This window comes from Exiguobacterium sp. s192 (assembly GCF_018618795.1).
GTDB classification, from domain to species: Bacteria; Bacillota; Bacilli; order Exiguobacteriales; family Exiguobacteriaceae; genus Exiguobacterium_A; species Exiguobacterium_A undae.
The window spans coordinates 1-57,671 of record NZ_JACSMS010000012.1 but is presented as its reverse complement, the minus strand read 5'-3'; the positions used below and the strand labels follow the sequence as shown (position 1 = coordinate 57,671).

Here is a 57,671-nt window from a genome sequence, read left to right as displayed (position 1 = left end):
GGCCACCAACTACAGTTATCCGGCACCCTTCGACCAAAACTTTTATCTCGTGATGAACCTCGCGGTCGGCGGCTGGTTTGACGGTGAAGTCGACGAGACGACGAAGTTCCCGGCCGAGATGGAAGTCGATTATGTCCGGGTCTATGATTTGAAGAACCGTGACTACCGCGAACCAGTCGAACCGGTTTATGAAGACGTGACGTTACCGGACGGGGCAAAACAACCTTTAGAAGACGGCAATCTCGTCTATGATCAAGCGTATGAAAAAGCCATCAAGACGATCACTGACGGCGCGCAAGTCCTTGACCCGACGTACTGGAACTATGTGACGTTGCCGGACTTCGGCGGCAAGGGATCGGTCGACGTGACGGAGCAGGACGGAACCCGCTTCTCCAGCGTCACGATCGACCAACCGGGGGCGCAAAACTATGCCCACCAATTGATCCAAAAGATTTCCCTCGCCCAGGGCGGACGCTATGAAGTCAGCTTTGACGCAAGCAGTGAACAGGCGCGGACGATCGTCGCCAAAGTCGGCGGCGGGGCAGAACGGGGCTACACGAAATATTCGAATGAAGAAGTCATCGATTTGACACCAACCGTCAAACGGCATACGTTCACATTCGATATGGCAGCAGAAACGGATCTCGCGGCACGACTCGAATTTAATCTGGGTCTTGCGCAAGCCGGTGTTAAAATCGGGAATGTCCGTGTCGAACAGGTGCCACGCGGTGAAATCGATGAAACGGCAACCAAACCAGCTTTACCGGACGGCAATCAGATCTACAACGGCACGTTTGACCAAGGGGCGATGGACCGCCTGACGTACTGGCAGTTTGATGCCGGTCAAACAAAAGGAACCGGATCGGTCGACCCGGTGACACGTGACTTTGCATTCAAAGCAAAAGCACAGACGAAAAAGGGACAACCGGCGACGCTGACACAACGTGGTGTCCAACTGCAGGAAAACCATCAGTATCTGCTTCGCTTCAAGGCGGACAGCAAGCGAAGCAAACAGATTCAAGTCAAGGCGACAAATACGGACGCAACAACAGCCTACTTGCCGACGCATGACGTGCCGTTGACCAAACAAACAACAACCGTCGAAATTCCGTTTACGATGACACAAGCGACGGATTTGAACAGTCAACTCCAGTTCAACTTTGGATTAGCAAAAGGTGCAGTGACACTGGATGATGTCGAGTTGATCGATGTCACACCCGTCGAAGTCGACCGGTCACCGCTGAAAAACGGTTCGTTCTCGGACGGACTGAACTTCTGGAGTTCATACGTCCATTATGACGCGCAAGCGGTCGTCTCAACGGTCAATGACGCCGCGAAGCTCGCCATCGCATCAGAAGGACAGGAACCATGGAGCGTTCTGTTGGAGCAAGGCAACTTGCAGCTCGTTAAAGGACAGACGTATCAGCTGACGTTTCAGGCAGCGTCAACGGTGGCGCGGCCACTCGAAGTCACCGTCGAAAACGCCTCATATACGCGTTACTTCAGTCAAATCGTCGAACTTGGTACAGAAGCAAAAACGTATCAGTTTGACTTTACGCTCGGACAAGATGATACAGCCGGGTTGAAGTTCTTGCTCGGCAAGGCAGCCGGTTCCCCGTTTGCCGCGCATGACGTGACGATTGATGATGTGAAACTGGAAGTGAAATAACACTAATTAAATTGTTTTATACAAAACGTCCAGAAGGACTTCCTCGCTTGTCGAAGAGGAAGAGACTTCTGGATGTTTTTATTTTCATGTAAAAAAGGAATTTAAATCCAATTCGGAGAAAGGGTATACCATGCAATTTTAGAGGAGGAACACCACCATGGTTCGTTCGACGAAACAGTATGTCGCGTTGTTTGTCGTGCTTTTGCTCACGACTATCAGTATCAATGCTTGGCCGGCGAGTCTTTATCCGGATGGTTCGATTGGTCTGCTGCAAATCGTAGCATCCTTCGTTTGGCTGATCTTTTTAATCGGTTCTGTGATACTGCTCCGCGAAGAAAAGACAATCTTGTTTGTCTTCAATTACCTGCGTCTCGGTTTCTTAGCTGGCATTATTGTCTATTTAGTCACGTTCTTTGAGCGGTACTGGTTAGGGGACCTTTGGTTTGATATTGTATCAGCTATTCAATATCCGTTTTATTATTTGTTTGCGGTCCCGCTGTTTGGCTTTAATGCATGGTTTGACGTCTTGTACGGACAGTTTGCGATGTTTGCCGGGTTTGCCTACATCCTGCTGGCGATTGGTGTAAGTGTCCGATACAAAAGACTAGAGGCGAAGCGGTTGCGGTACTGACTAGTGCATTTTCTGATTCAACCTTTTCTCTGAAATGAATAGGGATTAGATCAATACTCATTGAATTAATATTGAATAAAGAAACTGATACATTTGTCTCAAAAGGAGAAAAGCGATGTTTAGTCCAGTTAGTGAACGTGAGGAAAAAAGCGGGAAACGAAAAGCAAAGTCCCGGAAGACGATTCGATTACGCGATTCGGGTGCTTTTGCATTAGGGTTGTGGTTGACGCTTTTGATCCTCTTGGTAACCCCGTTAATCTTGATGTTTGTCGTCATGTATTTGGCAGGAACACGATAATTCAATCGGATATTCAAGAGAGGTCTGTCGCGAAGCGATAGATCTTTTTTTTGGTTCATAAAAACTTTCTGACAAATCATCCCTGTAAAAATCAAAAAGTCAAAACACATTCTAAAAAAATCCTCTATAATCAAATTATCACTAAAATTTGGAATTTTAAAATTGAGGAGGAATTGGCATGAACAAAGCAGTAAAACTCATCATGACCGGTGTCCTGAGTCTCTCATTGATCAGTGTGACATCGGGAGAAAGCCACGCCGCGACGAAAGCGAAGGCATTCAAGGACTGTAAGGAAATGCAGAAAACGTACAAGGGTGGCGTTTCGAAGAAGGCGGGACTCAAAAATCGGACCGGTTACGACAAAAACGGCAAAGCCATCTACAAAGAGACAAAATATAAAGCTTATGTCAGCTTGGCGACGTATAACCTCAATACAAAAAGGGACCGTGACAAAGACGGCATCGCCTGCGAACGCTAAAAAAAAGACCCACTTCCATTTTGGAAAGTGGGTCTTCGTTTGTTTAGTTGAAGTTTTTCTTGAGGAAGTCTGTGACTTCGTCCGGTGTTTTGGCGTTGGCACTGTGTAAGTGACCAAGCTTCTCGTTATTTTGGAAGACGAGCAGGCTTGGAATCCCCATGACGACGTTGTCCGATGCGATTTCCGGGAACTCGTCTTTGTCGATCGTATAGATCGGCAATTCTTTGAATTGTGCTTCGACATCCGGCATGAAATAATCCATCCGTTTGCAGTCCGGGCACCAGTCTGCTTCGAACTTGATGATGACCGGTGTGTCGCTTGCGATCAATTCTTTAAATGTATCTTCACTTTTAATGTAGTTACTCATGTGTTCATCCCCCTGTTAATGTGTGTATCTTTAGTCTACTGATTCCGTAGGCAAGATGCACGAATTATGATTGCACACTAAAGAAATTTTGCAAAAATGTTGGCGGGTAGTATTGTGTCAAGTATGCGCAAATTGCACAAGAAGCGCCGTGCAACAACAAAAGATGAATTGCCCTCAGGAAACACTATTGGTCTTTTGTTAATTAACTAGTTTTAAGCAAAATGATTTCTATAGACCCACTTGATTTCGACCTGTTACGATGAGGTTTGCTAATCGACAGAGCGAGTGGGGGCGACTACAAATGGATCAACAAAAATACGATAATTTAAAGCTTGGCGAGCGCGGTGCCATCATCAGCATCGTTGCCTATATTGTCTTATCCGTCATTAAATTGATTGTCGGCTATACAGCCGATTCCGCTGCCTTACGGGCAGACGGCTTGAACAATACGACCGATATCATTGCATCGATTGCCGTTTTGATCGGATTACGAATCTCAAGACGTCCGGCAGACGACGATCATAAATACGGCCACTGGAAAAGTGAGACGATTGCTTCGATGGTCGCTTCCTTCATTATGATGGCGGTTGGTCTGCAAGTCTTGATTGATACGATTTCAACGTTATTCGAAGGCAAACAGGAGTCGCCGGATTTGATTGCTGCTTATGTCGGGATTGGTTCTGCCATCGTGATGTACTTCGTTTACCGTTACAATCGGAACTTGTCGCGTAAAATCGACAGCAAGGCAGTCATGGCGGCCGCCAAGGATAACTTGTCCGATGCCTGGGTCAGTATCGGGACGACGGTCGGAATCATCGGTTCCCAGTTCGGGATGCCGTGGCTCGATGTCGTGACGGCGATCATTGTCGGGTTCTTGATCTGTAAGACTGCGTGGGACATCTTCTCGGAAGCGTCTCATGAGCTGTCAGACGGGTTTGATGAACACAAACTCAAGATGTATGAAGATGTGATTTATGATCTTGACGGCGTCAAAGGGATTAAATCGATCAAAGGTCGGAATTACGGCAACAATGAAGTCGTCGATGTCGTCATTCTCGTCAACTCCCAGTTAAACGTCCATCAAGCACACGATATCGCGACGAAGGTCGAGGATACGTTGACCGATGAGTACGGTGTGTACGACATTCATGTCCATGTCGAGCCGGAATGAATCAAACGATAAAATGAACGACCGTCAACAGACGGTCGTTCATTTTTTATTTGTAGATTTATGTCCGATGACCGCTACAGTATGGAATTGCCTTGAGACGGGACCTTCGACAAGTGTGATGTCGGTGAAACCATGTGTTTTTGCAGCGGGAATGACTTGGGTTTGTACCAAATCCTTCACGCCAGTCCAAATCTCATCATTTTTGCCATCGCAGAACGTAAGGACGAAGTGACCACCTGGTTTTAGCACTTTATAGAGATCTGATAAAGTACCCGAGATATCTTCCCAAAAATAAAGTGTGTGTATAGTGAATACTTTATCGAACTGTTCGTTTGGAAAAGCTAATTTGTTTAGGTCGCCGTATACGATATTGACTTGATTCGACTGAATGGCCTGTTTATTTCGGATTTGGGCGGAACGAATCATGGTTGAAGAGGAATCGACACCAACCATCTGTTTCGCTAATGATTGATGGACAAGTCGCTCGATGGCATAACCTGCTCCGCAGCCGAGTTCCAGAATGGTGTCATCTTTTTGGACGTTCAGCAGATTTACGGTCCACTCAGTCTCATGTTGATGTTGTCTCACCATTTTTTCCCCGATGTATGTGCCAAACCGTCCTGTAGGATGTGCATATTGCTGATCAATGAAACGTTTAATGATTGCAATGATGGTGATCCGCTCCTTCTGCTTAAAGATTTCGTTCGATTGTTAATGCCAGTGCACCAAATTGTTTCTCTGATTCTCTTGAGTATATCGTATAGGTTGCCTTTAACAAGTCATTCATCGACCAACCGATACAATCGATTTGTTCGAGAGAAACGTTTTCGTAAAGCGATTGAAAATCGTTGAATGCTTGCCGTTCAAGGACTCTGACAATCACTTGTTCATCGGTTGAGAGGTTCGTGAACTCAATCAAATCATCAACTTGGACAGCTTGCCGCTTTTCATCATTCAAACGGATTTCAATCACTTTTTTTCCGGCAACAATTGACTGAAACGGCTCTTCGTATAATCCCATCTTATGTAGCATTTCAGTCTCTCCTTCCTGACAATCCCCTTGATTTTGCAGATACTTCATTATACTTGAAACGATTAACCGCACGATGATGAATATGTGCATTTTCACATTGTTTATTCATTGACATTCTGAACTAATCGGCGTAATTTAATTTATATAGATAATCGTTCGATATGGAACGATTCGAAATGGAACATGGAGGTGGAAGGATGGAAACGGAACAACGTGAGCCGGTCCGTTCAACGGCAATGATGCAATCTTTTTGGAACGTCCAACGGCATCTCGTTCGGGCAGCTCATCAGACGGCCCAGGAAAATGGACTGAGTTTACCGCAATTTCACAGCTTAATGACGATTGCGCCAAGAAGTCCGATTACTCAAAAGGAACTTGCCGCACATACGCATTTACCGAAAAGTACGCTCAGTCAATCAATTGAAGGGCTTGTTCAATCAGGTTGGGTGATCCGGGAAACAAATCCGGACAACCGGCGCGAAGTCGTCCTGAATTTGAGTGGTCATGGAAGACAGTTTGTCGATGCAATCAAGCGGCAGGAGGCGGGGATGCAACAACGGCTTGAACAGGTCCTCGATCAGATTGATCCTGCTACCTTTGAACAGATGCTCAAGACACACGAACAAATTGCAGACGGATTAAAAGACATCTTGTCACCAGGAAACGGAGGCTGTGCAGATGATTAAGTTACTCAAAAATCTGACGACCTATAAATGGGCCGTCTTCGCCGTTTTGATTCTCGTCTTCGCCCAATCGATGTCCGATTTGTATTTACCGACCTTGATGGCGGACATCATCGATAAAGGGGTTGTGACGGGCGATACGGCGTACATTTGGAAAATCGGTGCGGTCATGCTCGGGATTACCGGACTCGGTGCACTCGCAGCGATTGCCGCCAGCTATTATTCCTCAAAAGCCGCGATGGGACTTGGGCGCGACATCCGCCGAAAAGTCTTTAACCACGTCGAACGCTTTACGCTACAAGAGTTTGATCAGGTCGGAACGGCGTCCTTGATTACCCGGACGACGAACGATATTACGCAAGTCCAGCAAGTCGTTATCATGATGTTGCGGATGGTCGTCAGTGCGCCGATCATGTTTGTCGGGGGGCTGATCATGGCCGTCTCGAAAGACGCCAAACTGTCACTCGTCATCGTCGCCGCGATGCCGGTTTTGGTCGTGTCGATTCTGTTGATCCTCTGGAAAGGGGTTCCGCTGTTTGGACAAGTCCAAAAACGGCTCGACCGTTTGAATCTCGTCTTACGGGAAAATCTGACCGGGATTCGTGTCATCCGGGCCTTTAACCGGGAATCGGAAGAAAAGGTTCGGTTAACGAAAGCGAATGCCGACTTGACGGACGTCTCGATCAAAGTCAATAAAATCATGGCCTTTTTGATGCCGGTCATGATGCTTGTCATGAACTTGACCGTCGTCGGTGTCATTTGGTTCGGCGGCATCCGGATTAACAACGGCGGGATGCAGATTGGAGATTTGATGGCCTTTATTCAATACGTCATGCAAATCATGTTTGCCCTCGTCATGGCATCCGTTATGTTCGTCATGATTCCCCGGGCAGCCGTCTCGGCGAAACGGATTAATGAAGTCCTTGAGATGGAGCCGACGATGGTCGACGCCGGAACTGCTTCCGCCGACCGCGAACGCGGCACACTGGTCTTTGACCGGGTGACGTTCAGTTATCCGGGAGCCGAAGCTCCGGTCTTATCGGACATCAGCTTTACAGCGCGTCCGGGTGAAATCACGGCCGTCATTGGCGGAACCGGCTCCGGAAAATCGACGCTCGTCAATTTGATTCCCCGGTTTTATGACGTGACGAACGGCAGTATTCAAGTCAACGGTGTCGACAGCCAAGCCGTCCCGCAAGAGGAATTACGTTCGAAAATCGGATTTGTGCCGCAAAAAGCGTTGTTGTTCACGGGAACGATCGCGGACAACATCCGCTTCGGAAAAGAGGATGCGACGGACGAAGAAATCAAACATGCGGCGCGTGTCGCCCAAGCGACGGATTTCATTGAACGGATGCCGAATCAGTATGACTCGATTATCGAACAAGGCGGATCCAACGTCTCCGGTGGTCAAAAACAACGCTTGTCGATTGCCCGGGCGCTTGTCCGCAAACCGGACATCTATGTCTTTGACGACAGTTTCTCGGCGCTTGATTTTAAAACAGATGCGACCTTACGCAAAGCTCTGAAGCAGGAAACCGAGGATGCAACCGTCTTGATCGTTGCCCAGCGTGTCAGTACAGTCATGGATGCCGATCAGATCATCGTTCTCGAAGAAGGAAAAATTGCCGGAATCGGAACACATGACGAACTGTATGAAACAAACGACGTCTATCAAGAAATCGTCAAATCCCAACTGTCAGAGGAGGAGATCGCATGAGTACAAGTACAACAAAACGTCCTGCCGGTGGTCCTCCAGGTGGACCGGGTGGTGGTCCCGGCGGCGGGAACATGATGATGATGGGCGAAAAACCGAAAAACTTCAAAGCGACGTTCCGCCGGTTGCTCGGCTATCTGAAACCGCGCCGGACGGCCTTGATTGCCGTCTTCATCGCCGCGATTCTCAGTACCATCTTTATGATTGCCGGACCAAAAATCATGGGAACGGCGATCACGGAACTGTTCGAAGGGGCCTATGCCAAGTTCCAGGGAGTACCTGGTGCGGAAATCGACTTTACGAAAATCGGACAGATTTTATTAGTACTCGCCGGACTGTATGTCATCAGCAGTCTGTTCAGTTATATCCAGCAATACATCATGTCGAGTGTCGCCCAAAAAACGGTCTATGATTTGCGCGAAGACGTCAATCAGAAACTTGAGCGGTTACCACTCAAGTATTATGACGGCCGTCCGAACGGGGAGACGCTCAGTCGGGTCACAAATGACATCGATACGATCGGCAGTACGTTGCAGCAAAGTGTGACGTCGTTCATCACATCGATCGTGACGATTGTCGGGATTTTAATCATGATGCTGACGATCAGTCCATTGCTGACATTGATTTCACTTGTCTCGTTGCCGCTTTCGATTTTTGCGATTCGTCCGATCTTGAAACGGTCACAAAAATATTTCGCTGATCAACAACGGACCCTCGGACAATTAAACGGGCACGTTGAAGAGATGTATACCGGTCATCCCGTCGTCAAGGCGTTTGGACATGAACGGAAAGCCGTTGAACAGTTTGATGCTGTCAACGACGAGTTGTATGAGGCGGGACGAAAAGCCCAGTTCATCTCCGGGATTATCATGCCGATGATGATGTTCATCGGCAACATCAGTTACGTCTTGATCAGTGTCGTCGGGGGGATTCTCGTCACTCAGCGCAGTATCTCGATCGGGGACATTCAAGCGTTTATCACCTATACACGTCAGTTCACACAACCGATCACCCAGACGGCGAACATTGCCAACATCGTTCAGTCGACGGTCGCTGCTGCCGAACGGGTCTTTGAACTGTTGGATGAAGAAGAGGAAGTCAAAGAAGTGACGACGCATCAGTTGGCGAAAGCCGACGGAGCAGTTGCGTTTGAACACGTCGACTTTGGTTACGGCGAGCAACTGTTGATCGAGGACATGAACATCGACGTTAAACCGGGTCAAACGGTTGCGATTGTTGGTCCGACCGGTGCCGGGAAAACGACGTTGATCAACCTGTTGATGCGGTTTTATGAACTCAACCACGGTGTCATCCGCATCGACGGCATCGATACGCGGAAGATGTCACGGGAAGATTTACGGACGACGTTCGGGATGGTGTTGCAAGATACGTGGCTCTTTAACGGAACAATCCGCGACAATCTCGCCTACGGAAAAACCGGTGCGACGGAAGAGGAAATCGTCGAAGCAGCAAAAACGGCTCACGCCGATCACTTCATCCGGACGTTACCGGACGGCTATGACACCGTATTAAACGAAGAAGCGTCGAACATCTCGCAAGGACAAAAACAGTTGTTGACGATTGCCCGTGCGGTCCTCGCCGATCCGCCCATCATGATTCTCGATGAAGCGACGTCAAGCGTCGATACACGGACGGAAATCTTCATTCAAAAAGCGATGAAACGATTGATGGAAGGACGGACGAGCTTTGTCATCGCCCACCGTCTCTCGACGATTAAAGATGCCGATTTGATTTTAGTAATGGATCAGGGACGCGTCATCGAGCAGGGAACACACGAAGAATTGCTTGCCGCAAACGGGTTCTATGCGGATCTTTACAACAGTCAGTTCTCGGAAAAAGAAGTGGTCTAAGGAAAAAATAGAAGAAGTGGACTCGGAACTGGCGTGTCCTTCATCAAATTTTTTCGTAAAAGTGAAACATCAGGCAGTACCCAACCCGGGTGCTGTCTTTTTTGATGCAATCTTTTTTCTTGCGCTTAAATACGGTATGGGGTATATTGTGGACATCAACTTATGTAGCAAAGGGGCAAACAACATGAACAACATGACGACAAATGAACTGGAACAAACACTGCAACAAGACGAAACGATCCAACTGATCGACGTCCGGGAAACGGATGAATACGCCGGCGGTCATATCAAACAAGCAAAAAACGTGCCGTTGTCGGAACTGACGGAGCGGACCAACGAACTGGATCCGTCACGACCGCTTCATGTCATTTGCTTATCTGGTGGACGCAGCATGAATGCCGCGATGTATTTGGAACAGGCAGGTTTTGACGTGATAAACGTTGATGGCGGCATGATGATCTGGGAAGGAAACGTCACACGCTAAGAACGGATCAATCAAGCACAACCATTCAACTAAAGGAGGAATCGTTATGTTATTACGCTATTTCTATGATGAAAAATTAGCACAAGCTTCATACATGGTAGGGTGCCAGAAGACGGGGGAAGCGATTGTCATCGATCCGGCACGAAACATCGAACCATATCTACAAGAAGCAGAAAAAGAAGGACTTCGGATTTCGGCGACGGCGGAAACACACATTCATGCTGATTTTGTCTCCGGGACACGCGAATTCGCGCAACGTCTCGGAACGACAGCTTACCTGTCCGATGAAGGCGATGCTTCTTGGAAGTATGGTTTTGCTTCAGAGATCGATGCGCGTCTCGTCAAAGATGGGGAGAAGTTCAAAGTCGGAAATGTGACACTTGAAGTCATGCATACCCCGGGTCATACGCCGGAACATATCTCGTTCGTCTTATACGATCGTGACCAAACGGTTCCAATGGGGATTTTTACAGGAGACTTCGTCTTCGTCGGCGATATCGGGCGTCCGGATCTACTCGAAGAAGCGGCCGGGATTCAAGGAACGACAGCAGTCGGAGCGAAGCAGATGTTTAACTCACTCAAACGATTCAAAGCATTACCGGACTTCGTTCAAGTCTGGCCGGGTCATGGAGCAGGCAGTGCCTGTGGGAAAGCACTGGGTGCGATTCCAACCTCGACGGTCGGCTACGAAAAAGCGACGAACTGGGCATTGCAGATGGAGGACGAGGCAGCATTCGTCAAAGAATTGACGACGGATCAGCCGGAACCACCCAACTACTTTGCGATGATGAAACGGGTCAACAAAGAGGAGATTGCTGACACGACGACGCTTTCTGCACCACGTGCCGCGGGCACTTCCGAGCTAACAGAGCTTGTTCAAACGATGCAAGTCGTCGATACACGGGACGGAAAATCATTTGCTGCCGGTCACGTACCCGGCACGCTCAATATTCCGTACAACTCGAAGTTCGTGACATGGGCAGGTTGGTTGCTTGATTTTGACCACGATATCGCCGTCATTGCAGAACCGGATCAATTTCAGATGATCCAGACGGATTTACAGTCCATTGGTCTCGATCGCTTCGTAACAGTGGTTGACGTCGCGAATCTTTCAGACGAGCAATTGACGGAACAGTATCCGGATTGGAGTGCGGAACAGGCGATGCAAGCGGCAGAAGCGGATGATGTCTTTGTTCTGGATGTCCGGAACAAAACCGAATGGGACGGCGGACATTATGCGCAAGCCAACCGGATTTTGCTTGGAAAGCTTGCAACACGTCATCAGGAAATTCCGACAGATCGACCGGTCGCGGTCCATTGTGCATCGGGCGTCCGTTCACGGATGGCGGTCAGTGTGTTGCAATCGCTTGGTATCAAAGACGTCATCAATATCGACGGCGGATATACGGCGATACAGACCGTTTTGAATCAACGCACGGCAACGAAATCATGACGGTAAAATACTGAAAATGCATAGTTTATTGTAAATGGATGGTTCTAACTAGAATCATCCATTTTTTTAAATACTATTCACAAACTCCCACATTCAGGTTAAATGTGGTTTAGTAATTTCTTTAGCGGGGGAAATTAAAGAAGTGTCGGAGATATATTAATTTATTTAGAGATGAAGGAGTGTGGCAGGATGAACAACTTTTGGAACAGTACGTCGCTTGACCTGAACGGGATTCTAGGATCCCTCGGCAACATTTTAGGAGCACTTATCGTATTCCTGATCGGATGGCTGATTGCGAAGCTGATCGCAAACGGCATTCAAAAGGCATTAGAAAAATCTGGTGTCGTCAACAAGCTGTCACCGCAAAAAGAAGGTACGCCACCACAAAAGAAAAAGTGGACACCTGAAAAAATTATCGGAACTGTCGTTTTCTGGGTCTTGATGGTATTTGTCTTAATCTTAGTCTTTAACATCTTGAACCTGAATATCATCGCAGGACCACTTGCGGATACGATGAGCACATTGCTCGCAGCAATCCCAAATATCTTGCAAGCAGCATTGATTCTTCTTCTTGCGTACGTCATTGCGGTTGTTCTCCGTATGATCATCGTTAAAGCAGGAACGAAATTGATGTCGAATGAAAAAATTCGTTCGAACAAAATGCTTCAAGGTCAAACGGATCTGTCAAACTATCCGAAGGTTGCAGGCGAAATCGTCTTCTACCTTGTCTTGTTGCTGTTCTTACCAGGTGTACTCGGTGCGCTTAACATTGAAAGTGTTTCGGAACCGTTCAGTCAATTGTTGTCATCGTTCCTTGGGTTCATCCCACGTCTGATCGCTGCAGCAGCCATCTTCTTCGTTGGATTCCTCGTTGCGAAAATCGTTCGCGATATCGTCACGAACTTCCTGCATGCTGTCGGGACAGACAAATTTGCTTCACGCTTCAACATTGGTACAAACGAACAAAAAGATACAAAATCACTTTCTTCAATCCTTGGTACAGTCGTCTTCATCCTGATCTTAATTCCGATCACGATTTCGGCACTGGATCAACTCAACATTAAAGGAATCACAGGACCAGCCATCAACATGCTAAACGATGTCCTTGGTATGATTCCAAACATCATCATCGGCGTCGTCTTGATCCTTGTTGGTCTTTACGTCGGTCGTTTCGTCAAGAAATTCGTTGCGGACCTCTTGTCACGCCTCGGATTCAACAACTTAACACGTCACTTGAAAATCGGTAGCTGGGATGCGAACAATGCTTCGACATCACCGTCATCGATCGTTGGATCACTTGTTGAAATCGTCATCGTCGTCTTGTTCGTCGTTGAAGCATTCAACCTGATTGGTCTCGACTTCATGGTTGACCTGGGTCGCGCAGTTCTTGCTTTCCTTCCAAGTGTCTTGACGGCAATCGTCATCTTGGCAATCGGTATCATCATCAGCAACTTGGTGAAACGTACAATGGACAGCCTGTTCGCAAACTCAGACTTAAAAGTTCTTTCAAGCGTCGCGAAATATGCCATCCTTGCTCTTGCTGTCTTCATGGCACTTGATCAGCTTGGTGTAGCAGCAACAATCGTTAACTCAGCGTTCATCTTGATCCTCGGTGCTGTCGCACTTGCTTTCGGACTGGCGTTTGGTTTAGGTGGTCGTGATAACGCATCACGTTACCTCGATCGTCTCCAGAAAAAAGCAGAAAATGCAGACATCGACACATCGAACCTGCCATCAAACAACACATCGTCTGCTTCAACGAAGCCGAGCTTAAAAGAAGCAGCAAAAGGTGCAGCATCAAAAGCAGCAGATGATGTGACACCAGATCAAGCACCAAAAGCCTCTAAACCATCATCTTCTACGAACGTGAACCCGACACATGGTACGCCAAAGGGTGCACTTCCTGAAAATGATTTAGCACAACAAGACGATTATCCGATCGATCCGGATGCTAACCGCGGTCCGAACTTAGATCACCCAAATGATCGTCCGTAATCAAAGCAAAACTCCTTCACCCATCGGTGGAGGAGTTTTTTAGTGCGTTAATGCATATCTACATATTCGTGTTGTAGTAAAACAACAAAACTGGTTTGACCAATTTGTGAAAAAACACAGAAACTTATGCTTATAAAAGCTGACATCCTTTGTTATGATGAAAAGGTCAATCAGAAAAATGATTTGAATATTCAGAAAAAAGAGAAAGTTCGGAGGGTGTTTTATGAGTTTGCTTCGTAAGAAAGACGTCAGTGTCATGATGGATCAAAAAAGTCATTCCAAATTGGCACGGCATTTATCGGGCTTTGATCTTGTCTTACTCGGTATTGGTGCCATTATCGGGACGGGAATCTTTGTCCTAACAGGAACAGGAGCGCTGTATGCAGGACCAGCTTTACCGGTTGCATTTATTATTTCTGCTATTGTCTGTGCATTAGCCGCCCTCTGTTACGCGGAATTTTCATCGATGATTCCTGTGTCGGGTAGTGTCTACACCTACACGTACGCAACGATTGGGGAACTCGTTGCCTGGATTATCGGTTGGTGTCTCATATTAGAATACGGTTTAGCGTCGAGTGCGGTCGCAACAGGCTGGTCCGGTTATTTCCAGTCGTTATTATCCGGATTTGGTATCAGTTTACCGACTGCTTTAACCGCTGCACCAGGAGCAGTACCCGGCAGCGAAACGTTCTTCAACTTGCCGGCCTTCTTGATCTTAATGGTCATCACGTTCTTATTATCGATGGGCATCAAGGAAACAAAACGCGTCAACAATATCATGGTTCTTGTCAAAGTCGCCGTCGTCATCTTGTTCATCGTCGTCGGGATCTGGTACGTTGAGCCAGGCAACTACGCACCGTTCGCACCGTTCGGTATCAGTGGTGTGTTACAAGCTTCCGCCATCGCCTTCTTTGCGTATCTTGGTTTTGATGCCGTTACATCGGCAGCAGAAGAAGTGAAAGATCCGGGCCGTAACTTGCCGATCGGGATCTTAGGATCACTTGGAATCGTTACCGTATTGTACGTTGTCGTATCCGCCATCATGGTCGGAATCGTTCCGTTCAAACAATTTGAAGGGGTCGACAGCCCGGTTTCACTTGCGTTAAAAGTAGCCGGTCAAGACTGGGTCGCAGGATTCGTTGACTTAGGTGCGATCGTCGGGATGACAACGGTTATCCTCGTCATGACATTTGGTCTTGTTCGTCTCTTGTTCGCAATGAGCCGTGATGGCTTGTTGCCAAAAGTCTTCTCGGACGTGAACGAAAAATCGCATACACCGGTGAAAGCAACATGGATTTTAGGAACAACAGCCGGATTGATTGCCGGATTCGTCCCACTCGGTACGCTCGCAGAATTAATCAATATCGGGACACTGGCTGCCTTCTCGTTAATCTCGATCGCCGTCATCATCCTCCGGAAAACACGTCCGGATTTGAAACGGGCGTTCAAAGTGCCATTGGTTCCATTCTTGCCGATTCTTTCGGTTCTCGCCTGTATCATGTTGATGTTGAACCTTCAACCGTTCACATGGATCGCGTTCTTCATCTGGACAGGGATTGGACTTGCAGTTTACTTCCTGTACGGAAGAACACGCTCGAAATTACACCAATAAGATTCGGCCATTCAGAAGCTGTTCTGAATGGCTTTTTGTTTGGTCCTCAGCAGGAATGGCGTGCTAAAAAGGCGAACAATTGTAAAGAAAGGGGCGATCCGAGATGATTCATATTAAACGGGCACCTGATACAGAAACCGCATTTTTAGTGATGCAAGAAGGATTCAGCGATTACATAATTCCATTAGGTCTTTCACGTGAGGTGTTTCAAGAACGAATCCTGGAACGCGACTGGAATCAACTTGAGCATTCGTTTATTGCCTACCACGGCGAACGACCGGTCGCCATTTGGTTGAATGGGCTGAAGACCATCAAGAAAAAGACGGTCATGCGCTGTGGTGGACTGGCGGTTGATCCCCAATACCGACGGCTTGGGATTGCCAAAGCTCTCTATGATGCCCAACTAAGTTATGCCAAATCGTTAAAGGTCGATTGTCTGATGCTCGAAGTCATTCAAGGAAATGAGCCGGCCATTTCGCTCTATCAGAAATTCGGTTATCGCACAGTCGACGAACTCGGCTATTTTCTTCGGGAAGAACCCGGCCAGACGGAGCCGCTTATCGAGATTGACGCCGTTGCATTTGAACGCCGTTACGTACAGCAAGGGGAATACATCTGGCAACAAGACCAGACGGTAATGAAGCAGGCGCAAGCACAGTACTATGAACTCGACGGTGCGTTCATTGCGACCGCCAATGAGTCGATTTTTGCGATTATAACGGAAGAGAAAGACGTAGCGCGGATCGCGACAGAAGCGACACGCCGTTTGACGGGAACCCGTTATCAGTTGCAGTCGACCAATCCACAAGTGTGGGAAGACTTACGGCAAGCCGGCTGGAAGCAGCGGGACTTGAAGCAATTCGTCATGAGTCAAACCATCTGATATCAAAAAAGCCATGATGTGTGGAAGTCCCCTGGAGGAACGCCACACATCACGGCTTTTTGTCAGGTCCATAAACTGATCATGACGATAATGGCAAAAATCACAAACAGGATTCCCGTGCCACCGAGCATGATCAGCATGATTTTGTTCATCATAGAACAACCTCAAATCTTTAGAAAACTACGATTTTCTTCTAGCCTACCATTAAAAAATATAAAACCAAAATCGCTTCGCTTTCGTTTACTAAAAAGAACAAGCCCGTTATGGCGTGATTGCTCCATGTTGAAGGCGTAAGTAGTCTTCAATCATCACACGATGCGAGCCGACGATGTTGTCCGGTAATTCCGTTAGCGGGAAATAGGTCAACGCAAAACTTTCCTCGCTGATCCGTAACGTACCGGACGTTTCAGTTGTCACGTAAGCAAGGGTCACGCTTTGAAAGACATCACCGTTTGCAAGCGTCGTGACGTAATTTTTTCCGGAATAGACATCAAGCAATGCCAGCTGTTCCGCGACGAGACCGGTCTCTTCCAAGAGCTCACGACGGGCCGTTTCTTCCGTTGATTCGGCCCATTCCATTAATCCGCCGGGCAGTCCGAACCGTGCCTGCGATTCATTCCGTTGTTCGAGCAGGATGTACCCGTCGTTGATGACAAGTACGACAGCACCGACCAAGATCAACGGCGTTTGTCCGACTTGATCCCGGAGCGTCTTGACGTAATTCATCGGGAGACCTCCTGATGGAATGGACAACCGGTGGGGGCAGTTATTTTTTCGACCGGAGCAACACCGGGAAAGAAGTTAGGCCGTTTAATTGTCGGATCAAAGTCTTTATGGAACAGGTGTGTCGCGGCACCGCTCATCGGCGGTACAAGCCAGGACCAGTCGCCGGTGACATCCCGTTCACACGCGGCTTCATTTTTTTCGAATCGGGCAAACTGTTTGGCAGCCGTATGGTGATCGACAATGGTTACACCGGCCCGTTCAAACGAATCGAGAACGGCCAGATTCAACTCGACGAGGGCGCGGTCTTTCCATAAGGAACGTTCCCGTGATGTATTCAGTCCGAGTTGTCTCGCAACAAGCGGCAAGAGGTCATAACGATCGGTATCCGCTAAATTACGGGCACCGATTTCCGTTCCCATGTACCAGCCGTTAAACGGCGCACACGGATAGGAGATGCCGCCGATTTCGAGACGCATATCGGAAATCATCGGCACGGCGTACCATTTGATGGTTTGATCGCCGAATATGTCGTAGTCGGGATGGGTGATCGTTACTTCGAGGACCAGGTCGTCCGGAAGCGGATGCAGGCTGACTTTTCCATCAAGTTCAATCAACAACGGCAAGACATCAAAGGCGGTTCCTTGACCGGACCAACCGAGTGACTGGCACTGTTTGGTAAAGGCAACGGAGTTCGGGTCCCCGGTGATGCCCTCCGTGGTCTCATATCCAGCATAACGAATCAACTGATGATTCAAGACGCGGACGCGGTCCAGGTGAAAAATCGTAATCGTCGAACGGACACGACCATCATTTGTCGCATACTCGATATGCTCAAATAAGGCATCACGAATCGTCTCGATGGTTAAAGCATCCCGTGCGTCGATGACGTGGAGCTGATCCCAAAAGAGGCGCCCGATACAGCGGTTGCTGTTGCGCCAGGCGAGCTTTGCCCCGTACGCTATCTCTTGGAACGTTTGTTTATATGTCCCTGTCCGTGAAATTTCATTCCGGACTTCATGCAGGCGATTACTGTCCTGCGGGTATTGTTCTATATAGTCAGTTAAGAAGCGTTCGGCTTCGGCAAGTAAAGTAGGCACGGCGTAGAATCCTTTCTTTTATCCAACACGACGATTGTTCTTGTTTCAGTGTACCGCCTGCTTCAGCTTTCTGCCAATCGATAATCGTTAAACGCTTACTTACGAGTTCAAAAGACTACAAAAGTTTAAAAGTAGCACCGAAAGGGGGATAGAGAAAGGAATCATTCGAAAGTGAGGAAATAGTTATGTCATTATTAAAACCTGTATTTGCCCGTTTTTTCGGCGAAGCCTTCTTTGATAAGTCGGCGCAACTCGCCTATTATCTGATGTTGTCCTTATTCCCGTTTTTATTATTTGTTGTAGGACTGGTGTCCTTTTTACCGTTTACGTCCGGAGACGTGCTCGATTTAATCCGTCCGTTTGCACCGGCAGAGACGTATGAGTTGATTCGGAGAAATGTCGTCGGAATTTTTGATGACGGTGGATTAAAACTCGCCTCGATCAGTTTCCTGGCCGCCTTTTGGCTTGCTTCGATGTCGATCCAATCACTGGTCCGTTCGTTAAATGATGCGCTCGAAGTGACACGAAAAGTGCCGTTTTGGAGAGGGTTGTTGCAGGACTTTGGTTTTACGATCGGAATGATGGTCATCTTACCGATGTCACTCCTCGTTCCGGTGGCGGAAAAGCTGACGCGCCGCTTCATCACGCATTTTGCCCTCGTCAATGACTTTGTCACCAACTATTCGTGGGTCTGGTTTCTGTTCCGCTGGGGACTCGGTTCGTTGTTCCTGTTGATGTTCTTCATCCTGCTCTACCGCGTGTTGCCGAGTGTCCGGCTGACTGTACGCCAAGTGTTACCGGGGGCCGTTTTTGCAACGATCGCCTGGCAGGCGGTATCGGAATTCTTCTCGTACTATGCAGAATTCGGCAGTTATGACCGTCTGTACGGACAACTCGCCGGGATCATCGTCTTGATGACATGGTTTTATCTTTCGTCGGTCGTCTTGATGCTCGGCGGCTTGATGAATGCTGAACGGATGCGTCAAAAGAAGGAAGCCAAAGTTTTAAAACCCGAAAAAATCAAACAAGAGACTGTCCGTTAAGGGCAGTCTCATACTGAAGACAAAGGAGTGGTTTTTCTCTTGATCGAGAAGAACCGCTTTTTTGTTCGCTTCGAATCGTTTTCCTGGGACAAGCATCGCGCCGCATCGCTTCGCTGCTGGGTCGCTCCTGCTTGTTTTTCCCTAGGAAGCGATTTCGAGTGAACAACCGCTTTTTTTCACGCTTTTGGGTGTAAGACCAGCATAGATATTCAAAAGAAGAGGAATCATTATGATGGGAAAAAGAGATCAACATCATCGTTCTGAGACTGTCCGTTAAGGGCAGTCTTTTGTTTGACGTTGAACGGTTTTTTGATAGACGAACAGACCAATCAATCCGGTCGTAAACAAAGCGAGCAGGAGCAGAGAAAGTTGTTCATGGTGTGTCGTTTTCAAGAAAACACTCGTGGCGACAGCTGCATAAAAACTGCCCAAACTCTTTTTGACAAAGTGTGTGCTGAAGAGGTTGAGAAAGGAAGCACCGAGTGGTGAGCCGATCAGTGCCCCGATAATCAAAACCACTCCTAAACCGAGCGGAGCCTGTGTTCCCGAGATGAAGTAACTCGTGATCCCGCCGAGGACAATTAACGTAGCTGCCGCGATACTGGTTCCGATGGCTTGTTTAAGAGGGAAGCGCACCCATCCCATCAGCAGCGGGGTGAGTAAAAAGCCACCGCTGACGCCCATCAAAGACGACAGAATTCCGGCGGCTCCACCGATTGCGACCAATTTATAAAACGAAGCGTGCGGAACAGGCGTCTCGCGAATAATTTTTTTGGTCGGTTTTAAAAATTGAATCGCAAACAGAAGCAACAGGACGATGTACAGCGTGGAAATAATGATGTCTGCGCCACTGTGTTGTTCCATCCAAAAAACGACAGGCGTAACGGCAGCAGATCCGATGATCCCTGCCAGTCCAATCGTACCTGCATCCCGAAGATGAAAGTTGTTCTGGCGGAGGTGGGCAAAGGTGCCGGTTACCGTCGAACCAAGCGTCAACAGTAAACTTAAGACGATCGCTGTGCTGGGGGCATACCCTAAGATCAATAAAAGAGGGGTCAAAATGATGCCTCCACCGATTCCGAAAAAGCCGGAAAGAATGCCGATCGCGGCGCCGAGTAAAAGAAAAAGTAATAGTTCCAAAGGGTGTTCCTTCTTTCTGTGAGGTGATACAGATGACTCTACGGGGAAAGTCTTGATCAGGAAAATGAATTATACTGATACTAAAGATCAGAAAAATAAATGAGGTGAAGAAATGAATTTTAATGAACTGAAGACATTTGTTACGTTAGTCGAAACAAAACACTTTACGAAAACAGCTGAGCGGCTGTATATTTCACAGCCGACGGTCAGTCTTCACTTAAAGCATCTCGAAGAACATTTCGGGCAAAGTTTGATTCATCGGCATACGTTTAACAAGACGATTGAAATCTCAGAAGCCGGACGGATTGTGTATCGTCATGCCAAAGAAATTCTGCACCAGACGGTACGCTTGGAACAAGAAATGGATGAATTAGAAGGAATCACCCGAGGGACGTTAAGAATCGCCGCGACGCATACCATCTATGAAGCGATGTTAGAACAGATGATCCACGACTTTCTTGTCGCTTATCCGGACGTGTCAGTGGATGCCCGGGTGATGAACCAGGAACAAGTCGAGCAGGCATTACTTCATCACGAAATCGATTTAGGAATGGTGGAAGGACCGCATCATTCCCATCAAATCGAGGCGCTTCCTTTTGCGACCGACCGATTACGGATCATCGGTCACGAAAGCCTTGTTTTGGAGCAGGCGACGTGGATCTATCGGGAAGAAGGGTCAGCTGCCCGGTTCGCACTGGAAACATGGTTAGCCACGCAAGCGATTGTTCCAAGACGGATCATTACCGTGTATTCCAATCGGCTGATTAAACAATTGATCACGAACGGGACCGGGATCTCGATTCTCTCGGAACGTTTGGCAGGCACATTACTCGATTCGGAAAGATTTAAGACACATGATGATTCCCGAATCGACCAACGCGTTTTTCAATTCATTACGTTAAAAGGGGAGACGACCCGTCTGTCCCACAAGTGGATGAAGGAACACTCCGGATCAAATTAAAAACTTTTTCGTTGACTTATACCCCTGTAGGTATTATTGTATGGAATGTAGCCAATGGATATGACGCAGGTCACACGAAAAAAGGAGCGTGTTCTTCACATGGAAAAAGTATACGAAGACAAAATCATTCACCGGATGAACCGGATTGAAGGGCAACTTCACGCCATCACCCGGATGATGAAAGAAGAAGCATCCTGCAAAGAGGTTGTCACTCAACTGAGTGCGACACGCAGTGCGATTGATCGTGTCATTGGACTGGTCGTGAGTGAAAATCTCATCGACTGTGTGACGAATGATGACACGGCAGACAATCATGAACAAGCCGTAGCAGAAGCGGTTCAACTGTTATTGAAAAGCAGATAAAAAATTTTTAAAAGAAAATATACCCCTTAGGGTAAAATAGGTGGAGGAATTATTCAGATGTCAGAGATTAAAAAAACAACGATTGTATTGTTCAGCGGAGATTACGATAAGGTCATGGCAGCATATATCATTGCCAACGGTGCAGCAGCTTACGACCATGAAGTGACGATTTTCCATACGTTCTGGGGATTAAACGCGATGCGCAAGGACGAACCGATTCAGCCCGATAAAACGTTGCTTGAAAAAATGTTCGGGAAATTCATGCCGCGCGGAGCAGACAAGATGCCGCTCTCGAAAATGAACTTTGGTGGTGCCGGTCAAAAGATGATCAAAAACGTCATGAAAAAACACAATGCGATGCCGCTTCCCGATCTAATTGAACTGGCGAAAGAGCAAGACGTAAAACTGGTCGCATGTACGATGACGATGGACTTGCTCGGATTAAAACAAGAAGAACTGCATGACGGGATCGAATATGCCGGTGTCGCTGCATATCTTGCCGATGCCGAAAACGGAAACGTCAACCTGTTCATCTAATCTCGAGGAGGGATGATACAAATGGATATCTTGACCATCGTATTTCTAATCATCGTTGCGTTTCTTGCTTATCGGATGTTTGCGCCAACTAAAGGTGTCAACAAATGGTCGACGTCGGACTTAAAACAGAAGTTAGGCGACCGCAACCGATTTTATTTGGACGTCCGGACACCGGGTGAATTCAAAGGCAATCACATTAAAGGCTTTAAAAACATTCCGCTTCAAATATTGCCGTCACAACTCGACAAGATTCCGAAAGACAAAGAAGTCATCGTAATCTGTCAGAGCGGCATGCGCAGTAAACAGGCGGTCAAACAATTAAAAAAAGCAGGTTATGCCCAGGTTACAGAAGTGTCAGGCGGAATGAACGCTTGGCGTTAACACTAGGAGGAGGAATGACAGATGAAACGATTTACAGCAAAAGAAGTACAGGAAAAGCTTGAAAACGGGGAACAACTCAACATCATCGATGTCCGCGAAGTGGATGAAGTCAAAGAAGGCAAGATTCCGGAAGCGATTCATATTCCACTTGGTCTCGTCGAGTTTAAAATGAACGAACTCGATAAGAAAAAACAATATGTCATGGTCTGCCGTTCTGGTGCAAGAAGTGGTCGTGCCGCAACGTATCTCGAAGGACAAGGATTTGATGTCATCAACATGGATGGCGGCATGATGGCATACGAAGGTAAAACCAACTAAAAAATTTAACGTCAAACATACCCCTACAGGTAAAAAGGAGCGAATACTTTTGCAGACAATCAAAACAGATATCGTACTCGACGCACGTGGCTTAGCGTGCCCGATGCCGATCGTCCGGACAAAAAAGACGATGAAGACGCTGGAACCGGGTCAAGTCGTGGAAGTGCAGGCCACTGACAAAGGATCAACAGCCGATCTCCGTGCTTGGGCGAACAGTACCGGGAATCAATATCTTGGAACGATCGAAGAAGGAGATGTCTTGCGGCATTATGTCCGTAAATCTTCCGGTGACGAGCAAGAAGCACCGGCATTTAAATCGGTTGTTACGAACGAGACCGTTGAAGCGGTTCGCAACAATCCGGATACGCTCATTTTGGACGTCCGGGAAACGGCTGAATATGCGTTCTCCCATATCCCGAATGCCGTCAACATTCCGCTTGGTGAACTGGAGACGCGAATCGGAGAACTCGACACATCGAAAACGATTTATGTCGTCTGTCGGACAGGCAGTCGGAGTGATTTGGCCTGCCAACAACTCGATGCAAAAGGATTCAACGTTCAAAACGTGATCCCCGGCATGAGTGACTGGAAGTATGACACGAATCAAACCGTTTAATCCGTAAATTACGATCAGGAGGAATCAATCAGATGGCACACGCAATGACAACAAAAGAAGTCACGCAAAAAATCATTCACCGTGAAAAAATGTTTATCTTGGATGTCCGAAATGAAGAGGCATTTCAAGACTGGAAAATTGAAGGCGAACAGTTTTCGTATCTCAATGTTCCGTATTTCGATTTACTCGACGGTGTCGAAGAAATTTTAGATCAACTGCCGACAGATCAACCTGTTCTCGTCGTCTGTGCAAAAGAAGGGTCGTCGATTTTTGTAGCGGATTTATTGGAAGAAGCGGGACGGACCGTCTCGTATCTTTCAGGAGGCATGAAAGCCTGGAGCGAACACTTGGAGCCGATTTCACTCGGATCATTAAATGAAACCGGAGCCGATCAAGGTGAAGTCGTTCAATTCGTCCGGATCGGGAAAGGCTGTTTATCATACATGATCATCTCAGAAGGCGAAGCCGTCCTCGTGGATGCCGCGCGGATGACAGGTGTTTATCTTGATTATGCCAACGAACGTCAACTGACCATCACGCATGTCTTTGATACACACCTTCACGCCGATCACATTTCCGGCGGGCGTGAGATTGCTGAAAAAACAGGAGCAACTTACTGGTTGCCACCAAAAGACGCGACAGATGTCATGTTTGATTATGCAGCACTCGAAGACGGAAGCCGCGTTCAAGTAGGCGATACAAAAATCGATGTCCGGGCACTGTATTCCCCGGGACATACAATCGGTTCCACGTCGTTTATTGTCGACGAGCGTTACCTCTTAACGGGGGATATTTTGTTCATCGATTCGATTGGCCGTCCGGATTTAGCCGGTCTGGCAGAAGACTGGGTCGGCGACCTGCGGGAGTCGCTTTACAAGACATATCGCGACCTTGCGAAAGATCTTGTCGTCCTACCGGCCCACTTCATGCTGATTGAAGAATTAAATGAAGATGGCAGTGTCGCAGAAAAACTCGATATCTTACTCGCCAACAATCACGGCTTGAACATCGAAGATGAAGAAACATTCCGGAAGATGGTGACCGAAAATCTTCCGCCGCAACCAAATGCCTATCAAGAAATTCGCGAAACAAACATGGGGAAACAGACGCCTGATCTCGAAGCACAACGCGAGATGGAAGTCGGACCTAACCGTTGCGCCGTTCGTTAAACTAAAAAACCACTTACTTCAGGAGGAATCATAATCATGAAATCAGAACTCGTACTCGACGCAAAAGGGCTTGCCTGCCCAATGCCAATCGTCAAAACAAAAAAAGCCATTTCCGGACTCGAATCAGGTCAAATCCTTGAAGTCCATGCGACAGACAAAGGGGCAAAAAACGATTTACAAGCCTGGGCAAAATCAGGTGGCCATGAGCTTGTGAAACACGAAGAAGAAGCAAGCGTCTTAAAATTCTGGATCCAAAAAGGGTAATTCAAGTTGAAGGAGGGCTGGCGACAGTCCTCTTTTTTTAAAGGAGTGAATCAAATGGAACTCGGTTTTATCATCACAATTTTTTTAATTGGGTTTGTCGGATCATATATCTCGGGCATGGTCGGAATTGGCGGCTCGATCATCAAATATCCAATGCTACTCTACATTCCACCACTGCTCGGATTTGCTGCCTTTTCTGCACATGAAGTCGCCGGAATCAGCGCGATTCAAGTCTTTTTTGCGACGATTGGCGGTGTTTGGGCCTATCGAAAAGGCGGTTTCTTAAACAAATCGCTGATTCTGTATATGGGCGGAGCGATTCTGATTGGGAGTTTCATCGGTGCTTATGGCTCAAACGTTCTCGCGGAAGATACAATCAATCTTGTGTACGGCGTGTTGGCACTGACTGCAGCCGTGATGATGTTCATTCCGCGAAAAGGCATCGATGATATCCCGCTTGATCAAGTTCGTTTCAATAAAGGGATTGCGGCAAGTGCTGCGTTTATCGTCGGAGTGGGGGCAGGAATCGTCGGTGCGGCCGGAGCTTTTTTACTCGTTCCAATCATGCTCGTCATTCTAAAGATCCCGACCCGGATGACGATTGCTTCGTCTCTTGCGATTACCTTTATCTCGTCGATTGGTGCAACGGTCGGGAAGATTACGACAGGACAAGTCGATTGGGGTCCTGCTGCCATCATGGTCGTCGCGAGTCTGATTGCGGCACCGCTCGGCGCGCTTGCCGGAAAAAAGATGAACACGAAGATTTTACAAATCATTTTGGCGGTCCTGATTTTAGCGACAGCAATCAAAATCTGGATTGATATTCTCTAAGGAAAAGACACGCAAAAAAATAGACAGCTTCAAAAAGAAATCACTTTTTCGTTCACGTGCTTTCCTCAGGCGAGACACAAGCCAATTTTCCTGCCTAATGGAGGCAGGAAAACGGGTCTTGTCTGTCTCTGACAGCGCAAGTCGACTTGCGCTTTTTCCTGTAGGAGTCACGCGAAGCAAGTGATTCCACTTGAACGAGATGAGGGTGGCAGATTAAAATCTGTCACCCTCATCTGTGTAAAACATAACTTTTGACTACCCGCCGGTTTTACATCCGGCTTTTTTCGATGACATGAACAAGTTTTTGTTCGACATCGAGTGCGACTTGTTTCAGTTCGTCGTCTTCGACCAAACCGATCAGTGAGGTCGGGCGTGGCATTCCGATCTTCGTTTGTCCGTCTTCCGTATAAACAGCGAGTTTACACGGCAAAAAGTAGCCGGCCCGACGTTCAGTCGATAAGACACGATGAGCCTCTTTCGGGTTACAGACTTCAAGGATATGGTACTGGTCGTCAAACGGTAACTCTTTTTCTTTGAATTTCTTGGCTAAATCAAACTCCCATAAAACGCCGAATGAAATCTCGGCAAGTTCTGTTTTGAGCCGTTCGATTGTTTTCTCTATTGAATGATTGGAGTTGACGGTGTAGTCAAACATAAATGCCCCTCCCGGTTTTTTGGATTCTTTTACCTTATTCCCTGTCTGAATAAGATGAATCGTTTTTGAATGTGCCAAATGAAGGCTGACCGGGCGACAAACTGTGGGAAATCAAGGTACATTAGAAAAAAGAAATCTGCCCGCGGGTGAACGACGTAAGCTTAAAAAAGGAGGCGGAGGGAGATGAAGAAACGAATGTTGACGATTCTTTCGGTCGTAGCTTTGATTGCGATCATGATTGGCGGCTACTTTGTTTTCCAACAGCAACAGGCAAAATCGAGCGGAAGCAAAGAGCTGTCGTATACAAAAGAAGAAACGGCTATTCTCGCCGGAGGATGTTTCTGGTGTATGGAACCGCCGTTTGAAGAGTTAAAAGGTGTGAAATCAGTCATCTCCGGCTATACCGGTGGAGATGTTGAAAATCCGACCTATAACCAAGTATCGGCGGAGACGACCGGTCACCGGGAAGCAGTCCTGATCACGTTTGATCCATCGGTCATCTCGTACAAACAACTTCTGGATGTTTACTGGCGTCAAGTGGATCCGACTGATCCGAACGGTCAGTTTGTCGACCAGGGGGAATCGTATACGACGGCAATCTTCTATACGAACGTCGAGCAAAAACAGATTGCGGAACAATCGAAGAAGGATTTGGCAGCCAGCGGCATCTTTGATGAAAAAATCGTCACGCCGTTGATTGAGGCCGGTCCGTTTTATGAGGCGGAAGACTACCATCAAGATTATTACTTGAAAAGCGAAAAGAAATACAAGTTCTACCGCGCTGCGTCCGGACGTGATGACTTCATTAACCAATACTGGAATGATCAACCAAAACTTGATTTACCCAAGTATACGAAGTTAACGGACGAACAGATCAAAGCGAAATTGACGGATATTCAGTACAAAGTCACCCAAGAAGACGGGACAGAACCGGCATTTGATAATCCGTACCATGATTTGAAGGCGGACGGGATTTATGTCGATCTGATTTCCGGTGAAGCGTTATTCTCTTCGAAGGATAAATACGATTCGAAAACCGGATGGCCCAGCTTCACGCGACCTCTTGAACCCGGGAACATCATTGAAAAAAGTGACTTTGCGCTTGGGATGAAGCGGATGGAAGTCAGAAGCCGTCACGGCAATGCCCATCTTGGACATGTCTTTACGGACGGTCCTGAACCAACAGGGTTACGGTACTGTATGAACTCGGCTGCTTTACGATTCATTCCGAAAGAAGAGTTGAAACAAGAAGGGTACGAACAATATCTTTCTGAATTTAAATAATCAACCAAACAGACACTTTTCACTTTTGTGGAAGGTGTCTTTTCTTTCGAAACTGTAAGGTGAGCCGCCTAAAAAATAGCTATCCATTTTATCCAAATATTGTTTATACTATAAACAATGTAGGATTATATCTTGAGGAGGAACGTTGTGAAAAAGTTAACCATTTGGCTCATGCTGAGCTGTTTGATTCTGTCACTTGGAATCGGACCGTCAGCTACGAAGACCGCGGCAGCAAGTGCATTATCGGAAGCTGTCTTATTAAACGCAGGGCAAGAAACAGTGCTCGAAACCGGAACGGCAGAAAAGAATACATATTGGTATAAGGTCGAGCATCAAGCGGGTGTTGAAAAAACAGCAAGCCACTTTGAACTGTCGCTTGATACGGATCAACCGATTGAAGTAACGGCTTACCCAAGTCAAGAAATGGCGTCAAAGGACGAAACGTTTGATCGTTACCGCGGATACGCAGAACCAAACGACAAAGACGCAACAAAAATCGCTGTCCCGTATGCCTGGGATGGTCCATATTACGTCAAAGTCGACTATTATCCAGAAATCGAAGAAGGCAAAACACCAAAAGCGGCAAACGTCAGCTTGACATACAACAATGTCAAGCTGCCAGTCGAATATGAGCCAATCAGCGACGATATGAGCTGTATGGCGGAAGAAGCCCTCAAACAAACAACGGACGAGAAACCGTTGCTTGCGTTGATGCACGCGATTCAAAAACAGGTGTTGAGCCAGTCGGAACAAGGACGCGACTTAACATCGTTGTACTACAAAGTCTCTCCATACGTCGTCAAAACACTTCTCTTCAATAAAGACAAGCGGACACAAACGTATGAAGATTTAAAAACGTTAAAACCGGCCATGACAGCTCTTGTCAACGGAACGGCTTATACATTAACCAAAACGGATCAGACGGCAATCAATCGTTTGTATGCCCTGACACGTGATGCTTCTCCGGAAGTCATCGCAACTGAAATCAATCAAGTCGCAAAAACTGCGGGAATCGAAACGATTGGTGGTTCCGACTTGAGTGAAGCGTTCAAACCATTTGGCATTAAAGTGAAATCAGAAGCTAAGACACGTTTCATCGTGAAGTTAAAACCGGGTCACACGCAACGGACGATGAAAATCGCCGGAGCACAAGCACCGGATGTTGAAAAGTTATCGCTTGGTAAAACAGGTGAGTTTGTCATCGTTACGGAAGATCCGACGGTCAAAAACCAGTCGGCAGCTGTCCTCAAACAATCGTTGAAGAAATCAAGTGCGGTTGAGTATGTCGAGGAAGTTCAGACATACCGCGCAACAGGGGATATCAACTACGACTACCAATGGTCACTCAATCAAAAATCAAATGTCGAACAGTTCCCGAACGCCGGAATCGGCTTTGAGCAATTCGAGAAGTACCGTGCGGGTAAAACATTAGCACCCGTCACGATTGCAGTCATCGACACCGGGGTGGATTACCGTCTGAAAGACTTCCAAGGTAAAGTCGATATTGCCCAGGAAAAGAACTATGTCGATGTCAACGGCAACGGAAACGCATTAGATGACCACGGTCACGGGACGCACGTCTCGGGTGTCATCGCGGCAGCTCTTGAAAATGATTACGGCATTCGCGGAATTCACCAGTCAGCGAAGATTCTTCCGATCAAAGTCTTGAATGCCAACGGTGAAGGAGAAACCGATGCGATTGCACTCGGAATCAAATATGCGGTTGATCATGGTGCCAAAATCATTAACATGAGTCTTGGCGGCGGTGAAAGCCGGACGATGGCGTACATGATGAAATACGCAGCTGATCACGGCGTGACAGTCGTTGCAGCATCAGGGAACGAATATGATATGTCAGTCGGTTTCCCGGCCAGCTCGGAATATGCGATTTCTGTCGGCGCAACAAACCCGCTCGGCATGGTCGCGGACTACTCGAACTATGGCATTGGACTGGATGTCGTTGCACCGGGTTCAAAAATTGCGAGTCTCGTTCCGGACGGTAACACGGTCTACATGGACGGAACAAGCATGGCATCACCACACGTCGCAGCAGTTGCTGGAATTCTCGCGTCACTTGATTCGAAGTTGACGCCGAAACAAATCGAAGCAATTTTACGGACGAGCGCAGAACCACTCGCTTTCGAAAATCCGAATGATTGGTACGATGAAGACGAAGAGATGGAAGATGAGTACCCACCTGGATATGAGAAGGACAGCACACCGGAATTCCCGGCATATGTCAGTCCGGTATCCGGATACGGAAAAGTCAACATCACGCGTGCGATTGCCCAGTTAAACCTTAAAGGAAAAGTAAACCCGGTTTATGACAACCAACTTGTTGTCAGCGGACAAGTCAAATCAGGTACGACAGTAGAAGTCTGGTCGACGAAGAAGTTGACGGATACAAAAGATACGTCTAAACGATTAGCGAAAACAACTGCAAAATCCGGTAAATACAGCGTGACGATTCCCCGTCAGGAAAAAGAAACCGTCTTGACGATTCGTTACGCCAACGGTTCTGACGTCACGTCAGAACGGACGGAAGTGTTACCAGGAAAAGCACCAGCTGCTCCGAAAGTCAATCGTGTCCTCGCCGGTGCGACAACCGTAACAGGAACAGCGATTGCCAAAGGTAAAATCACGATCAAAGACGCCAAAAACAAAGTCGTTGGTACAGCAACCGTCGACAGCAAAGGGAAGTTCGCAGTGAAGGTCAAAAAACAAGCAGCGAATGCCCGTCTTGCTGTAACCGTGAAAGACATTGCGAACCGTTCGAGTAAAGCGACAGTGATTACCGTTGTTGCTCCTCCGGCAGCACCAAAAGTTAAATCGGTCACAGCCGGTCAAACGAAAGTAACCGGGACAGGTGAGAAAAAAGCACGTGTCTATGTTCAAAACGAAAAGAAAAAAGTAATCGGTAAAGGAACGGTCACGTCAAAAGGTACGTTCACAGTCAAGATTGCCAAACAAAAAGCAGGAGCCAAGCTTTCTGTTTATGTTGAAAACAGCTTTAAACAAAAAAGTACGAGCACGGTAGTCGTCGTCAAAAAAGCTAAAAAATAAGTCTTCAAACAAGCCTTTTTCGGGTAAAACGGAAAAGGCTTGTTTTTTTTACCAGATATCTTATTTTTAAAGTATTTTTTAAAAAATTATGATACTTTTAAGTGATTACATTTATTTCAAAAATGCATCATTCTAAGTGAATGATGAGGAGGATATTTCATGATCAAATGGATTCGGAGGCGGATTGGAAGGCAGTTGTTGGCAGTCTTTTATACCGTACTCGTGTTGGTTTCAGTCACCTCGTTTTTTGTCTACGATTATATGGAAGGCAGGATCGAGTCATCGCGTAACAACCTGGAGATTATCAGCGAGCAAAACCGACGGGCAGATACGCTGTGGGATAACTGGCAGACCGTTCAATTCGGGCTTCGGGGATTCGTCATTTTCGGAGATCAAGACCGGTTTGATGAAGTCGAGGATTTACGAACCGAAATCAAGAGTGAGACCGATTGGTTTTCCCGTAAAGCCAAGACGGATGAAGAAGAAGAGTTTGCTGCACAGATGACGAACTTGTATGACCTGTATTACGGTGCCCTTTTCCCGGTCACCCAATCCTATGTCAATGGAAAAAAAGACAATACAATCAATGAAGACTTTTTGCAAGGCGACAGCTTATTTTCATTACCGGTTGCCAAGCGGCTTGTCGAACAGGGACAGTTGAAACCCTCGGCAGACGGATCGATTGATATTGCACCGGATATTGAACGGGCATCGGTGGCACTTGAGGATTACCGCGATAATTTACAAGCACAGCAGGAAAATGCCGTCATGAACCTGCGAAGTGAAGTTGCGAAAACGCAGTGGATTTGGATTTCGAGCATCTTAGTGTTGGTCGGGTTTATCCTATTGTTCGTGCATCCGTTTATCCGGAAAATGACAAAACAACTTTTGCGTCTGATTGATGACAATCAAAAGTTATCACGGAACGAACCGATTGAAATGGACTTAACTGAGCAACGGACTGACGAAATCGGAATGCTCCGGTCATCCTTTAACCAGATGGCAGTGACAACGAGCTCCCATACAGAAGCGATGCAAGGAAAAAATGAAGAATTACAGGCGCAAAGTGAAGAACTGCTTGCACAACAGGAAGAACTGCAGGCACAGCAAGAAGAATTAGAAGAAGCATACCAAACGACCAAGCAAAACGAAGAAAAGCTAAAAATGCGAAGCGAGTTGACAGAAGCACTGGCGGTCCGTGAAACCGTCGAATCGTATCCGGCGATTGTGCGGAAGATGCTTGAGATTACTTCGTCTGAGTACGGTGCCTTATTGTTGTATGAAGATGGACAGTACATTGGAGCTACGACAAACGGAATGAAGCTTCAACAGATCGAGGCATTGTTAGCAGATGAAACCTCTGTCCTCAATCGAATGATGCTTCGCAATCAAGTCGTCCAGTCAGAGAAACGGGTTTCCCGGACGGATGATGTTCCATACAGCTTCAGTACCCATGAAGTCGCACTGCCAATTTACGATCCATCGACGAATCAGTTAATGGCAGCGGTTTACATGGTCCGTTACCAGTCGACATATAAAGCGCAACAACTGGCAGACATGCGTGAGTTTTCGCAACAGATGACGTTATCATTGCTTCGGACACGTTCTTATGACGAGATGAAACAAGAGAAACAAAAAACGGAACAAGTTCTTGATTCGATTCGAGAAGCCATCATTTATCTGGAAGACGGAAATGATGAATTGTACGTGAACCGTCCCTTGTTTGAACTGGTACCGGAACTCCAGTCAGAGTTCACAAAAGACCGGACGTTATCATCCGGCAGTTATGTGATTGAAGTGATGCGTAATATCGTCGATGATGTCGATCGTTTTAATGATTATTTAGCTTTGATTCGGGCAGGAGATGTCTCTCCGGATAAAGTTCAATTTGATGTTCGAAACAACACGGCCCATTTAGAAGTCTATGCCGAGCGGATTGATATTGAGGGTGGCTGGAAAGGTGTCATTCTGGTCATTCGAGATATTACCCGGGAAACAGAGGCCGATCGATTAAAAACTGAACTGGTCTCAACCGTGTCGCATGAATTGCGCACACCGTTATCATCCATTTATGGATTTACGGAGCTGATGTTGAATCGTGAAATTGATACGATGAAGCAACGAAAGTATTTAGCGACGATTCATACGGAAACGGAACGGTTGTCTAATTTGGTGACAGATTTCTTGGACGTTCAGCGGATGCAGTCCGGAGGACAACTGTACCAAATGGCGCATCTTGATTTATGTACGATTGTCCAGCAGGTCGCTGGATTATATGATGTGTCGAATGGACAACATGACATTCGTGTCCAAATGCTAGGTACGGAACGTCCAACCATCATTGGGGATGAAGCGCGTATTAAACAATTACTAAACAACTTGGTGAATAACGCCATCAAGTATTCACCAGACGGTGGATTAATTGAAGTGAGTGTCGGTACCGATGAAGACAATGCGACGATTCGGATTACGGATCACGGCATCGGTATTCCGCATTATGCATTTGCACAACTGTTCGATAAGTTTTACCGGGTCGACAATTCGGATACCCGACGGATTGGCGGGACAGGTCTTGGTCTATCGATCTGTAAGGAAATCGTCAAGGAACATGACGGTGTGATTCATGTCGAGTCGATCGAAGGACAGGGCAGTACGTTTACCGTTCAGTTACCGTTACACGTCACCGAGAATGTCTGAAGTCAAAACAAGTACCGCCTTGCTTCACCGGTGGTGCTTGTTTTTGTTGTCTGATTCTGGAGAAATCGATTGACCCACTTCAGAGCAAAAAAACAGGACACGTTAAGAATATTTAAATATAATGAAAAGATGGTTAAAAAACAGAAAGATTTGCCGATAATCATATAGGACAAACGAACTAGACAAAAAAAGGGAAGGGCGTGAACGATGTATAAACTAATCTATGCGATCATCGGCGGATGGGTCTTGTCTCATACGTTATGGTTAGGAATCATCGGCACGTCTTCGGAACTTTCAAAAATAGGCAACAGCTTGTTTATGATTCTGGGTGCTGTCATCTCGACGGTCTTGTTAATGATTTCGGTGCGCCGTCATCCGACTCGCCCCTTTACCCAACGTCTGTTTTTGTTGTTGTTGTTCGGAAATGTATCGTTAGCCATTGGTGAGACGGCACAACTGATTGTTGAAAGGCGCAATCTGGAACGTTCGGGACCTTTTGACGGTATTGATTTAGTATTCAGCCTGCAAATCGTTTTTTATTTGCTGGCGTTTTGTTATTTTTTAATCAGTCGTCGTTCACAGGTCAATCTACGGTTCTTTTTATTTGATGAGTTGATCATCCTGATCGTAACGGGCGCGATTTCCTGGCATTATCTTGTCACCCCTTACTTGGAGCGAGCAGAATTTCTCAGTTTTGAGACGCTACTGTTGCTCCGTTATCCACTTGGAGATTTGTTGTTACTCGGCGGAATGATCATCTTATTTTTTGGCATCATGAAGCGAGGCAACAGCATTCCACTTCTGATGATTTTAGCTGGATTCCATCTGCAACTCATTGCCGATATATTATATGTTGCTTTGTATCGAACCGATTTTCCGATCTCTGTCATGTGGCTGGATCCCCTTTGGATAGCGACGGTGTTGTTGATTGGCGGGGCGGCCATCTTATTTGATGCAGACGAACGGCCCATCGGCTTAAAGATTGATCGGCAGATTTTAGAAGGAATTCGCCTCGTGACACCGTATATCTTTTTGTTGATTTTATTCGTGACAATGGCACGACAGGCGGTCAGTTGGAATGGGTTGACGATTGGTCTGATGATAGCGGTTCCGCTGTTGATTTCAAGACAGGTGCGGATTGTGATGGATAATCAACGGCTGCGTGAAAATCTCGAGGCAAAGGTCGAGGAGCGGACGGCTGCTCTCGAACAGGCGCTCGAAGAGATGGAACATATGGCCTACCACGATGCTCTGACGAATTTACCGAACCGCTACTTGTTTGCCCGGTTGTTTAAGGAAGAGTTGCGGCGTGCGGAAATTCACCAACGGTTCGTCGGGTTATATTTCATTGATATCGATCATTTTAAACAAGTGAACGATACATACGGACACCATGTCGGAGACCAACTGATCATTGATATTGCGAGCCGCCTTGAAAAACGATTACCGCATAACACGGTCATCTCACGCCAAGGCGGGGATGAATTTGTGGTGTTATTATTTGATGTAAAAGAGGAGTCGGACATCGAAGCATGCGGTCAACAGTTGATTGATTTGTTCGAGCGGCCGTTCATTCTCCAGGAGACACCGGTCTTCATGACCGCTAGCATCGGCGGTGCGATTTATCCGACCCACGCCACGTCGCGGACAGCCCTGATTGAGCAGGCAGATGTCGCGATGTATGAAGCAAAACGCCGTGGGAAAAATCAGTTTCATGTGGAAGTCTGATTCATCAAAAAAGGAGCACCGATTCAACTCGGTCCGCTCCTTTTTTTGTTGTTACTTCATTTTAGCCAATAATTTTTCAAGAGACGTAGGATCCGTCACCTGCTCATTACAATGGTCACTGTCGATACAAATGTAGTTGCCGACAGCCCGGTAGTGATCCGCGGATTGGTTCGTGCGGGCAGAAACCAGCGTGACATCGCTGTACTGATGACAGACCGTACAGATGCCTTTTTTGATCGTTGGAACATAATGACCTTCAACGCCGACCCATTCTCCTTGCAATGGATAGACAAAAAACTTCTTTTTATTACCGGTATCATTCCAGCTTAAATAGGTCGTTTTAAGAAAATCGAAGGAATGAAGCGGCGGATTCCGCAATTTCTTTGTCTTTCGAAACAGTTGCTGGAGCTGTGATTCCGTAATGGACGGGAAAGATGCGACAAACGGCTGGATTTTCTCAATGTACCGGATTAAATCCGCTTCCGATTTTACATTTCGTACGAGCATCAGCAATTCTTCTTGCTCTGACGTCAGAACCGGGATTAAATCAAAAATCTTTTGAGCGGCACTGTAGATGACGGCATCCAACACGTCCGGATCATGGACCGTCGTCAATTGTTGCGTCAACAAATCGACTTGACTCCGGATGAAATTGTATTGAAAGGGTTTAATGAATGGTTCCATACGACATCGCTCCTTTGTAGTCCTATATTCACGGAATCGCTTTTGTCGAAACGACATTTTCCTTGTTTCCACCGTTCAACAGACGGGAATTAAATACCTGAGGAGGTGTCCAGTCATGCAACCGTTAACCGCACTTCGCTTGTTGAATCTGATCAGTTTCTTATTTGTCCTTTTGGCCCGTGTCGTCTGGTATGAGGCACCGGTGGGCGAACGTCTCGCGATCATGCCGGCACCGTTCATCGATGCGATTTTCGGCGTCGTCTATACGACCTTATTGATTTGGTGTATTCGACCAGTCCAGGCTTATCCGGCCGACCGGACATTGATTCTTGATATCAGCGGCTGGTTCATGCTGACGATGATCGGCTATGGTGCCAGCAGCATCATTGGACCGCCATGGGAGCTTGTCTTGACGACGATTTCTTTTATTGCTTTATGCATCATTTATATGAAAATTCAACATCATCCGAACCGTTCCCCCTGGATGCGCTCACCGTTTTCAGTGTTTCTCGCCTGGACGAGTATTCAGATTTTAATTCTGCCGTTTCGGATTTTGCGGGACTTTCGATTTGACGATCTTTTTGGGCTGACGACGTCGGAATGGGTCACGGTGATGCTGATTCTTTTTGCACTGGGAGCCGCATTCTTTATTTTCGTTCATACCGATTGGGTGTTCGGACTCGTTATGATTTGGTATTACATCGGTCTGTTCTTTAACGGACGATTGACCGACTTTCAACAGGGCATCACGATCTTCAGTGTCATCATTGTGACTGTAGCGGTGATTGTCGTCTTTCGGAAACGGGAAAAATTGTTTTCGGAAGAAAAAAGCTCAGTTTCCCAAGAAAACAACCGTTGATGACGTTGCTTTTGGTTTTTTGGGGTATATCCCTTATAGAAGTATAAAAGGGGGAAATGACCAATGGGGAAAAAGCAGTTGATCGGTACGTACGAAAATGAGACGGATTTAATTCGCCAGATTGAAGACTTACATTTTGCAGGCTATTTAGAAGAGGATTTATACGTTGTTCTGCAAGATAAAACAGATATGGCGATGTTACGGGGACAATCGGCCGCACAACTCGTTGCCGGCAAACGGACATTGTTCGAACGATTTACCGGAAAACCGGTAACGGACGAGGAAACGCGTGCCGCCTTTGATTCGCTGGGTTTAGCGGACGGAGAAGTCGACAAGCATGTGGCGAGCGTTAAAAGTGGCGCCTATGTCTTACTTGCCGACGAAGAAGGGGCGAAACGTCCGGCACCTGAACCGAAAAGTATTTTAGAGAGTGAACCGGAAGGCATTGAGGCGGAGCGGAAGCTTGATCACGAGAACCGGGCACTTGAGAATGAAAACGATCGGATGTTGTAAACGTGCCTGAGTGGAAAGGGTGAACAACGATGGAGAGTCACTATCATACAATTTTAGTCGCAGTCGATGGATCAAAGACGGCAGACTTAGCTTTCGAAAAAGCCGTCCAGTTCGCAAAACTTGATCAAGCAAAGCTCGTCATCGCACATGTCATTGATATCCAAACCTTTGCCAACGTTCGTGCCAACCAACGATTCATCGATCAAAACGTAACCGAGTATGCACAACAGCTCCTCGACAAGTATGAAAAACGAGCGACAGAAGCAGGGGTTGGTGAAGTCGAACTGGTCATCGAGAACGGTTCACCGAAGACATTGATTCCGAAAGTCATCGCTCCGCGTGTCGGAGCGGGACTGATCGTTTGTGGTGCCGTCGGGATGAATGCGATGGAGCGGATCATGATCGGCAGTGTGTCTGAAAACATCTCCCGTTACGCAAAATGTGACATCTATATCGTTCGCCCGAAAACACTCAAATAAGTGCCAAAAAGCTGCTTCGATGGTTAATCGAGGCAGCTTTTTTGTTCATTCCTTCAACTTACGTCAATAAATAATAGAACACGCCTAAAATAATTAAAATGACAGGTAATAATACCAAGTACATCCAGGACATGTTTTTCGCTGTTTGGCTGTTACTGTACGTTTCTTCGTTCCGACTTTGTCCGACCATCACTGTAAAAATAAGTCCAAGTACACAAATCACTAATGCAATCCAAAATAATGCGGTCATGTGTCAGTCCCCCTTTAGGTATGATGTATGCTCTTTCATCATAACGAAGATTGGAATTGTCTGTCAGGATATTTTGTGACAGTTTGGAGTTGACGCTATCTGGTTTAGGGGCTAAACTACTTGTATAAGTTTAGGGGGTAAACTAAAAATGAAAGACAATCTGCGGGAAGCCGTTCTTTTGTTTGAAGAGGTGATGATTCACGGAACCGAACGTGTGCTGAAATCCGTCGATTCACCGGTCTGGCGGCTCTATTCGCCGGAACAACTCCACTTGTTGAAGTTGGTGGATAAATATGGTCCGGTCGCGTCCGGTCGGATTGCAGTCATGCAAGGTGTGCATAAAAGCGCGATCTCCAACCGCTTAAAAAAATTGAATGAACATGGGCTGGTCGAGGTCGAACGTTCGGAAGACGATCATCGAACGAAACGAATCGTCTTGACTGAAGCAGGACGCGACATCGTGGAAGCTTCGAATCAAGCGATTTACAGTTACTTGGAACAATTGATTGACGGAAAAGTGGATGATGAGGAAATCAAACAATTCATCGAAACATTCCTGAAAGTCAAAGCGATTTTAAAGATTGAAGATTGATTCAGAAAAAATAGAGACAGAAGAGGTGGAACGGGAATGCGACAAATCGTCAAATGGCGTTGGCCAATCGTAATCGTCTTGTTGCTTGCGACAGTCGGATTATTTTTAGCGGCACCAAATTTATCAAAACAAGCAGAAGACGCAGGGGCTATTCAGCTCGCAAGCGATAATGATTCACAGCGGGCGGCTGAAATCTTAAAGGCAGCCGGTGCAAGTGAGGAAACCATTTCACTGGTCATTCCGTTAAAAGAAGCGGTCACGAAAGAAGACCGGACGGAAATTGGTCAAATCGTGAAAGATCTCGAACAACTGGATGAGCCGGTGACGGGTGTCTTGAACCCGTTCGAAAGCAAGGAAACCGAAGGCCAGTTGATTTCAGAAGATAAAAAAACTGTCCTCGTACCGATTACGGTCGACGGTTCACAAGAAGAAATCACTGCACTCGCTGAAGACATCCGGAGCGATCTGTTACCGGACGACCGGACGATTTACCTGACGGGTGAGTCGCTCATCAATGCGGACGTCAACACGAGTTCACAGGAAGGGTTAAAACGAACGGAATTGATCACTGTCGGACTGATTTTTGGTCTGTTGTTGATTGTCTTCCGCTCGATCGTCACACCGTTCGTTCCGTTATTCGCCGTTGGTGTGACTTACTTGATGAGCCAATCATTCGTCGCCTTTTTCGTCGATTGGTTTGGGTTCCCGGTTTCGAACTTTACCCAAATCTTCCTCGTGGCGATTCTCTTCGGGATCGGGACGGATTATTGTATCCTGCTCCTCAGCCGCTACAAAGAAGAGTTGACTGCCGGTCATGACGTCGAGACGGCAATCGTCAACACGTATAAAACGGCAGGTCGGACACTGCTGATCAGTGGACTGGCGGTACTCGTCGGTTTCTCGGCCATCGGTTTTGCTGATTTCCCGATTTTTAAATCTTCCGTCGCCGTTGCGGTCGGAATCGCCGTCTTGTTACTTGTGCTCTTTACACTTGTCCCGTTCTTCATGGCGACATTAAAAGAGAAATTGTTCTGGCCGTCGAAAAATGCGGCAAGTCACAAAGACAGCCGCTTATGGGCCCGGTACGGTGGATTGTCGATTCGTCGTCCGTTGCTTGCGATGGCGATTGTTGCCATCGTCACGGTTCCGACCTTGTTTACGTACGATGATGATCTGTCCTTCAATACGGTCGATGAGATCGGGGAAAAGTATGAGACGGTCAAAGGCTTAAATGCGATTTCGGACGGCTTTGGAGCCGGCGAATCGTTGCCGGTCAATGTCATCTTAAAAGATGATCAGAATATCGTGACGGAAGAAACTGTTCCGTATGCAGAACAATTGAGCCGTGAACTCGTCAAACTGGACGGAGTTAAAGCCGTTCGTTCGATTTCACGTCCAACTGGTGACGTCATCGAAGACTTGTATGTCGATCAACAACTGAAGCAAGTCGCCGATGGTCTGACCGATGCCAAAGATGGACTCGGCGAAGTCGGGCAGGGTCTGCAGACAGTGGAAGACAACTTGCAAGCCATCAGCGGTCAGATTCCAGCCGGCGATCAAGCAGCAGCCGGTGCGGCACAGTTGCAACAAGCAGCAACCGGTCTCGGTCAAATCAATCAACAGCTGACACTTGTCGGTCAAGGCTTACAATCAGCTGAAAACATTCCACAAACCGTCGGAACATTGACAGCGTTATCCGGTCAATTGACACAAATTCAAACCGGTATCGCGCAAGCAGCAACCGGCATTGAAACGCAGGGCGCACAGGCCGGTCAACTCGGAAGCGGTTTGACGCAACTTGCCGATGGTGTAGGTTCTGCCAATGAAGGACTCGGTCAGATCGAAGACGGATTGACGGAAGCTGCCGATTTCCTCAAGGAGATGGGGGAATCCGAAACGATTCGTGGCACGGGGATGTTCATTCCGAAAGATACCTTGTCGGGTAAAGACTTTGAACCGGTCATCGAACGGTATACGATTGATGATCAAACCGGTCTGAAATTCGAAGTCATCTTAAACGATGATCCGTATTCACCGGAAGCGATTGAAACGGTCGCGGCGATCAAAGAAACGACAGCCAGCACATTAAAAGATACGCCGCTCGAACAGGCAGAAGTGGCCTATGGCGGTATTTCAAGCATCAACAGTGATTTAAACGATACGTCGAAAGCGGACTTTACACGGACCGTCATCATCATGATCGTCAGCTTGTTCATCATTCTTGCGATCATGTTCCGTTCGTTGATCATGCCGCTGTTTATGATCGGTTCCTTGTTATTGACGTACTATACGTCGGTCTCGATTGCGGAACTGATTTTCGTCAACGGTCTTGGTTATGACGGCATCAGCTGGGCGGTTCCATTCTTCGGCTTCGTCATGCTCGTTGCCTTGGGAATCGATTATTCAATCTTCCTGCTCGATCGGTTCCGGGAAGAAACGATTAACGGATTGGATACAAAAGAAGCCATGTACCTCTCGATGAAAAAGATGGGCTCGGTCATCATTACGGCGGCAATCATTCTTGCCGGAACGTTTGGTGCGATGATGCCTTCCGGCGTCCTCAGTCTGGTTCAAATTGCGACAATCGTCATCACGGGTCTTCTCTTGTACGGATTGATTGTCTTACCGCTCCTGATTCCGGCGATTACAGTATCGTTTGGACCAGGTGTCTGGTGGCCATTCCGTCAAAAGCAAAATAAGAAGTAAGTCGATTCGACTGATCCATCCGGACATCATCCGGATGGATTTTTTCGTTATACTACAAACAGGAGGCGATCAAGATGCAACAGTTTAAACAACTAACCGATCGTATTTGGTATCAGACACCGGTCAGTGAGACGGATCGACCGATCGTCGCCGTCATCACCGGTGACGAACGAAACCTCGTGATTGATGCCGGTAATTCGAGTCGTCATGCGGCATTGTTTGTCGACGAGATGGAACAACAAGGGCTTGGAAAACCGGACTTGGTGGCGTTGACCCATTGGCACTGGGATCATGTTTTCGGTATGAAGCAGATGGCTGTACCGACGATTGCGACCCACCGGACCGTCGACGAGATGCGGAAGATGATGGACTATGACTGGTCGGACGAGGCGCTTGCGGAACGGATCCGACAGGGGATTGAAATTCCGTTTTGTGCGGATGCGATCAAACTCGAGTTTGGGGCGAGCCGGGACATTGAGCTGGTCTTGCCGACGATTCGGTTTGCCGGACAACTCGAAGTGGATCTCGGTGGTGTCCAGTGCCTCTTGCGCCAGGTCGAAAATGACCATTCGCCGGGCAGTGCGCTCATCTATGTACCGCAAGACCGTGTTCTGTTTTTAGGGGACGCCATGTACGCCGACATCTTTTCTGCTAAATGGAACTATACGGTGGAGCAGACGACCCGGTTACTGGATGTCATCGCTGAGTACGACGCTGACTATTACGTCTGGTCGCATGGCGAAGCGATGCCAAAGGACGCGTTTGAGCAAGAAGTCCGCCTGTTGCGTCAGGCAATCGAAGTAACGAAACAGGCGGCGGGAAAAATATCCGAGATGCGGCGGTTATACCATGAGGTGGTCGAACGGGACTTGACGACAGACGAAGAAGAAACACTCGTATTTTTTGCAAATGGTGCGAAAAAATAATTAAAACAGCAGGTGCTGAACAGAACATTCGAGAATTCCTTAGGTATAAGATAGAAAAAAATGGATTTTAGAAAAGGAGTTCTCGTAATGGATCGTCAGCCTGAAGATCGGAATGAAACGGCCAATCGTGTGTTTTTTGGAACAGCTAATATTTTCACGGTCCTTGTAGTGATTGGCTTTGCCTTATATCTGCTGTATCAATTTTTTATGAAATGACGGATCATCCTGTAGTCCAGGGTGATTTTTTTCGTTTTAGGGGAGTGCAACGGAACCAGATATTGGGTAATTCAATACAAAGGACAAAATGAACTCTACGAAAAGGAGGCACTTCCCCATGAAACGCATCCAGATTGCCGACTTTGACCGTCGTATGCCGCCGCTTGAATTACGTGAAATGGACGATTATTATGAAACGATGTTTGTTCCCGATTATGATGAAGTGTATCAGTCAAACGAAATCCGAACGATTCAACTGGCCGATATTTATGTGAATTTAGCAATGACCAAAAGTGAGGTCCGGCTCGTTTCGGCTTTGTTCTTAAAACCGGTCGAGGTAGCAGATATCGTATCGTGGATGCAACTGTACACGATCAGTTTTGCGATCTCTGACGCATCCGGTTACTACGTGGAACAGGCGGATGAAATTTTAGAAATTGTGTTGTATCAAGGGAATCCAATTGTCATTGCAACCAGAGGAACAGACCGGTTGTATTATGACACCGAAGGAGCAATCGAGATGCGGCGGGAATCGAGTGAAGTGATGGGGAAAAAGCCATTGCTGTATTTGAACGGTGAGGCATGGTTTGGCGTGCCGCGCCTTGAATTTAATCCGAATCAAGATGAACTGCATGTCAACGGAACGTTTTTATTTGCCGACTATATGGATGTTTATCAGGGTCGGGTCGGTTTTTTCCGGAACACCGATCCAGCATTACCGATTGTGCTGTTGGTCGGAGAAGCCATCATCGAAATGGAACTGACCGAAAATGCAGACGGAAGTCGTGTCTTAGTCATTGAACAGCCGTATGATGAAGCGTGATTCGAATTAAAAATGCGTGATCAAAAAAGCCGTGACAGTAATTTTTGTACAGGCAACTGACAGTTTCCAAGAATCTCCGTCCGAACAATGAAATCCCTTACAAAATATGCGAGAATAAGAAAAGAGACAGCATGGAAGGGATGCGGGGAGAACATGGTCAAAGAGATGCCACGAAATTCGAAATGGATGCGATCCTACAACCGTGCGCTCGTATTACGTTTGATTCGGATGCATCAGCCGATTTCACGCGTGGAATTGGCACAACAGACAAAATTGACGAAACCAACCGTTTCGAATATCGTCGGAGAACTGATTGCGGATCAGTTGGTGACGGAACGTGAGTTAGGCGTCTCGAACGGTGGACGAAAACCGATTTTATTGGAACTGGTGGCAACGGAACAGTATGTCATCGGAATCGATGCGACGAGTCACCGTTTTATCGGTGTCATTGCTGATTTGAGTGGGAATACGATTCATGAAGTGGAAGCAGTTGGTCAATTTGATACAAATGACGACATGATTGAAGCCGTCATTCGTTTGTGTGATGAATTGATTCAGGCGACGAATCAGGTCGGAACGATTCACGGGATCGGAATTTCCGTTCACGGGATGGTGAATCCGGAAACTGGCGTCATCCTGTTTGCACCACGTTTTCATCTGCATGATGTCGCCTTAAAAAAATATTTGGAAGAACGGTTTGCGTATCCGGTCTTCATCGAAAATGACGTTCGGGCACTCGCTTCGTTTGAATTGTTGTTCGGAGAAGGCGTCGGGGTCGATCAATTTTTCTACCTGTACGCGGGAGAAGGAATCGGGGGCGCTTATGTCCTCGACGGGAAATTGATTGACGGTGAAAATCATATCACCGGGGAGGTTGGTCATATGCGCCTCGATTTAGACGGTCCGATTTGTTCGTGTGGGAATCGGGGATGTCTCGAAGCACTCGCTGGTGAAAAAGCGTTATTACGGGATTTCGAAGCGATTGATCCACAAGTCAAGACGTTGACCGAACTCCGGAAACGCCTGACAGAGGAAGACCCCTATGCGAAAGCGGCGTATCACCGGGCAGGGGAATACATCGGCATCGGTGTCCTGAACACGATTCACTTGTTGAATCCGAAGCGGATTCTGCTTGGCGGTCCGATGTTTGAATTGGCTCCATCCATCGTCAATCAGATTAAGGAACGTGTTGCGCATACGGCCTTGACGACGGCTTCACGTGAAACCGATGTCAAAATGGTTCCGTGGAGTGAAAAACAAGGAGCGCTCAGTGCAGCTGCCTTGGCTACCAACAGTATCTTTCAAACGATTTAAAAAAGGCTTGTTCGTTTTGGTCGAGGACCGGAATCGGACAAGCTTTTTTTGCTGTTTCCTCAAAAAATAAAAAATTTTATGAAACCGTTTACAAAATAAAATCATCTGTGCTATAGTTTTCTTAAAGTTAGATAATAAATTTAATTTACTAAGTTTTCATCAACCAGTGGAGGTGGATGCAGACCGGCAGGGACCGGTGAAGCTGAACCAAAAGAAGGAGGCGTCGCGCAGATGGAAACAGAAGATTTATGGGTTTCCTACCGTGAAGCTTTCGGGCGTTACGGAGCAATCCGTGGCTTTTATGTGGACCGTTTAACAGAACAAATGACGGAACAGAAACCGGGAGATGAGCGAACTGCGAATCAAGACGGCGTTCTTGTTCGTCCACGACAGGATGGGGTCTTTCAATTTCGGATGTCGTCTGTACAAGGGGTGCTGACGATTCGTTCTTCGGAACTTCATATTCGAAAAAATGAGAGCGGATACATTGAATTACGGGCGTTGATGCAACAAATGCGTACAGCCGGCTGTTTGACACTCGGCGGTGAGTTTTACTTATTCGTCGCCGGTGAAGTCGATACGTTAGAGTACCGTCTCCGGCTGATCGCACGTGTTCTGATTCAACTCCAACGAATGCCGATCGGAACCGATGTCATTGAACATTGGTGTCAACAGGCACGGGACGAAGGACAGCAGCTTAAAAAACATGCTTGACCACTCACACATACAAAGGGGATCACTCACATGAAATTCAAAAAATCAAAAGTTCTCGCAGCCGCTTCAGTTTTAACATTGTCGGCACTTCTCGCTGCTTGTGGTGGCGAAGACGAAAAACAAGCGACAACAAAAGATGGAAAAACAATCATTTCATGGTGGGGCTGGGCACCTCAGCCGGAAGCAGGGAAAGAAGTCGTTGACGCGTTCAACAAATCGCAGGACAAATACGTCGTTGAATTCAAACGTTACAGCGAAGACTATGAAAAACAACTTCAAGTCGCGATGTTGTCAGGTAAGGGACCAGACATCATCGGCTTAAAAGAACCAATGATTCAACAATACAAAGACCGTGTCGTACCGGTTGATTCTTACATGGATAAAGCAGCCGGCAAAGGCTGGAAAGATAAGTTCGTTGAGCTCGGCATCGAACAGACGACAATCGACGGCAAACAATATGCGGTTCCAGTCGGCTTTACCGGTCAAGCGTACTTGATGTACAACAAGACGATGCTTGATAAATACGGTGTGACACCACCGAAAAACTACAAAGAAACGGTCGACGCCGTCAAAAAGATCAAAGCGTCCGGCGATAAAGTCATTCCGTTGATGCTTGGCGCAAAAGATGCCTGGATCGACATCGATGTCTACAATGTCTTGAGCCACCAGGTCGCACCGGGTTACATCCAAAAAGTCTTGTCGGGTGAGGCGAAATGGACGGACGACGAAATGGTCAAGACAGCGCAAGTCTGGCAAGATCTGTTCGAAGATAAAGTCTTCCAAGAAGGAGCACTTGGTCTTGCGACATACAATGACGGGATGAACCAGTTCTTCGATAAAAAAGCAGCCATGTGGGTCATCGGTTCATGGGAAGCACACTCGATGACGACAGCAGAGAAAAAAGAAAAATGGAAAATTGAAGATGAACTCGGCTTCACACCACTTCCAAACTTGGCCGGTGGAACAGAACAGCCGATCATCGCCTCCATCGACATGGCTCTTGCCGTCAACAAAGAATCGAAGCAACAAGAGGGTGCAGCTGAATTCGTCGCCTTCATGAGTCAAGGTGAAGGACAAGAAGTCTACATGGGTGAATTCGAAATGGCGCCGGGAATCAAGGATGTCAAAATCGACTCCGATGCTGCCTTCACATCAGAAGGTGAAAAAGAGTCGTACAAGATGTTAAACGAAACACTTTCGAAAGCGGTAGCAAGCCGTGGAATCCGTGATACGAAACTCAACGATATCCTCGGTAAGGAACTTCAAAACATCGCGACGGGTCAAGATCCAAAAGAAGCACTTCAACGTGTTCAGGATGCAGCCGACCAATCGAAAAAATAAGAACGAGACAGTGAAGTGGTGCGCCTTGCGTGCCACTTCCTGATTTTTAAGATCAAGAAAGTGGGGAAATCGTTATGCAGACAGAGCAACAAGAATTGCCGATCAAACCAAAGGCCGAGCCGCTGAAGCCTGCACCACGGGCAACTGCTCCGAAGAAGAAAAACAAAGGGAAAATGAAACAAAATATGGTCGGTTGGGCGTTCGTTGGACCCATCGTCCTGTTTGTCGTCGCGTTCATCTATTACGGCATCTTCTATAATGCCTACAATTCCTTCTTCTCTTGGGACGGCATTTCGTTTGATAAGGCCTTCGTTGGTTTTGAGAACTATGCGGAAATGTTCCGTGACCCGGATTTCTACCTCTCGCTTAAAAATACATTCATCTTTACGATCTTAACGGTCACGATCCAAGCCTTTATCGGTCTGGTATTGGCGTACTTCCTGCACACACAAGGACCGCTTCGGACAGCGATGAAATCGGTTTTCTTCTTTCCGGTTGTATTAAGTCCGGTTGTACTTGGTGCCGCGTTCTCGCAAATCTATGATTTCCAATTCGGTTATATCAATGAATTCCTTCGGGCAATCGGACTCGGCAGTTTGGAACAGAACTGGCTCGGTGATCCGGATATCGCCCTGTACTCGGTCATTGCGATCAACATCTTCCAGTGGACCGGTTCGTCGATGGTCATGTATTACATGGCGATGCTGACGATTGAAAAAGAAATCTTTGAAGCAGCCAAAATCGATGGTGCCGGATTCTTCCGGACACTCTGGAGCATCGTTTTCCCGAACTTAAAAGGAACGACGTTCACGTTATCGATTCTCGGCGTCATCGGTGGATTGAAGACGTTTGACTTAGTCTGGATCACGACCGCCGGCGGACCCGGTTCTTCAACAGAATTCATCTCGACGTACCTGTTTCGTAAATCGATGCTGCAACAAGAAGTCGGCTTTTCAAGTGCCGTTGCCATCGTATTGCTGACAATCGCCCTATTGATCACGTACTTCCAACTGCGTGTACAAAAGAAAATGGATAACTAAGGAGGAACGTCCCATGAATGTAGAATCTAAAAAAAGCCGCTGGATGATTAACCTCGTCCTGGTGCTCGCCTCGATCGTCTGGCTGTTCCCGATTTTCGTCATGTTTAAGGAAAGCCTGCGTGTCAACGGCTTTGAAAACTATATCGCGACGCTGCAAAACCCGAACTTCCCGACGTTCGTCTTCAACAGTTTCTTCGTCGCATTCTTCATGATCATCATCTCGATCTCGATTCTCGCCTTTGCGGCATTCGCGTTCTCGAAACTTGAGTTCGCCGGCAAACGCCTGTTGTTCAACATGGTGCTCGCCGGTCTGATGTTACCGGTCGCTTCGATGATCGTGCCATTGTTCTTCACACTACGTTCGTTTGACGGTCTCAACAACCACTGGGGATTGATCGGGGCAGAAGTCGCCTTTTTCCTCCCGTTCGGTTTGATGTTGATCAAAGGATATTTTGACGAGTTACCAAATGAATTGATGGAAGCCGCATACATTGACGGTGCGACGATTCTCGAAGTGTTTTTCAAAGTCATGTTGCCGCTTGCGAAACCAGCCCTTGCGACAGCTTTGATTTACGCGTTCCTCAACTCGTGGAACGAGTACTTGATGGTCTTGACGTTCATGACAGACCCAGCGTATCAAACGGTCACGATGGCTCCAAGCTTCTTCAAAGATGCACTTGGCGGTGACCCTGGAAAAATTTACGCTTCACTCGTCTTGATCAGTTTACCGACGATGGTGTTTTATATCTTCTTCCAACGTTTCTTCCAAAAAGGAATGACGGCGGGCGCAGTAAAATAATTTGTTTTCAGTCAGGGGGAGCACGATGTATTTAGGAGTCGATTATTACCCGGAACAAACTCCACGCGAGTTATGGGAGGAAGATTTTCGTTTAATGAAAGAGCTCGGAGTCAACGTCGTTCGCTTGGCGGAATTTGCCTGGACGATGATGGAGCCGGAAGAAGGAGTCTACGATTTCCGTTTTTGGGACGATATCATTGAGCGCCTGAGTGCGGCCGATTTTGACATCGTGCTCGGGACACCGACGGCGACACCACCGGCCTGGATGTGTCATAAGTATCCGGAGATTTTACCGGCAGACGAAAACGGCGTGACGATCAGCTTTGGCGCTCGTCGTCACTATACGGTCCACAGTGAGACGTACCAACGCTTTTCCGTTGCCATCACGACGGAAATGGCGAAGCGTTACGGGAAACATCCGCGTGTCATCGGTTGGCAGACGGATAACGAATACGGTCATGAAAAATCCGACCGTTCGTACAGTGACGTCGACCGAGTCGCGTTTCAGAGTTGGCTGAAAAACCGTTACGGGACGCTTGACGCGTTAAACGAAACATGGGGAACGGTTTTCTGGAGCCAGACGTACACAGCATGGGAACAAATCCCGGTACCGCGGAAAGTTTATCAAGAGCACAATCCGTCGTTACTCGTCGACTTCGACCGCTTCTGTGCCGACGGTTACAACCATTACAACAAGTTGCAAGTCGATGCGCTCCGGGAACACATTCATCCGGATGCCTTCATCACACACAACCTCGTCTACAGTGACATGGCGGTCAATCAGCAACAGATGGCGCAAGATCTCGATTACGTCTCTTTCGACAATTATCCGGTCTGGGGAGGACTGCCGGAACCGAACCGTTTCGAGAAGATGGCGAGCGATCACGATCTCTGCCGTTCCTCAAAACAAGGCAAAGGCTTTTGGGTGATGGAGCAGCTCAGCGGAGCGCAAGGGTGGAGTAAAATCGGTTACTTGCCGCGTCCGGGACACATCCGATTGTGGACGTATCAGGCTGTCGCGCGTGGCGCGGAAGCCATCGTCTACTTCCGCTTCCGGGCTGCCTTGTTCGGGACGGAAGAATTTTGCCACGGCATCATCGATCACGATGGAAAACCGAAACGGAAATTCAATGAAGTGAAACAAATCATGACGGAACTCAACACATTTGGTGACGAGATCAACGCGAGCAGCTATCAGGCAGAAGTCGGGGTTTATTTTGATCAGGAAAACGTCTGGGCCTGGACGCATCAACCGCACAGTGACGCATTTGATTTCCGGACCGAGTTCGTTCGGTTTTACGGCGGCGCTGTCCGGCGTCAGGCAGCAACTGATATCGTCTTCCCGGGTGACCGGCTCGATCAATACAAATTGATCATCGTTCCCCTGTATTTCTTAACGAATCCGACGTTTGATCAAGCGTTGATCGATTACATGGAGCAGGGCGGTCACGTCATCTTTACGTACCGGACCGGCGTCAAGGATCCGCACAATAACGTCATTCCGTTGACGTTGCCGGGCAAGTTCGCACCATATGCCGGTATCGAAATTGACGAATACGAATCTCTTCAAGCGGTTCAGGAAAACCGGGTCGAAGGAATCGGGGCATTCGCCGGACAAGCGTCACCGGCACGTCTTTGGTGCGATTTGATCACACCGACGACAGCAGAACCGCTCGCCGTTTACCGCGATACGTTTTATGACGGAGTCGCTGCGGTGACACGCAATGTGTATAAAGGAACCATTACCTACATCGGCGCATCGATTGACGATGCGATGATTGATACGATCTACCGCCAGGCGTTTCTCGATGCCGATGTTCAAACGTTTGAAGCACCGGATCAAGTCGAAGTCGTCCGCCGTCACGGGGAAACACGAGACTTCCTGTTCTTGATGAACCACGATACAACAGCCAGCCGTGAGGTTGTGCTTGATGCTGCCTACAGCGAGTTGAATACGAACGAGACATATAGTGGAACAGTGACGCTCGCTCCGCTCGAGACACTGATTCTGACAACGTAAGGAGGAGAACGACCATGGCTATTCTTGAACTGCCGAATCAGCGGTTCGTCCTCGAAGGACAACACGTCGCGCATGTCGTGACGATCGGACAGCACGGCAAAGTGTTGCATACGTATTTTGGTGCCCGTCTGCCGTATCCATCCGACTATGAAGCATTACCGAATCCGGTGCTTGCACACAGTTCGTTTGAATCACCGGACGGTGTCGCTGTCTATGACTTCATTCCATTCGGTGAGATGGTCTACACAGAACCGACTTTAAAATCAGAGCGGCAGGACGGACAACGGATCAGCCAGTTTGCGTTTGAACGTGCCGAGACATCGGAGACTGGATTGACGTTATGGTTGTTTGATCCGTTACAGGAACTTCGTGTCGGGATTCGCTACGATCTGTACGAAGCTTACGATATCATCGGACGGTCGCTCGTGATTGAAAATACCGGCACACAACCGGTCCGGTTGACGACGGCCCAGTCGTTTGCGATGGGGATTTTGCAACGTCCGAACTTGAACCTGCATCATTTTGCAGGAACATGGACCGGGGAGTTCCAAAAACAAGTCACACCACTTACGCCGGGACGTAAGACAATTGACAGCCGACGCGGCGTGACGAGCCATCAGGCGAATCCTTGGTTCGCTTTGGAACACGGTGCCACCGAAGCGGCAGGGGAAGTCATTTATGGTCATTTCGCCTATTCGGGCAACTGGTCGATGCATTTTGAACAGGATGCGTTTGGTTTTGTTCAACTGTCGGGCGGCATGAATGCGTTTGATTTCAGCTGGACGCTCGAAGCCGGACAACAGCTCGTCACACCAGACTTTTATATCGGATACGCGGCGGACGGTTTTGCCGGAATGAGTGCCCGGGCGCATGATTTCCAGCGTGACGTCATCATGCCGGAATCGGACCGGAACAAAGTCCGGCCGGTGCTCTACAATTCCTGGGAAGCGACCTATTTTGACGTGACGGAACACGGACAACGGGCGCTCGTCGACCAAGCAGCTGCAATCGGTTGTGAACTGTTCGTCGTCGATGACGGTTGGTTCGGGGAACGAAAATCCGATCAAGCCGGTCTTGGCGACTGGGTCGTCAATCCGGAGAAGTTTCCGAACGGATTAACGCCGTTGATTGATTATGTGAAACAACAAAACATGTCATTTGGACTTTGGGTCGAACCGGAGATGGTCAATCCGGATTCAAATTTATACCGGACACATCCTGACTGGATTTATCATAGTCCCGGTGCCCGTCGGACGACCTCGCGCAATCAGTTTGTCCTGAACCTCGGCTTACCGGAAGTGGAACAATTCGTATTCCGGATGATGGATGAACTGCTCGGGACCCATGCGATTGATTACATCAAATGGGACATGAACCGTGCCTTTTCAGAACCGGGCGTTCCGGGTGCGACACCGGCAGCGCAACAGGAACTGTGGAAACGGCATGTCGATGCGTTGTACAGGATCTTTGACGGCTTACGGACCCGTCATCCGGAAGTCGATTTTGAAGCCTGTGCCGGAGGCGGCGGACGGATTGATCTCGGGATTCTCAAGCGCACGGAACAAGTCTGGACGAGCGACAACACGGATCCACTGGATCGACTGGCGATTCAACACGATTTCTCGTTTGCCTACAATGCGAAGATGATGAGTTGTTGGGTGACGGATGGTCCGAACTGGCTGAACGGTCGGAACCTGCCGCTTGCGACACGGTTCGTCTCATCGATGCAGGGCACGCTTGGCATCGGCGGCAACTTAAGCGAATGGACGACGGAAGAATTAGCAGAAGCAAAAGAATGGATTGCAACATACAAGACGATTCGGGAAACGGTTCAATTCGGACGTCAACAGCGGATTCAAGCGGACGATCAAGGCGCCTCGATCATGCAGTATACGGCGAGTGACCAAACGGTCATCCTGGCTGTTGCGCCGATGCGTCAGCATGGAATCGGACAATACAGCTTCCGATTAAGAGGACTTGAGGCCACTGTCCTGTATCAGGTTGAAGGACGCACGCTCAGTGGTGCCTACTTGATGCAACAGGGAATTACCGTGACGTATACGAACGATTATGAAGCACGTTGCTTGCAGATCGAACCGGTTCGTCGCGACGTGACAACAAAACAGTCAAAGGAGCCGATCGTATGACAGACCAGACACTCGAACAGATTTTTGAACAACAATTCGGTCAACCGTCGACCCACCGATTTTTTGCCCCCGGACGAATCAATCTGATCGGCGAACATACGGATTACAACGGGGGTCACGTTTTTCCGTGCGCCTTGACGCTTGGAACTCATGCCATTGTCCGGAAACGGAACGATCAGGTCTTTCGTTTTTATTCCTTGAACTTTGAAGCCGACGGCATCATCGAAGTATCGGGAGATGATTTGACGCATCAACCGGTCCATGGTTGGGCAAACTATGCCAAAGGGATGATTCACGTATTGCGTGAAGCCGGATACCAAATCGACGAGGGATGCGACATTCTCATCAAAGGGGATATTCCGAACGGAGCAGGATTGTCTTCCTCGGCTTCACTCGAACTTGTCATCGGTGTGCTGCTTGATACGCTGTATGAATTGAAGCTCGACCGGATCGAACTCGTTAAGTACGGTCAGCAGGTGGAAAATCAATACATCGGTGTCAACAGCGGCATCATGGATCAATTCGCAATCGGCATGGGAAAAGCGGGTTCCGGTCTGTTGCTTGACTGCGAAACACTTGATTATACGTATGCCCCGCTCGATTTATCGGGTTACACGATCATCATCATGAATACAAACAAACGACGCGAACTGACAGACTCGAAATACAATGAACGCCGTTCTGAATGTGAAGCAGCACTTACTTATCTGCAACAATACCGTCCGTACGAAACGCTTGGACAGTGGTCGACGGTTGAATTCGAAGCAGTTCCGTTCGAAGATGAACGATTGCAACGGCGGGCACGTCATGCGATTTCCGAAAATGAGCGGACGTTGCAGGCGCTTGATGCCTTGACGGAAGGACGGCTCGAAGCTTTTGGTCAATTGATGAATGCGTCCCACCGGTCGTTACAGGTGGATTATGAAGTCACGGGACAAGAACTCGATACGCTGGTCGAGGCGGCCTGGTCGCAATCGGGTGTCCTCGGTGCCCGGATGACAGGTGCCGGTTTTGGCGGCTGTGCGATTGCCATCGTCGAAGACGAGACAGTCGAGACATTCATGACGGCAGTCGGTCGGCAATATGAGGCAGCAATCGGTTACCCGGCATCGTTTTATACGGCAACCGTCGGGGATGGAGCACGCGAAGTAGAACAGGAGGTCATCTAAATGGCAGTACTGGTAGTAGGTGGAGCAGGATATATCGGATCGCATGCAGTCTATCAATTGATTGATGCCGGACAGGAAGTGGTCGTCATCGATCATTTAAAATCCGGTCACCGGGAAGCCGTTCATCCGGAAGCCCGTTTTTATGAAGGGGACATCCGGGATCGGGCCTTTCTCGATACGGTCTTCGGGACGGAAGTGATTGATCAGGTCGTCCATTTTGCTGCCTTTTCGTTAGTCGGTGAATCGATGGAACATCCGCTGGCGTATTTCGACAACAATGTCTACGGTACACAAGTGTTGCTGGAAGCGATGATGGCGCACGACGTTAAACAGATTGTCTTCTCATCGACAGCCGCGACCTACGGGGAGCAGGAACAGATGCCGATCCTCGAAACAGCTGTGACGAATCCAACGAACGCCTATGGCGAAACGAAGTTGATGATGGAGAAGATGATGCGCTGGTGTGAGACGGCTTACGGTCTGAATTACGTTGCGTTGCGTTACTTTAACGTCGCCGGAGCCCGATCGACAGGCGAAATCGGGGAAGATCATACACCGGAAACACACCTTGTTCCGCTCGTGCTCGAAGTTGCAAACAATCAGCGTCCGGTCATTTCGATTTATGGGGATGATTATGCGACGGAGGACGGGACATGTGTCCGCGATTATATCCACGTCGAGGATTTGATTGATGCCCACGTGCTCGCCTTGGACTACTTAAAACAAGGAAAGCCGAGTGATGTCTTTAATCTGGGCTCAAGCCGCGGTTTTTCAGTCCGGGAAATCATTGAAGCCGCACGCCGCGTGACGGGACATGCGATTCCCGAGCAAGTCGTCGCAAGACGCGCCGGCGATCCGAGTACGTTGATTGCCGGATCGGATAAGGCGAAAACAGTCTTAGGCTGGAATCCTAGCCGGACAGACATCGAAACGATCATTCAAGATGCGTGGCGCTGGCATGAACAACGTCCGCAAGGCTACAAGACACCGGTACGATAAAGAGAGAATGGATTTAGGGGAGTGAAGGCGATGAACGAACTCATCAAACAATTAGTAGAGCAGGCAATCCGTCACCAGTTGATTCAACCGGAAGACGCGGTGTATGCACGAAACCGATTATTGGCATTGCTGGGCGAAGCAGCTTACACGGATCCGGGTACTGTCGACACCGCGTCGATTCCCGACATCTTGGATGCGATGATTGAACAACAGATTACTGCCGGACAATTGGCAGCACGTCTTGACGAGAAAGAACGATTGGCAGCGGAACTGATGGATGTGTTCGTCGATCGTCCGTCGACCATCACTTCGACCTTCCGACGGTTGTATGCGGAAAGTCCGCAACAGGCGACCGACTACTTCTATCAACTCAGTCAGGCGAACAACTACATTCAAACAAAACGAATCGCTAAAAATATTCAATACCAGGCGGATACGGTGTATGGTGAAATCGATATTACGATCAATCTCTCAAAACCGGAAAAAGATCCGCGTGAAATTGCGGCGGCACGGACGGAAATCGTTGATTCGACCTATCCGACGTGTCTGCTCTGTGTCGAAAACGTCGGTTATGCCGGTCGCATCAATCATCCGGCCCGTGCCAACCACCGGATTGTTCCGCTTTCCCTCGAAGGCGAAGCGTGGGCGTTGCAATACTCCCCATACGTCTATTACAACGAACACAGCATCATCTTGTCACAGACGCACCGTGATATGGTGATTGACCGTCAAGCGTTTGCGCGACTCCTGGATTTCGTCGCTCAGTTCCCGCATTATTTTGCCGGATCGAATGCCGATTTACCGATTGTCGGCGGTTCGATTTTGACCCACGATCATTATCAAGGCGGTCGTTATGAATTTGCGATGGACCGGGCACAAGCGTTGCATGAGTTTGTTTTACCGGATCATCCGGACGTCACCGGCGAAACGTTGCACTGGCCGCTGACGGTCGTGCGCTTGAGCAGTTCCGATGCGTCGGCCTTGCTCGATGCAGCAGACGAGGTGTATCAGACCTGGTTGACATACGAAGATACCGAGCATGAGATTATTGCGGCAACGGACGGTGTCCGCCATAACACGGTGACACCGATTGCCCGGATGCGCGGAGAACGATTTGAACTGGATTTGGTCTTGCGCAATAACCGGACGTCGGCGGAACATCCGGACGGCATTTTCCATACGCATGCGGATATTCACCATATTAAACGTGAGAACATCGGTTTGATTGAAGTGATGGGACTCGCCGTTCTGCCGGCCCGTCTGCTCAGTGAACTGAAAGAAGTCGAACAGTTCATCACCGGCACAAGCCAGGTCGCTCCGTCACACCAAGCCTGGGCGGAACAACTGAAGTCAACCTATGCCGGACAAGACGTATCAGACTATGTCCGCCAGGCTGTCGCAGCAAAATTCGTTCGCGGGCTCGAAGACTGTGGTGTCTTCAAGCAGACGGAGCACGGACAAGCCGGACTCGGGCGGTTTCTTGAGACAGTCAGCCGCCAAGTGGCAGGTGATCGACGATGAGTGAGCACACAAAATCACTTCCGGAAATCGATTTCATACGCCATACGTTGACGCAACCCGGGATTGAAGTCGAGATTTGGAACTACGGCGGCATCATCAATGACATTCGTGTGGCCGACCGGGACGGCGTGATGGAAAGTGTTGTCCTTGGACTGGAATCCGTCCAAGAGTATCAAAACCATTCCCCGTACTTTGGAGCGATTGTCGGCCGGGTCGCCGGACGCATCGGCCAAGCGCGGATGGGAGTCGAGGGCACCGTTTATCCGTTGGCAGCCAATGACGGAGAGCACCATCTTCATGGCGGGATTCACGGATTTGATCAAGCACTGTTTGAAGTCATGGAGATGACGGAAACGCGGCTTCATTTACGGCACGTCAGTCCGGATGGAACGGAAGGTTATCCCGGTACTGTGACGCTGGATGCGATTTATCAACTCGACGGTCTGGCGCTGACGTTGACGATGGAAGCGACGACGGACCAAACAACACCGTTGAACTTGACGAACCACACGTACTGGAACCTGTCGGGGAACTTACGTCGGGATATTCTCGATCACCGTTTGCAAGTACCGAGCGACACGTACCTGCCCGTCGGAGAGGATCTGTTGCCGACCGGAGAGGTTCGTGACGTGACCGGAACACCGCTTGATTTTCGTACCGGACGTTCGATCCGCAGTGGTGCGGAGTCCGGGCATCCGGAAACAACGGCAGCCGGCAACGGGTATGACCATCCGTTCATCTTGTCGGGACAAGCGATTCGACTGGAAGACCCGGCAAGCGGCCGTTTTCTGGAAGTGACGACCGATCAGCCGGTCGTTGTCCTCTACACCGGGACACAACTCGAAACAAACTATACGATTCGCGGTGTCGCTTCTCGTCCGTCACTCGGTCTGTGTCTTGAGACACAGGTCCATCCGAATGCCGTCAAAGAGGCATCTTTTCCGGATGTTTTGGTACGACCGGGCGAGACATACCGCTGGGAAACGACGTATCGCTTCGGGACAGATGGTTCGTAAAGGATTGACAGATGGATTTCAGGCAACAGAGGGACCAGTCGAACAAGAAGCGTGTGAAACAAATGATTCCTTTTGGATGAAACGAGGGGCTGACTCAAAAAAAGAATCACTCGTCTTTTCACGCCCGTTCCTCAGGCGAGACATAAGCCAGTTTTCCTGCCTCATTCAGGCAGGAAAGCGGGTCTTGTTTGTCTCTGGCTGATATGCTCCCCAAAAAGTAGACAGTTGAAATAAGAAAAACTGTTTATTTTTGAAAGGAGCTTTTTTCTATGTCCAAATTCAAGCGTTCCGCTAGTGAAAAACTAGATGCCATCCAAACCTATGA

Annotated in this window: 55 protein-coding genes (1 of these 55 running past the window's edge); 46 read left to right on the top strand and 9 right to left on the bottom strand. The window is 48.0% G+C overall.

The genetic code is table 11. The annotated features are described in order from the left end of the window. The 4 genes from KNP87_RS14915 to KNP87_RS14900 form a co-directional block, all read left to right on the top strand. Positions 1 to 1,669 carry the 3' portion of a carbohydrate binding domain-containing protein gene (locus tag KNP87_RS14915; RefSeq protein ID WP_214722163.1) on the top strand. 725 nt of this gene lie to the left of the window's left edge, so the window shows 1,669 of its 2,394 coding nt (coding positions 726-2,394); the start codon falls outside the window, past its left edge; it ends in the stop codon at positions 1,667 to 1,669. A 157-nt stretch (positions 1,670 to 1,826) separates the two neighbouring features. Next, positions 1,827 to 2,300, top strand: coding sequence for a hypothetical protein (locus KNP87_RS14910; RefSeq protein ID WP_214722162.1), 474 nt, complete (start codon positions 1,827 to 1,829; stop codon positions 2,298 to 2,300). Positions 2,301 to 2,415: 115 nt separating this feature from the next. Next, positions 2,416 to 2,598 carry a hypothetical protein gene (locus tag KNP87_RS14905; protein WP_214722161.1) on the top strand — a complete coding sequence of 61 codons (183 nt, stop codon included), beginning with the start codon at positions 2,416 to 2,418 and terminating at the stop codon, positions 2,596 to 2,598. Positions 2,599 to 2,776: 178 nt separating this feature from the next. Further along, on the top strand, positions 2,777 to 3,076 hold the full coding sequence (locus KNP87_RS14900) for an excalibur calcium-binding domain-containing protein (protein WP_214722160.1): 300 nt from the start codon (positions 2,777 to 2,779) through the stop codon (positions 3,074 to 3,076). Positions 3,077 to 3,119: 43 nt separating this feature from the next. Here the strand turns inward: KNP87_RS14900 and KNP87_RS14895 are convergent, their stop codons facing one another. Next, on the bottom strand, positions 3,120 to 3,443 hold the full coding sequence (locus tag KNP87_RS14895) for a thioredoxin family protein (RefSeq protein ID WP_026834082.1): 324 nt from the start codon (positions 3,441 to 3,443) through the stop codon (positions 3,120 to 3,122). 301 nt (positions 3,444 to 3,744) lie between these two features. Here KNP87_RS14895 and KNP87_RS14890 point away from each other — a divergent pair, with 301 nt between their 5' ends. Then, a complete protein-coding gene (locus KNP87_RS14890; protein ID WP_026834081.1) occupies positions 3,745 to 4,614 on the top strand; it encodes a cation diffusion facilitator family transporter in 870 nt (289 codons plus the stop codon). A gap of 39 nt (positions 4,615 to 4,653) precedes the next feature. Here KNP87_RS14890 and KNP87_RS14885 read toward each other — a convergent pair whose 3' ends face one another. Together KNP87_RS14885 and KNP87_RS14880 are read right to left on the bottom strand one after the other, a co-directional pair. Continuing rightward, positions 4,654 to 5,262, bottom strand: a complete 609-nt coding sequence (locus tag KNP87_RS14885) for a class I SAM-dependent methyltransferase (RefSeq protein ID WP_353049376.1) — start codon at positions 5,260 to 5,262, stop codon at positions 4,654 to 4,656. Positions 5,263 to 5,305: 43 nt separating this feature from the next. Next, the gene (locus KNP87_RS14880; protein WP_119923917.1) at positions 5,306 to 5,647 is read right to left on the bottom strand and encodes an ASCH domain-containing protein; all 342 of its coding nucleotides are present in this window, start codon (positions 5,645 to 5,647) and stop codon (positions 5,306 to 5,308) included. 197 nt (positions 5,648 to 5,844) lie between these two features. On the opposite strand from KNP87_RS14880, the gene KNP87_RS14875 reads away from it, so the two are divergent. From KNP87_RS14875 to KNP87_RS14840, 8 genes are all read left to right on the top strand, one after another. After that, positions 5,845 to 6,333 (top strand): MarR family winged helix-turn-helix transcriptional regulator, encoded by a 489-nt coding sequence (locus KNP87_RS14875; RefSeq protein WP_214722158.1) that lies wholly within the window; start codon positions 5,845 to 5,847, stop codon positions 6,331 to 6,333. Beyond that, on the top strand, positions 6,326 to 8,050 hold the full coding sequence (locus KNP87_RS14870; protein WP_026834080.1) for an ABC transporter ATP-binding protein: 1,725 nt from the start codon (positions 6,326 to 6,328) through the stop codon (positions 8,048 to 8,050). The genes KNP87_RS14875 and KNP87_RS14870 overlap by 8 nt, the downstream gene beginning before the upstream one ends. Then, positions 8,047 to 9,918: an ABC transporter ATP-binding protein gene (locus KNP87_RS14865; protein ID WP_285801256.1), complete on the top strand. Its 1,872-nt coding sequence runs from the start codon at positions 8,047 to 8,049 to the stop codon at positions 9,916 to 9,918. Before KNP87_RS14870 ends, KNP87_RS14865 begins: the two co-directional genes overlap by 4 nt. 61 nt (positions 9,919 to 9,979) lie before the next feature. After that, positions 9,980 to 10,402 (top strand): rhodanese-like domain-containing protein, encoded by a 423-nt coding sequence (locus tag KNP87_RS14860; RefSeq protein ID WP_353049375.1) that lies wholly within the window; start codon positions 9,980 to 9,982, stop codon positions 10,400 to 10,402. A gap of 46 nt (positions 10,403 to 10,448) precedes the next feature. Further along, positions 10,449 to 11,855 (top strand): MBL fold metallo-hydrolase, encoded by a 1,407-nt coding sequence (locus tag KNP87_RS14855; RefSeq protein ID WP_214722157.1) that lies wholly within the window; start codon positions 10,449 to 10,451, stop codon positions 11,853 to 11,855. Between the two features lie 189 nt (positions 11,856 to 12,044). Beyond that, positions 12,045 to 13,850 (top strand): mechanosensitive ion channel, encoded by a 1,806-nt coding sequence (locus KNP87_RS14850; protein ID WP_026834076.1) that lies wholly within the window; start codon positions 12,045 to 12,047, stop codon positions 13,848 to 13,850. A gap of 223 nt (positions 13,851 to 14,073) precedes the next feature. Next, positions 14,074 to 15,462, top strand: a complete 1,389-nt coding sequence (bcaP, locus tag KNP87_RS14845; RefSeq protein ID WP_214722156.1) for a branched-chain amino acid transporter BcaP — start codon at positions 14,074 to 14,076, stop codon at positions 15,460 to 15,462. Positions 15,463 to 15,565: 103 nt separating this feature from the next. After that, positions 15,566 to 16,345 carry a GNAT family N-acetyltransferase gene (locus KNP87_RS14840; protein WP_214722155.1) on the top strand — a complete coding sequence of 260 codons (780 nt, stop codon included), beginning with the start codon at positions 15,566 to 15,568 and terminating at the stop codon, positions 16,343 to 16,345. A 261-nt stretch (positions 16,346 to 16,606) separates the two neighbouring features. Here the strand turns inward: KNP87_RS14840 and KNP87_RS14835 are convergent, their stop codons facing one another. Both KNP87_RS14835 and KNP87_RS14830 read right to left on the bottom strand, forming a co-directional pair. Further along, the gene (locus KNP87_RS14835) at positions 16,607 to 17,071 is read right to left on the bottom strand and encodes an NUDIX hydrolase (RefSeq protein ID WP_214722154.1); all 465 of its coding nucleotides are present in this window, start codon (positions 17,069 to 17,071) and stop codon (positions 16,607 to 16,609) included. Beyond that, the gene (locus KNP87_RS14830; RefSeq protein WP_214722153.1) at positions 17,068 to 18,168 is read right to left on the bottom strand and encodes a nitric oxide synthase oxygenase; all 1,101 of its coding nucleotides are present in this window, start codon (positions 18,166 to 18,168) and stop codon (positions 17,068 to 17,070) included. Before KNP87_RS14830 ends, KNP87_RS14835 begins: the two co-directional genes overlap by 4 nt. A gap of 185 nt (positions 18,169 to 18,353) precedes the next feature. Here KNP87_RS14830 and KNP87_RS14825 point away from each other — a divergent pair, with 185 nt between their 5' ends. Further along, a complete protein-coding gene (locus tag KNP87_RS14825; protein WP_214722152.1) occupies positions 18,354 to 19,211 on the top strand; it encodes a YihY/virulence factor BrkB family protein in 858 nt (285 codons plus the stop codon). Positions 19,212 to 19,484: 273 nt separating this feature from the next. On the opposite strand, the gene KNP87_RS14820 is transcribed toward KNP87_RS14825, so the two are convergent. Further along, the gene (locus tag KNP87_RS14820; RefSeq protein ID WP_214722151.1) at positions 19,485 to 20,351 is read right to left on the bottom strand and encodes a sulfite exporter TauE/SafE family protein; all 867 of its coding nucleotides are present in this window, start codon (positions 20,349 to 20,351) and stop codon (positions 19,485 to 19,487) included. Between the two features lie 112 nt (positions 20,352 to 20,463). Between KNP87_RS14820 and KNP87_RS14815 the strand changes: the two genes are divergently transcribed. The 9 genes from KNP87_RS14815 (at position 20,464) to KNP87_RS14775 (ending at position 25,791) form a co-directional block, all read left to right on the top strand. Continuing rightward, entirely contained in the window at positions 20,464 to 21,312 is an 849-nt protein-coding gene (locus KNP87_RS14815; protein ID WP_214722150.1) for a LysR family transcriptional regulator, read from the top strand. Positions 21,313 to 21,411: 99 nt separating this feature from the next. After that, the gene (locus KNP87_RS14810) at positions 21,412 to 21,675 is read left to right on the top strand and encodes a metal-sensitive transcriptional regulator (RefSeq protein WP_026834068.1); all 264 of its coding nucleotides are present in this window, start codon (positions 21,412 to 21,414) and stop codon (positions 21,673 to 21,675) included. A 57-nt stretch (positions 21,676 to 21,732) separates the two neighbouring features. Continuing rightward, on the top strand, positions 21,733 to 22,212 hold the full coding sequence (locus KNP87_RS14805; protein ID WP_214722149.1) for a DsrE/DsrF/DrsH-like family protein: 480 nt from the start codon (positions 21,733 to 21,735) through the stop codon (positions 22,210 to 22,212). A gap of 21 nt (positions 22,213 to 22,233) precedes the next feature. Then, positions 22,234 to 22,593: a rhodanese-like domain-containing protein gene (locus KNP87_RS14800; RefSeq protein WP_214722148.1), complete on the top strand. Its 360-nt coding sequence runs from the start codon at positions 22,234 to 22,236 to the stop codon at positions 22,591 to 22,593. 21 nt (positions 22,594 to 22,614) lie between these two features. Next, positions 22,615 to 22,911 carry a rhodanese-like domain-containing protein gene (locus tag KNP87_RS14795; protein ID WP_028107057.1) on the top strand — a complete coding sequence of 99 codons (297 nt, stop codon included), beginning with the start codon at positions 22,615 to 22,617 and terminating at the stop codon, positions 22,909 to 22,911. A 49-nt stretch (positions 22,912 to 22,960) separates the two neighbouring features. Further along, entirely contained in the window at positions 22,961 to 23,527 is a 567-nt protein-coding gene (locus KNP87_RS14790) for a sulfurtransferase TusA family protein (RefSeq protein ID WP_026834065.1), read from the top strand. 32 nt (positions 23,528 to 23,559) lie between these two features. Continuing rightward, positions 23,560 to 24,696: an MBL fold metallo-hydrolase gene (locus KNP87_RS14785; RefSeq protein ID WP_214722147.1), complete on the top strand. Its 1,137-nt coding sequence runs from the start codon at positions 23,560 to 23,562 to the stop codon at positions 24,694 to 24,696. A gap of 36 nt (positions 24,697 to 24,732) precedes the next feature. Further along, positions 24,733 to 24,960 carry a sulfurtransferase TusA family protein gene (locus tag KNP87_RS14780; protein ID WP_026834063.1) on the top strand — a complete coding sequence of 76 codons (228 nt, stop codon included), beginning with the start codon at positions 24,733 to 24,735 and terminating at the stop codon, positions 24,958 to 24,960. A 54-nt stretch (positions 24,961 to 25,014) separates the two neighbouring features. After that, positions 25,015 to 25,791 carry a sulfite exporter TauE/SafE family protein gene (locus tag KNP87_RS14775; protein ID WP_026834062.1) on the top strand — a complete coding sequence of 259 codons (777 nt, stop codon included), beginning with the start codon at positions 25,015 to 25,017 and terminating at the stop codon, positions 25,789 to 25,791. Between the two features lie 268 nt (positions 25,792 to 26,059). On the opposite strand, the gene KNP87_RS14770 is transcribed toward KNP87_RS14775, so the two are convergent. Next, positions 26,060 to 26,446 (bottom strand): DUF302 domain-containing protein, encoded by a 387-nt coding sequence (locus KNP87_RS14770; RefSeq protein WP_214722146.1) that lies wholly within the window; start codon positions 26,444 to 26,446, stop codon positions 26,060 to 26,062. A gap of 183 nt (positions 26,447 to 26,629) precedes the next feature. Here KNP87_RS14770 and msrB point away from each other — a divergent pair, with 183 nt between their 5' ends. The 4 genes from msrB to KNP87_RS14750 all read left to right on the top strand — a co-directional run bounded on the left by msrB (position 26,630) and on the right by KNP87_RS14750 (position 35,218). Next, positions 26,630 to 27,730 (top strand): peptide-methionine (R)-S-oxide reductase MsrB, encoded by a 1,101-nt coding sequence (gene msrB, locus KNP87_RS14765; protein WP_214722145.1) that lies wholly within the window; start codon positions 26,630 to 26,632, stop codon positions 27,728 to 27,730. Positions 27,731 to 27,877: 147 nt separating this feature from the next. Further along, positions 27,878 to 30,793, top strand: a complete 2,916-nt coding sequence (locus tag KNP87_RS14760; RefSeq protein WP_214722144.1) for a S8 family peptidase — start codon at positions 27,878 to 27,880, stop codon at positions 30,791 to 30,793. A 159-nt stretch (positions 30,794 to 30,952) separates the two neighbouring features. After that, positions 30,953 to 33,490: a HAMP domain-containing sensor histidine kinase gene (locus tag KNP87_RS14755; protein WP_214722143.1), complete on the top strand. Its 2,538-nt coding sequence runs from the start codon at positions 30,953 to 30,955 to the stop codon at positions 33,488 to 33,490. A 207-nt stretch (positions 33,491 to 33,697) separates the two neighbouring features. Beyond that, positions 33,698 to 35,218, top strand: coding sequence for a GGDEF domain-containing protein (locus KNP87_RS14750; RefSeq protein WP_214722142.1), 1,521 nt, complete (start codon positions 33,698 to 33,700; stop codon positions 35,216 to 35,218). Between the two features lie 51 nt (positions 35,219 to 35,269). Here KNP87_RS14750 and KNP87_RS14745 read toward each other — a convergent pair whose 3' ends face one another. Beyond that, positions 35,270 to 35,902 carry a FusB/FusC family EF-G-binding protein gene (locus KNP87_RS14745; protein WP_214722141.1) on the bottom strand — a complete coding sequence of 211 codons (633 nt, stop codon included), beginning with the start codon at positions 35,900 to 35,902 and terminating at the stop codon, positions 35,270 to 35,272. Between the two features lie 115 nt (positions 35,903 to 36,017). Between KNP87_RS14745 and KNP87_RS14740 the strand changes: the two genes are divergently transcribed. The 3 genes from KNP87_RS14740 (at position 36,018) to KNP87_RS14730 (ending at position 37,753) form a co-directional block, all read left to right on the top strand. Continuing rightward, positions 36,018 to 36,761 (top strand): hypothetical protein, encoded by a 744-nt coding sequence (locus KNP87_RS14740; protein ID WP_214722140.1) that lies wholly within the window; start codon positions 36,018 to 36,020, stop codon positions 36,759 to 36,761. A gap of 63 nt (positions 36,762 to 36,824) precedes the next feature. Then, a complete protein-coding gene (locus KNP87_RS14735) occupies positions 36,825 to 37,274 on the top strand; it encodes a general stress protein (RefSeq protein WP_119923897.1) in 450 nt (149 codons plus the stop codon). Between the two features lie 29 nt (positions 37,275 to 37,303). Next, on the top strand, positions 37,304 to 37,753 hold the full coding sequence (locus KNP87_RS14730; RefSeq protein WP_026834053.1) for a universal stress protein: 450 nt from the start codon (positions 37,304 to 37,306) through the stop codon (positions 37,751 to 37,753). Positions 37,754 to 37,811: 58 nt separating this feature from the next. Here the strand turns inward: KNP87_RS14730 and KNP87_RS14725 are convergent, their stop codons facing one another. Continuing rightward, positions 37,812 to 38,003, bottom strand: coding sequence for a hypothetical protein (locus KNP87_RS14725; RefSeq protein WP_026834052.1), 192 nt, complete (start codon positions 38,001 to 38,003; stop codon positions 37,812 to 37,814). 148 nt (positions 38,004 to 38,151) lie between these two features. Here KNP87_RS14725 and KNP87_RS14720 point away from each other — a divergent pair, with 148 nt between their 5' ends. The 16 genes from KNP87_RS14720 (at position 38,152) to KNP87_RS14650 (ending at position 57,346) form a co-directional block, all read left to right on the top strand. Further along, positions 38,152 to 38,595: a MarR family winged helix-turn-helix transcriptional regulator gene (locus tag KNP87_RS14720; protein WP_214722139.1), complete on the top strand. Its 444-nt coding sequence runs from the start codon at positions 38,152 to 38,154 to the stop codon at positions 38,593 to 38,595. A 36-nt stretch (positions 38,596 to 38,631) separates the two neighbouring features. Then, entirely contained in the window at positions 38,632 to 41,301 is a 2,670-nt protein-coding gene (locus tag KNP87_RS14715) for an MMPL family transporter (RefSeq protein ID WP_214722138.1), read from the top strand. A 74-nt stretch (positions 41,302 to 41,375) separates the two neighbouring features. Then, on the top strand, positions 41,376 to 42,227 hold the full coding sequence (locus tag KNP87_RS14710; RefSeq protein WP_214722137.1) for an MBL fold metallo-hydrolase: 852 nt from the start codon (positions 41,376 to 41,378) through the stop codon (positions 42,225 to 42,227). A gap of 87 nt (positions 42,228 to 42,314) precedes the next feature. Beyond that, positions 42,315 to 42,443 carry a hypothetical protein gene (locus tag KNP87_RS17360; RefSeq protein WP_255415535.1) on the top strand — a complete coding sequence of 43 codons (129 nt, stop codon included), beginning with the start codon at positions 42,315 to 42,317 and terminating at the stop codon, positions 42,441 to 42,443. 118 nt (positions 42,444 to 42,561) lie between these two features. Continuing rightward, complete coding sequence (locus KNP87_RS14705) at positions 42,562 to 43,266, top strand: hypothetical protein (protein ID WP_119923895.1); 705 nt, start codon at positions 42,562 to 42,564, stop codon at positions 43,264 to 43,266. A 153-nt stretch (positions 43,267 to 43,419) separates the two neighbouring features. Then, positions 43,420 to 44,580, top strand: a complete 1,161-nt coding sequence (locus KNP87_RS14700) for an ROK family transcriptional regulator (RefSeq protein WP_214722136.1) — start codon at positions 43,420 to 43,422, stop codon at positions 44,578 to 44,580. Positions 44,581 to 44,811: 231 nt separating this feature from the next. Then, a complete protein-coding gene (locus KNP87_RS14695; protein WP_026834046.1) occupies positions 44,812 to 45,294 on the top strand; it encodes a hypothetical protein in 483 nt (160 codons plus the stop codon). A gap of 30 nt (positions 45,295 to 45,324) precedes the next feature. Next, the gene (locus tag KNP87_RS14690) at positions 45,325 to 46,635 is read left to right on the top strand and encodes an ABC transporter substrate-binding protein (protein ID WP_214722135.1); all 1,311 of its coding nucleotides are present in this window, start codon (positions 45,325 to 45,327) and stop codon (positions 46,633 to 46,635) included. Positions 46,636 to 46,709: 74 nt separating this feature from the next. Continuing rightward, positions 46,710 to 47,675 (top strand): carbohydrate ABC transporter permease, encoded by a 966-nt coding sequence (locus KNP87_RS14685; RefSeq protein ID WP_028107046.1) that lies wholly within the window; start codon positions 46,710 to 46,712, stop codon positions 47,673 to 47,675. A 13-nt stretch (positions 47,676 to 47,688) separates the two neighbouring features. After that, positions 47,689 to 48,474, top strand: coding sequence for a carbohydrate ABC transporter permease (locus tag KNP87_RS14680; RefSeq protein ID WP_026834043.1), 786 nt, complete (start codon positions 47,689 to 47,691; stop codon positions 48,472 to 48,474). A gap of 25 nt (positions 48,475 to 48,499) precedes the next feature. Continuing rightward, complete coding sequence (locus KNP87_RS14675; protein ID WP_214722134.1) at positions 48,500 to 50,494, top strand: beta-galactosidase; 1,995 nt, start codon at positions 48,500 to 48,502, stop codon at positions 50,492 to 50,494. Between the two features lie 14 nt (positions 50,495 to 50,508). Continuing rightward, the gene (locus KNP87_RS14670) at positions 50,509 to 52,641 is read left to right on the top strand and encodes an alpha-galactosidase (RefSeq protein WP_214722133.1); all 2,133 of its coding nucleotides are present in this window, start codon (positions 50,509 to 50,511) and stop codon (positions 52,639 to 52,641) included. Continuing rightward, complete coding sequence (locus KNP87_RS14665) at positions 52,638 to 53,810, top strand: galactokinase (RefSeq protein ID WP_214722132.1); 1,173 nt, start codon at positions 52,638 to 52,640, stop codon at positions 53,808 to 53,810. The genes KNP87_RS14670 and KNP87_RS14665 overlap by 4 nt, the downstream gene beginning before the upstream one ends. Continuing rightward, positions 53,811 to 54,809, top strand: a complete 999-nt coding sequence (gene galE, locus KNP87_RS14660; protein WP_028107042.1) for a UDP-glucose 4-epimerase GalE — start codon at positions 53,811 to 53,813, stop codon at positions 54,807 to 54,809. Positions 54,810 to 54,839: 30 nt separating this feature from the next. Next, positions 54,840 to 56,330, top strand: a complete 1,491-nt coding sequence (locus KNP87_RS14655) for a UDP-glucose--hexose-1-phosphate uridylyltransferase (RefSeq protein ID WP_214722131.1) — start codon at positions 54,840 to 54,842, stop codon at positions 56,328 to 56,330. After that, positions 56,327 to 57,346, top strand: a complete 1,020-nt coding sequence (locus KNP87_RS14650) for an aldose epimerase family protein (RefSeq protein ID WP_119923888.1) — start codon at positions 56,327 to 56,329, stop codon at positions 57,344 to 57,346. The genes KNP87_RS14655 and KNP87_RS14650 overlap by 4 nt, the downstream gene beginning before the upstream one ends. Positions 57,347 to 57,671 lie beyond the last annotated feature (325 nt).

What these genes read in the sequence shown, in the direction of transcription:
- KNP87_RS14670 (WP_214722133.1), top strand. Translation starts at nt 50,509, where the DNA reads ATGGCTATTCTTGAACTGCCGAATCAGCGGTTCGTCCTCGAAGGACAA.
- KNP87_RS14680 (WP_026834043.1), top strand. Translation starts at nt 47,689, where the DNA reads ATGAATGTAGAATCTAAAAAAAGCCGCTGGATGATTAACCTCGTCCTG.
- KNP87_RS14695 (WP_026834046.1), top strand. Translation starts at nt 44,812, where the DNA reads ATGGAAACAGAAGATTTATGGGTTTCCTACCGTGAAGCTTTCGGGCGT.
- KNP87_RS14800 (WP_214722148.1), top strand. Translation starts at nt 22,234, where the DNA reads ATGGATATCTTGACCATCGTATTTCTAATCATCGTTGCGTTTCTTGCT.
- KNP87_RS14785 (WP_214722147.1), top strand. Translation starts at nt 23,560, where the DNA reads ATGGCACACGCAATGACAACAAAAGAAGTCACGCAAAAAATCATTCAC.
- KNP87_RS14880 (WP_119923917.1), bottom strand. Translation starts at nt 5,647, where the DNA reads ATGCTACATAAGATGGGATTATACGAAGAGCCGTTTCAGTCAATTGTT.
- KNP87_RS14905 (WP_214722161.1), top strand. Translation starts at nt 2,416, where the DNA reads ATGTTTAGTCCAGTTAGTGAACGTGAGGAAAAAAGCGGGAAACGAAAA.
- KNP87_RS17360 (WP_255415535.1), top strand. Translation starts at nt 42,315, where the DNA reads ATGGATCGTCAGCCTGAAGATCGGAATGAAACGGCCAATCGTGTGTTT.
- KNP87_RS14675 (WP_214722134.1), top strand. Translation starts at nt 48,500, where the DNA reads ATGTATTTAGGAGTCGATTATTACCCGGAACAAACTCCACGCGAGTTA.
- KNP87_RS14840 (WP_214722155.1), top strand. Translation starts at nt 15,566, where the DNA reads ATGATTCATATTAAACGGGCACCTGATACAGAAACCGCATTTTTAGTG.
- KNP87_RS14855 (WP_214722157.1), top strand. Translation starts at nt 10,449, where the DNA reads ATGTTATTACGCTATTTCTATGATGAAAAATTAGCACAAGCTTCATAC.
- galE (WP_028107042.1), top strand. Translation starts at nt 53,811, where the DNA reads ATGGCAGTACTGGTAGTAGGTGGAGCAGGATATATCGGATCGCATGCA.
- msrB (WP_214722145.1), top strand. Translation starts at nt 26,630, where the DNA reads ATGAAGAAACGAATGTTGACGATTCTTTCGGTCGTAGCTTTGATTGCG.
- KNP87_RS14700 (WP_214722136.1), top strand. Translation starts at nt 43,420, where the DNA reads ATGGTCAAAGAGATGCCACGAAATTCGAAATGGATGCGATCCTACAAC.
- KNP87_RS14725 (WP_026834052.1), bottom strand. Translation starts at nt 38,003, where the DNA reads ATGACCGCATTATTTTGGATTGCATTAGTGATTTGTGTACTTGGACTT.
- KNP87_RS14710 (WP_214722137.1), top strand. Translation starts at nt 41,376, where the DNA reads ATGCAACAGTTTAAACAACTAACCGATCGTATTTGGTATCAGACACCG.
- KNP87_RS14825 (WP_214722152.1), top strand. Translation starts at nt 18,354, where the DNA reads ATGTCATTATTAAAACCTGTATTTGCCCGTTTTTTCGGCGAAGCCTTC.
- KNP87_RS14665 (WP_214722132.1), top strand. Translation starts at nt 52,638, where the DNA reads ATGACAGACCAGACACTCGAACAGATTTTTGAACAACAATTCGGTCAA.
- KNP87_RS14690 (WP_214722135.1), top strand. Translation starts at nt 45,325, where the DNA reads ATGAAATTCAAAAAATCAAAAGTTCTCGCAGCCGCTTCAGTTTTAACA.
- KNP87_RS14735 (WP_119923897.1), top strand. Translation starts at nt 36,825, where the DNA reads ATGGGGAAAAAGCAGTTGATCGGTACGTACGAAAATGAGACGGATTTA.
- KNP87_RS14650 (WP_119923888.1), top strand. Translation starts at nt 56,327, where the DNA reads ATGAGTGAGCACACAAAATCACTTCCGGAAATCGATTTCATACGCCAT.
- KNP87_RS14805 (WP_214722149.1), top strand. Translation starts at nt 21,733, where the DNA reads ATGTCAGAGATTAAAAAAACAACGATTGTATTGTTCAGCGGAGATTAC.
- KNP87_RS14780 (WP_026834063.1), top strand. Translation starts at nt 24,733, where the DNA reads ATGAAATCAGAACTCGTACTCGACGCAAAAGGGCTTGCCTGCCCAATG.
- KNP87_RS14810 (WP_026834068.1), top strand. Translation starts at nt 21,412, where the DNA reads ATGGAAAAAGTATACGAAGACAAAATCATTCACCGGATGAACCGGATT.
- KNP87_RS14740 (WP_214722140.1), top strand. Translation starts at nt 36,018, where the DNA reads ATGCAACCGTTAACCGCACTTCGCTTGTTGAATCTGATCAGTTTCTTA.
- KNP87_RS14715 (WP_214722138.1), top strand. Translation starts at nt 38,632, where the DNA reads ATGCGACAAATCGTCAAATGGCGTTGGCCAATCGTAATCGTCTTGTTG.
- KNP87_RS14815 (WP_214722150.1), top strand. Translation starts at nt 20,464, where the DNA reads ATGAATTTTAATGAACTGAAGACATTTGTTACGTTAGTCGAAACAAAA.
- KNP87_RS14685 (WP_028107046.1), top strand. Translation starts at nt 46,710, where the DNA reads ATGCAGACAGAGCAACAAGAATTGCCGATCAAACCAAAGGCCGAGCCG.
- KNP87_RS14755 (WP_214722143.1), top strand. Translation starts at nt 30,953, where the DNA reads ATGATCAAATGGATTCGGAGGCGGATTGGAAGGCAGTTGTTGGCAGTC.
- KNP87_RS14895 (WP_026834082.1), bottom strand. Translation starts at nt 3,443, where the DNA reads ATGAGTAACTACATTAAAAGTGAAGATACATTTAAAGAATTGATCGCA.
- KNP87_RS14875 (WP_214722158.1), top strand. Translation starts at nt 5,845, where the DNA reads ATGGAAACGGAACAACGTGAGCCGGTCCGTTCAACGGCAATGATGCAA.
- KNP87_RS14720 (WP_214722139.1), top strand. Translation starts at nt 38,152, where the DNA reads ATGAAAGACAATCTGCGGGAAGCCGTTCTTTTGTTTGAAGAGGTGATG.
- KNP87_RS14890 (WP_026834081.1), top strand. Translation starts at nt 3,745, where the DNA reads ATGGATCAACAAAAATACGATAATTTAAAGCTTGGCGAGCGCGGTGCC.
- KNP87_RS14870 (WP_026834080.1), top strand. Translation starts at nt 6,326, where the DNA reads ATGATTAAGTTACTCAAAAATCTGACGACCTATAAATGGGCCGTCTTC.
- KNP87_RS14865 (WP_285801256.1), top strand. Translation starts at nt 8,047, where the DNA reads ATGAGTACAAGTACAACAAAACGTCCTGCCGGTGGTCCTCCAGGTGGA.
- KNP87_RS14655 (WP_214722131.1), top strand. Translation starts at nt 54,840, where the DNA reads ATGAACGAACTCATCAAACAATTAGTAGAGCAGGCAATCCGTCACCAG.
- KNP87_RS14770 (WP_214722146.1), bottom strand. Translation starts at nt 26,446, where the DNA reads ATGTTTGACTACACCGTCAACTCCAATCATTCAATAGAGAAAACAATC.
- KNP87_RS14900 (WP_214722160.1), top strand. Translation starts at nt 2,777, where the DNA reads ATGAACAAAGCAGTAAAACTCATCATGACCGGTGTCCTGAGTCTCTCA.
- KNP87_RS14775 (WP_026834062.1), top strand. Translation starts at nt 25,015, where the DNA reads ATGGAACTCGGTTTTATCATCACAATTTTTTTAATTGGGTTTGTCGGA.
- KNP87_RS14850 (WP_026834076.1), top strand. Translation starts at nt 12,045, where the DNA reads ATGAACAACTTTTGGAACAGTACGTCGCTTGACCTGAACGGGATTCTA.
- KNP87_RS14835 (WP_214722154.1), bottom strand. Translation starts at nt 17,071, where the DNA reads ATGAATTACGTCAAGACGCTCCGGGATCAAGTCGGACAAACGCCGTTG.
- KNP87_RS14730 (WP_026834053.1), top strand. Translation starts at nt 37,304, where the DNA reads ATGGAGAGTCACTATCATACAATTTTAGTCGCAGTCGATGGATCAAAG.
- KNP87_RS14745 (WP_214722141.1), bottom strand. Translation starts at nt 35,902, where the DNA reads ATGGAACCATTCATTAAACCCTTTCAATACAATTTCATCCGGAGTCAA.
- KNP87_RS14910 (WP_214722162.1), top strand. Translation starts at nt 1,827, where the DNA reads ATGGTTCGTTCGACGAAACAGTATGTCGCGTTGTTTGTCGTGCTTTTG.
- KNP87_RS14750 (WP_214722142.1), top strand. Translation starts at nt 33,698, where the DNA reads ATGTATAAACTAATCTATGCGATCATCGGCGGATGGGTCTTGTCTCAT.
- KNP87_RS14705 (WP_119923895.1), top strand. Translation starts at nt 42,562, where the DNA reads ATGAAACGCATCCAGATTGCCGACTTTGACCGTCGTATGCCGCCGCTT.
- KNP87_RS14795 (WP_028107057.1), top strand. Translation starts at nt 22,615, where the DNA reads ATGAAACGATTTACAGCAAAAGAAGTACAGGAAAAGCTTGAAAACGGG.
- bcaP (WP_214722156.1), top strand. Translation starts at nt 14,074, where the DNA reads ATGAGTTTGCTTCGTAAGAAAGACGTCAGTGTCATGATGGATCAAAAA.